This window comes from Candidatus Anaeroferrophillus wilburensis (assembly GCA_016934315.1).
Lineage (GTDB): Bacteria > Desulfobacterota > Anaeroferrophillalia > Anaeroferrophillales > Anaeroferrophillaceae > Anaeroferrophillus > Anaeroferrophillus wilburensis.
This window is the reverse complement of sequence record JAFGSY010000007.1, coordinates 57,672-109,865: the sequence shown is the minus strand read 5'-3', so window position 1 is coordinate 109,865 and position 52,194 is coordinate 57,672. Positions and strand designations below refer to the sequence as shown.

46 protein-coding genes (1 of these 46 cut by a window edge) are annotated in these 52,194 nt (G+C 53.4%); 29 read left to right on the top strand and 17 right to left on the bottom strand.

Going from position 1 to position 52,194, the window contains the following annotated elements:
* The coding region (locus JXO50_01355; protein ID MBN2331735.1) for a hypothetical protein at positions 1–220 on the top strand (220 nt) is incomplete at its 5' end.
* A 137-nt stretch (positions 221–357) separates the two neighbouring features.
* On the opposite strand, the gene JXO50_01350 is transcribed toward JXO50_01355, so the two are convergent.
* The 5 genes from JXO50_01350 to JXO50_01330 form a co-directional block, all read right to left on the bottom strand.
* Positions 358–1,080 (bottom strand): ABC transporter ATP-binding protein, encoded by a 723-nt coding sequence (locus JXO50_01350; protein ID MBN2331734.1) that lies wholly within the window; start codon positions 1,078–1,080, stop codon positions 358–360.
* A 30-nt stretch (positions 1,081–1,110) separates the two neighbouring features.
* Positions 1,111–1,878 (bottom strand): ABC transporter ATP-binding protein, encoded by a 768-nt coding sequence (locus tag JXO50_01345; GenBank protein MBN2331733.1) that lies wholly within the window; start codon positions 1,876–1,878, stop codon positions 1,111–1,113.
* A 15-nt stretch (positions 1,879–1,893) separates the two neighbouring features.
* The gene (locus JXO50_01340; GenBank protein MBN2331732.1) at positions 1,894–2,913 is read right to left on the bottom strand and encodes a branched-chain amino acid ABC transporter permease; all 1,020 of its coding nucleotides are present in this window, start codon (positions 2,911–2,913) and stop codon (positions 1,894–1,896) included.
* Positions 2,914–2,919: 6 nt separating this feature from the next.
* Complete coding sequence (locus JXO50_01335; GenBank protein ID MBN2331731.1) at positions 2,920–3,846, bottom strand: branched-chain amino acid ABC transporter permease; 927 nt, start codon at positions 3,844–3,846, stop codon at positions 2,920–2,922.
* 63 nt (positions 3,847–3,909) lie between these two features.
* On the bottom strand, positions 3,910–5,079 hold the full coding sequence (locus JXO50_01330; protein ID MBN2331730.1) for an ABC transporter substrate-binding protein: 1,170 nt from the start codon (positions 5,077–5,079) through the stop codon (positions 3,910–3,912).
* Between the two features lie 244 nt (positions 5,080–5,323).
* Between JXO50_01330 and JXO50_01325 the strand changes: the two genes are divergently transcribed.
* Positions 5,324–6,946: a phosphoglycerate dehydrogenase gene (locus tag JXO50_01325; protein ID MBN2331729.1), complete on the top strand. Its 1,623-nt coding sequence runs from the start codon at positions 5,324–5,326 to the stop codon at positions 6,944–6,946.
* Positions 6,947–7,057: 111 nt separating this feature from the next.
* Positions 7,058–7,930, top strand: coding sequence for an HDOD domain-containing protein (locus JXO50_01320; GenBank protein ID MBN2331728.1), 873 nt, complete (start codon positions 7,058–7,060; stop codon positions 7,928–7,930).
* Between the two features lie 31 nt (positions 7,931–7,961).
* On the opposite strand, the gene JXO50_01315 is transcribed toward JXO50_01320, so the two are convergent.
* On the bottom strand, positions 7,962–9,863 hold the full coding sequence (locus tag JXO50_01315; GenBank protein ID MBN2331727.1) for a sugar phosphorylase: 1,902 nt from the start codon (positions 9,861–9,863) through the stop codon (positions 7,962–7,964).
* A gap of 6 nt (positions 9,864–9,869) precedes the next feature.
* Positions 9,870–10,013: a hypothetical protein gene (locus tag JXO50_01310; GenBank protein ID MBN2331726.1), complete on the bottom strand. Its 144-nt coding sequence runs from the start codon at positions 10,011–10,013 to the stop codon at positions 9,870–9,872.
* A 159-nt stretch (positions 10,014–10,172) separates the two neighbouring features.
* On the opposite strand from JXO50_01310, the gene JXO50_01305 reads away from it, so the two are divergent.
* The 4 genes from JXO50_01305 (at position 10,173) to JXO50_01290 (ending at position 15,796) form a co-directional block, all read left to right on the top strand.
* Complete coding sequence (locus JXO50_01305) at positions 10,173–11,291, top strand: Glu/Leu/Phe/Val dehydrogenase (protein ID MBN2331725.1); 1,119 nt, start codon at positions 10,173–10,175, stop codon at positions 11,289–11,291.
* The gene (locus tag JXO50_01300; protein ID MBN2331724.1) at positions 11,291–12,994 is read left to right on the top strand and encodes an AMP-binding protein; all 1,704 of its coding nucleotides are present in this window, start codon (positions 11,291–11,293) and stop codon (positions 12,992–12,994) included. Before JXO50_01305 ends, JXO50_01300 begins: the two co-directional genes overlap by 1 nt.
* Before the next feature lie 212 nt (positions 12,995–13,206).
* Positions 13,207–15,024: a translational GTPase TypA gene (gene typA, locus JXO50_01295; GenBank protein ID MBN2331723.1), complete on the top strand. Its 1,818-nt coding sequence runs from the start codon at positions 13,207–13,209 to the stop codon at positions 15,022–15,024.
* A 442-nt stretch (positions 15,025–15,466) separates the two neighbouring features.
* On the top strand, positions 15,467–15,796 hold the full coding sequence (locus JXO50_01290) for a nitrous oxide-stimulated promoter family protein (GenBank protein MBN2331722.1): 330 nt from the start codon (positions 15,467–15,469) through the stop codon (positions 15,794–15,796).
* A gap of 152 nt (positions 15,797–15,948) precedes the next feature.
* Here JXO50_01290 and JXO50_01285 read toward each other — a convergent pair whose 3' ends face one another.
* Both JXO50_01285 and JXO50_01280 read right to left on the bottom strand, forming a co-directional pair.
* A complete protein-coding gene (locus tag JXO50_01285) occupies positions 15,949–16,134 on the bottom strand; it encodes a hypothetical protein (protein MBN2331721.1) in 186 nt (61 codons plus the stop codon).
* A gap of 53 nt (positions 16,135–16,187) precedes the next feature.
* Positions 16,188–18,332, bottom strand: a complete 2,145-nt coding sequence (locus JXO50_01280; GenBank protein ID MBN2331720.1) for an RNA-binding transcriptional accessory protein — start codon at positions 18,330–18,332, stop codon at positions 16,188–16,190.
* A gap of 262 nt (positions 18,333–18,594) precedes the next feature.
* Between JXO50_01280 and JXO50_01275 the strand changes: the two genes are divergently transcribed.
* The 15 genes from JXO50_01275 (at position 18,595) to JXO50_01205 (ending at position 36,617) form a co-directional block, all read left to right on the top strand.
* The gene (locus JXO50_01275; GenBank protein MBN2331719.1) at positions 18,595–20,241 is read left to right on the top strand and encodes an EAL domain-containing protein; all 1,647 of its coding nucleotides are present in this window, start codon (positions 18,595–18,597) and stop codon (positions 20,239–20,241) included.
* Positions 20,242–20,431: 190 nt separating this feature from the next.
* On the top strand, positions 20,432–21,829 hold the full coding sequence (locus JXO50_01270; protein ID MBN2331718.1) for a peptidoglycan DD-metalloendopeptidase family protein: 1,398 nt from the start codon (positions 20,432–20,434) through the stop codon (positions 21,827–21,829).
* A gap of 186 nt (positions 21,830–22,015) precedes the next feature.
* The gene (locus JXO50_01265; GenBank protein ID MBN2331717.1) at positions 22,016–23,134 is read left to right on the top strand and encodes a hypothetical protein; all 1,119 of its coding nucleotides are present in this window, start codon (positions 22,016–22,018) and stop codon (positions 23,132–23,134) included.
* Between the two features lie 4 nt (positions 23,135–23,138).
* Entirely contained in the window at positions 23,139–24,449 is a 1,311-nt protein-coding gene (locus tag JXO50_01260; GenBank protein MBN2331716.1) for a class I SAM-dependent RNA methyltransferase, read from the top strand.
* Between the two features lie 298 nt (positions 24,450–24,747).
* A complete protein-coding gene (locus JXO50_01255) occupies positions 24,748–27,717 on the top strand; it encodes an NAD-glutamate dehydrogenase (GenBank protein ID MBN2331715.1) in 2,970 nt (989 codons plus the stop codon).
* An 81-nt stretch (positions 27,718–27,798) separates the two neighbouring features.
* Positions 27,799–28,725, top strand: coding sequence for an NAD(+) diphosphatase (gene nudC / locus JXO50_01250; protein ID MBN2331714.1), 927 nt, complete (start codon positions 27,799–27,801; stop codon positions 28,723–28,725).
* A gap of 7 nt (positions 28,726–28,732) precedes the next feature.
* Positions 28,733–29,653, top strand: a complete 921-nt coding sequence (locus JXO50_01245; GenBank protein ID MBN2331713.1) for an AEC family transporter — start codon at positions 28,733–28,735, stop codon at positions 29,651–29,653.
* A 275-nt stretch (positions 29,654–29,928) separates the two neighbouring features.
* Complete coding sequence (locus JXO50_01240) at positions 29,929–30,855, top strand: DUF2156 domain-containing protein (protein MBN2331712.1); 927 nt, start codon at positions 29,929–29,931, stop codon at positions 30,853–30,855.
* Positions 30,856–30,989: 134 nt separating this feature from the next.
* Positions 30,990–31,193: a 4-oxalocrotonate tautomerase family protein gene (locus JXO50_01235; GenBank protein ID MBN2331711.1), complete on the top strand. Its 204-nt coding sequence runs from the start codon at positions 30,990–30,992 to the stop codon at positions 31,191–31,193.
* Positions 31,194–31,239: 46 nt separating this feature from the next.
* Positions 31,240–31,941, top strand: a complete 702-nt coding sequence (locus tag JXO50_01230) for a flavodoxin family protein (GenBank protein ID MBN2331710.1) — start codon at positions 31,240–31,242, stop codon at positions 31,939–31,941.
* 146 nt (positions 31,942–32,087) lie between these two features.
* Entirely contained in the window at positions 32,088–32,531 is a 444-nt protein-coding gene (locus JXO50_01225) for an amino acid-binding protein (GenBank protein MBN2331709.1), read from the top strand.
* Between the two features lie 32 nt (positions 32,532–32,563).
* The gene (locus JXO50_01220) at positions 32,564–33,508 is read left to right on the top strand and encodes a 2-dehydropantoate 2-reductase (protein ID MBN2331708.1); all 945 of its coding nucleotides are present in this window, start codon (positions 32,564–32,566) and stop codon (positions 33,506–33,508) included.
* 248 nt (positions 33,509–33,756) lie between these two features.
* A complete protein-coding gene (locus tag JXO50_01215; protein MBN2331707.1) occupies positions 33,757–34,878 on the top strand; it encodes a SpoIIE family protein phosphatase in 1,122 nt (373 codons plus the stop codon).
* A gap of 455 nt (positions 34,879–35,333) precedes the next feature.
* Positions 35,334–36,134 (top strand): DNA-binding protein, encoded by an 801-nt coding sequence (locus JXO50_01210; protein ID MBN2331706.1) that lies wholly within the window; start codon positions 35,334–35,336, stop codon positions 36,132–36,134.
* Positions 36,135–36,341: 207 nt separating this feature from the next.
* Positions 36,342–36,617, top strand: coding sequence for a hypothetical protein (locus tag JXO50_01205; protein MBN2331705.1), 276 nt, complete (start codon positions 36,342–36,344; stop codon positions 36,615–36,617).
* Positions 36,618–36,733: 116 nt separating this feature from the next.
* Here JXO50_01205 and JXO50_01200 read toward each other — a convergent pair whose 3' ends face one another.
* From JXO50_01200 to JXO50_01165, 8 genes are all read right to left on the bottom strand, one after another.
* Positions 36,734–38,566, bottom strand: a complete 1,833-nt coding sequence (locus JXO50_01200; GenBank protein ID MBN2331704.1) for a M48 family metalloprotease — start codon at positions 38,564–38,566, stop codon at positions 36,734–36,736.
* A gap of 25 nt (positions 38,567–38,591) precedes the next feature.
* Entirely contained in the window at positions 38,592–39,335 is a 744-nt protein-coding gene (locus tag JXO50_01195; GenBank protein MBN2331703.1) for a zinc-ribbon domain-containing protein, read from the bottom strand.
* A 163-nt stretch (positions 39,336–39,498) separates the two neighbouring features.
* Complete coding sequence (locus tag JXO50_01190; GenBank protein ID MBN2331702.1) at positions 39,499–39,981, bottom strand: TerB family tellurite resistance protein; 483 nt, start codon at positions 39,979–39,981, stop codon at positions 39,499–39,501.
* Between the two features lie 47 nt (positions 39,982–40,028).
* Complete coding sequence (locus JXO50_01185; GenBank protein ID MBN2331701.1) at positions 40,029–41,432, bottom strand: MATE family efflux transporter; 1,404 nt, start codon at positions 41,430–41,432, stop codon at positions 40,029–40,031.
* On the bottom strand, positions 41,419–42,216 hold the full coding sequence (locus JXO50_01180) for an ABC transporter ATP-binding protein (GenBank protein ID MBN2331700.1): 798 nt from the start codon (positions 42,214–42,216) through the stop codon (positions 41,419–41,421). The genes JXO50_01185 and JXO50_01180 overlap by 14 nt, the downstream gene beginning before the upstream one ends.
* Positions 42,213–43,286 (bottom strand): iron ABC transporter permease, encoded by a 1,074-nt coding sequence (locus JXO50_01175; GenBank protein MBN2331699.1) that lies wholly within the window; start codon positions 43,284–43,286, stop codon positions 42,213–42,215. Before JXO50_01175 ends, JXO50_01180 begins: the two co-directional genes overlap by 4 nt.
* A 21-nt stretch (positions 43,287–43,307) precedes the next feature.
* A complete protein-coding gene (locus tag JXO50_01170; GenBank protein MBN2331698.1) occupies positions 43,308–44,420 on the bottom strand; it encodes an iron ABC transporter substrate-binding protein in 1,113 nt (370 codons plus the stop codon).
* A gap of 103 nt (positions 44,421–44,523) precedes the next feature.
* Positions 44,524–46,782, bottom strand: a complete 2,259-nt coding sequence (locus JXO50_01165; protein MBN2331697.1) for a TonB-dependent receptor — start codon at positions 46,780–46,782, stop codon at positions 44,524–44,526.
* Between the two features lie 480 nt (positions 46,783–47,262).
* On the opposite strand from JXO50_01165, the gene JXO50_01160 reads away from it, so the two are divergent.
* The 7 genes from JXO50_01160 to tkt form a co-directional block, all read left to right on the top strand.
* Positions 47,263–47,403 carry a hypothetical protein gene (locus JXO50_01160; protein MBN2331696.1) on the top strand — a complete coding sequence of 47 codons (141 nt, stop codon included), beginning with the start codon at positions 47,263–47,265 and terminating at the stop codon, positions 47,401–47,403.
* A 44-nt stretch (positions 47,404–47,447) separates the two neighbouring features.
* Positions 47,448–48,563 (top strand): sodium ion-translocating decarboxylase subunit beta, encoded by a 1,116-nt coding sequence (locus JXO50_01155; protein MBN2331695.1) that lies wholly within the window; start codon positions 47,448–47,450, stop codon positions 48,561–48,563.
* A 170-nt stretch (positions 48,564–48,733) separates the two neighbouring features.
* A complete protein-coding gene (locus tag JXO50_01150; GenBank protein ID MBN2331694.1) occupies positions 48,734–49,075 on the top strand; it encodes a winged helix-turn-helix transcriptional regulator in 342 nt (113 codons plus the stop codon).
* A complete protein-coding gene (locus tag JXO50_01145; GenBank protein ID MBN2331693.1) occupies positions 49,072–49,398 on the top strand; it encodes a hypothetical protein in 327 nt (108 codons plus the stop codon). The genes JXO50_01150 and JXO50_01145 overlap by 4 nt, the downstream gene beginning before the upstream one ends.
* Positions 49,399–50,691: a tetrathionate reductase family octaheme c-type cytochrome gene (locus JXO50_01140; protein ID MBN2331692.1), complete on the top strand. Its 1,293-nt coding sequence runs from the start codon at positions 49,399–49,401 to the stop codon at positions 50,689–50,691. It begins immediately after the preceding gene.
* The gene (locus JXO50_01135) at positions 50,688–51,293 is read left to right on the top strand and encodes a cytochrome b/b6 domain-containing protein (GenBank protein MBN2331691.1); all 606 of its coding nucleotides are present in this window, start codon (positions 50,688–50,690) and stop codon (positions 51,291–51,293) included. Before JXO50_01140 ends, JXO50_01135 begins: the two co-directional genes overlap by 4 nt.
* A gap of 277 nt (positions 51,294–51,570) precedes the next feature.
* On the top strand, positions 51,571–52,194 hold the 5' portion of the coding sequence (gene tkt, locus JXO50_01130) for a transketolase (protein ID MBN2331690.1). It continues 1,389 nt past the right edge of the window; 624 of the gene's 2,013 nt are visible here — the first part of the coding sequence; the start codon lies at positions 51,571–51,573; the stop codon falls past the right edge of the window.

Below are 52,194 nucleotides of genomic sequence, written 5' to 3'. Positions count from 1 at the left end.
TCAATTGATTTCTTTGCGGTCTTCAATTGATCCCAATTGTAAGGGCACTGCCATTTTTATAAAAGCGAAATTTATTATACGTTATCCCATTATTGTTGATCTGAACCACTCTAATTCAGGTAAAAAATATAAGGAACAGCCGCGAATCGCCGCTGAAGTGATGCACAGTCGCCGTCAGGCAAAGCATCTGGCAGGAATGATCCCGTGGATTGATGATTGAGAGCTACCTGTTGCCAGGGGCACAGGGAGCATCGGGCACGGAGTTTGGCCGCTCGATTACCGATCCCTGTCTTGGTTGGGAGGAGAGTGAAACGTTGGTCCTGAAACTGGCTGAAAGTATCGGGTAAAGAGGTTTTTTTAGCCGCCCAAATAGGCTTTTTGCACTTCAGGGGTATCCATCAGTTCCTGTGATGTGCCGGAAATGATAATGTTGCCGGTATCCAGCAGATAGCCACGGTGGGCGCACTGCAGGGCGATATGGGCATTCTGTTCAATGAGCAGGATGGTCATGCCCTCTTCGTTGAGTTTCTTCAAAGCCCGGAACATATCGTACATCAGCAGCGGGGCCAGTCCCATGGAGGGTTCATCAAGCATGATGAAGGTGCAGCCGGTCATCAGCGCCCGGCCAACGGCCAGCATCTGCTGCTCGCCGCCGCTTAATGATTCACTGCGCTGTTTGCGCCGCTCAGCCAGACGGGGGAACAGGTCGAAGACCTGCTGGTAAGCACCATCATGAACGACATGTTTCCGGGAATAGGTGGCCAGCTTGAGGTTTTCCATTACGGTCAGGTTGCCGAAGATATGGCGTCCTTCGGGTACCAAAGCAAGATGGAGTTTCCTGACCATATCATGGGGCTCGACGTTGACAATGCTTTTCCCCCGGTAGCGGATATCTCCCTCGGTCAGTTTTGGCGCCTCGGGTGGCGGGAGCCGGCAGATGGTATGGAGGGTGGTTGTTTTGCCGGCCCCGTTGGCCCCGATCAGGGTAACAATTTCACCCTCGTGGACATGGAAACTGATGCCATGGAGGGCGGCAATATTGCCATATTTGACCTGCAGATTTTCTACTTCAAGCAGCATTGATCATCCTTTTAAAAAGCTGAATGGTTCCTATATGAGGTCATCTCCCAGGTACGCCTTGATAACTTCCGGGTTGTTCTGAATTTCCTCCGGGGTTCCTTCCGCGATGGTTTCGCCGAAATCGATGACGGTGATTCTGGAGCAGAGACTCATGACAACCTTCATCTGGTGTTCAATCATCCAGATGCTCAGGTCAAATTCCTCGAAAATCCACTGGATGAGATCAATAAGTTCAAAAATGTCCTTGGAGTTGAGGCCGGCTGCCGGTTCATCGAGCAGCAGCAACTGCGGTCGGGATGAAAGCGCCCGGGCGATTTCCACCTTGCGCTGCAGGCCATAGGGAAGATTTTTTGGTTTTTCCCCGGCAAAGGGGGACAGCTTGAAGATCTCCAGCAGTTCAAGGGCCAGATCGCGAATCTCCCGTTCACGTTGTTGATAGCGACGGGTGCGGAAAAAGAGATCCATCATGCCGTAGTTAAGGGTCCCGTGCTGAGCCAGGGAAATATTTTCCAGTACGGTCAGTTCATTCCAGAGTCTGATATTCTGAAAGGTTCTGGCGATACCGTAGGTGGTAACCTGATGAGGCTTCAGGCCGGCAATGGGCTGGTCAAAAAAGGTGATGGTGCCGCGGGTCGGCTGATAGAAGCCGCTGACCACATTGAACACGGTGGTTTTACCGGCACCATTAGGGCCGATCAGGCCCACCAGTTCCTGTTTTCCCACTTGGACATTGAAGTCCGAGAGAGCGCACAGGCCACTGAAATGCTGGGTCAACCCTTCTATTTTCAGGACAGTCATCGTGATGTCAATCGCTTACTTGAAACGGTAAAATTTTTTCAGCCTGGGGAAAATATCTCCCAGCTCCCGGTGCCCCATGATTCCTTCGGGGCGAAATTGCATTAGAATAATGAGCAGCAGCGGGATAACAATCCACTTGATGATCTGCAGAGGTCGCAGGGCCTCCAGTAGGAGGGTGAAGAAAACGGCGGAAAGTACTGAGCCGGTAATTGATCCCATGCCTCCCAGATAGACCATGACCAGCGCTTCAGTGGATTTGAGGATATCAAATGACTTGGGGTTGACATAGCCCACCACATGGGCGTACAAACCGCCGGCCACGCCGGCCAGGCCGGAAGAGAGCATAAAAGCAATCAGTTTCATTTTATTGGTGTTGACGCTCATAATTTCAGCCGCCACCTCATCCTGCTGGATGGCGATGATGCCTTTGCCGTAGGTGGAGGAAACAAAGCGGCGAATGGCCATGACCACCAGCACCGTGAAAAGAAAAACCCACAAGATCATCCAGGGAATTTCGGCCACCTCCTCCATCGCCATGACCACCCGCTTCATGCCCATAAAACCCCTGGCACCGCCGATTTTGTCAATATTGATAATCAGAGTGATAATAATATAGTTGGCGGCAATGGTGATAATGGCCAGATAGTCTCCTCTGGTTTTAAAGGATGGCAGGGCGACCAGCAGGCCGGCAAAAGCCGCCGCCAGTCCGCCGGCAAAGATGATCAGTGGGAAAGCGAGGGCGGCATATGCCGGCGGCAGCAGGGGGGCGCCGAAAACCCGATCCTGGGTGAACAGAGCGACGGAGAGAATGGAGGAGACATAGGCGCCGACCGCGATAAAACCAGCATGGCCGCAGGAAAATTCACCCATGTGACCGTTAACCAGGTTCAGGCTCGATGAGATGATGATGTTGATGCCGATAAACAGGATGATGGTTTGGGTATAGAGATCAATGATTTCGAAATGGGCTAGCCCCATGATCATCATCAACAGGGTGAGCAGGGCAGCCGGGACGGTCATTTTTTCTTGTATCATATGGCTTTAAATCTTGGTTGTTTTGGCAACCCCGAAAAGCCCAGTGGGCCTCAGGGTCAGGATAAACAACAGAATACTGAAGGCGAAAAGATCCCGGTAGGTGGAGGGGAAAAAAGCGACTACCATGATTTCCAGAAAACCGAGAATAAAGCCGCCGGCAAAGGCGCCGCGGATATCGCCGATGCCTCCCACCACCGCCGCAATAAATGCTTTCCAGCCAATGGAAAGGCCCATATACGGATCGAGGATGGGGTAGGAGAGGGCAGAGAGCAGACCTGCCAGGCCTGCCAGTGAAGAGCCAAGGATAAACGTGAACACAATAACGTTATCAATGGGGATGCCCATCAAAGGAACGGCAAACTTGTCATAGGAAATGGCCCGCATGGCCATGCCGATTTTTGTTTTGGTGACGATGAACTGGAGCAGGAAAAAAACCAGAAACGCAGTAAAGATAACCGCTATCTTCAGGTTGGTGACGCTTACGGCACCGAAGGTATAGACAACCTTGTCAACCATCTCTGGAAATTTTTTCCGGCTGGCTCCCAGCAGGGCCAGATTGCCGTTTTCCAGGATAAGGCCGCACATGAGGGCGGTGATGACAACGTAGAGGCGGTGGGCGCCTTTTCGCCGCAGGGGCCGGTAGGCGATGCGTTCCAGGGTGACCCCCACGGCTGCCGTGAGTATCATGGTCAAAGGGATGGCCAGCGCCAGGGCTACCCCACCTGGCAGGTTGAAGGGCAGCATCTGGTAGTGCCCCAGGAGCAGGGAAGAGACGAAAAATGCGATATAAGCCCCGACCATGACAATATCGCCATGGGCAAAGTTGATCAGCAGCAAGACGCCATACACCAGAGTGTAGCCCAAAGCAATGAGAGAGTAGAAACTCCCCCATTGCAGGGCGTTCAAGAGGTTCTGGGCGATAGATTGCAGCATGGTGCCATCCAGTTCCAACTCTTTTCCAGGGCGGTGCTGGAACGCTGAAAGAGGGGCTGCCGATCAGGGACAGACAGATTTGGTGAAGACAAATTCCCCTTTATCGTTGATGCGGACCACCACGGCGCACTTGATGGGATCACCCTGGTCATCAAACTTCATCTGGCCGGTGACCCCGGCAAAACTCTTGATGTCGCTCAGCGCCTGACGAATTGCCTTGCGGTCTTTGCGAACCTTGCCGGTCAGTGTGCCGTGATTTTGAATTGCCTGAAGCACCAGGCGGGTGGCATCCCAGGTCAGGGCGGCAACATCATCGGGAACGTATCCATAGGTGGCGTTAAACGTATCGATAAAAGCCTTGGTGTCGCCTTGGGCACCGGCAGCGGCATAGTGGGTGGAAAAATAATGGCCGATGCAGTCATTGCCGCAGAGGGTCATCAGTTCGGCGGAACCCCAGGCATCCGACCCCATGAAAGGCCCTTGCCAACCGAGATCATGGGCCTGCTTGACGGTCAGGGCGACTTCATTATAGTTGTTGGGCAGGAAAATGAAGTCAGGTTTGGCGGCGATGATAGTTGTCAACTGGGCACTGAAGTCCTGGTCGCGATCACCATAGCTTTCGAAGGCGACCACGGAGCCGGCACCATTCTTTTTTTCAAAATCATCCCTGAAAATTTCCGCCAGGCCCTTGCTGTAATCATTGGCCAGCGCATAGAGTACCGCAGCGGTTTTTGCCTTGAACTGGGCCATGGCAAAGTCGACTGCCACCGGTCCCTGGAAGGGATCCAGGAACGCAGCCCGGAAAACCCACGGCCGGTCCTTGGTGGTGTCAGGATTGGTCGACCAGGGGGAGATCATTGGGGTTTCGTTCATATCGGCAATCTCACCGGCGGGTACCGCCTGTTTGCTCGAGTTGGGGCCGATGATAGCCAGTACCTTGTTGCGATCGATGAGTTTCTGGGCTACGGCAACTGCTGATTCGGCTTTAGACTCGTTGTCTTCATAGATGAATTCCAGCAGGTATTTCTCTTTCCCCACCTGTAGGCCGCCGGCACTGTTAATGTCCTCCTTCAGCATCTCAGCTGCAAACTTAGAGGATTCTCCCACCTTGGGGATCTCACCGGTTAGCGGGATATTAAAACCGATGGTGATGGTTTTTGTTGAGGCAAATCCGGGAATGGCCAGAGCCAGAAACAGCGCCAGCATCAGGATGATAGAAAAAATCTTCTTCATGGCTGATCCTCATTATATGGCAGGTTGAAAGACAATCGGTTTTGCCTATCAGATTTTTTCAGTACACGTCAAGGGGTTTCGGGCGGCAACTGGCCGGGATATGGCAAAAGAGCGGCGGGAAAAGTTTTCCCGGGAGCTCCTTCTCTCTTGTGCTGGTGGACGGTTTTTGCTAGTACAGTTGAGGCATGAGCCGGTGGCAATCGCCTGACGGCGGGAAAAAAGCAGAAAAAACTGGGAGGTAAGCATGGCCGCATTCAAGGTTCTGATCACTGACAATTTGGCCCCTGAGGGGATCGCTGTCTTGGAACGGGAAAAAGACGTCGAGCTGGATATCCAGGTTGGCATTCCTCATGAAGCGTTGAAAACGATTATTGGTCAGTATGATGCCATTATTACCCGCAGTGGTACGACGGTAACGGCTGACCTGCTGGAAAACCCCGGTCGGCTGAAAATTATCGGTCGGGCCGGTGTCGGGCTGGATAATATCGATCTGGAAGCGGCCAGTATTAAAGGGGTGATTGTCATGAACGCACCCACTGGCAATACCATTGCCGCCACCGAGTTGACCATGGGGATGATGCTGGCCGCAGCCCGTAAAATCCCGGCGGCCAACACCTCGCTGAAAAAAGAGGAATGGACGCGGAAGAAGTTCATGGGTCGCCAGCTCTACGGCAAAACCCTCGGGGTTGTTGGTCTGGGGCGGATAGGCGGCAGCGTGGCGGCGCGGGCCAAGGCGTTCGGGATGAAAGTTATTGCGTTTGATCCCTATATCAAAAAGGTGAAGTCGGAAGGCCTGGGAGTAACCCTCTATGATCGTCTGGAAGATTTACTGGCCTTAAGTGATGTCATAACCATCCACACCCCGAAAACCGAAGAAACCCAGAATATGATCACCGCCCAGGAATTTTCCCTGATGAAAGACGGGGTGGTGGTGGTCAACTGTGCCCGCGGTGGCATCATTAATGAGGATGATCTGTATGAGGCGGTGAAGTCGGGCAAAGTTTTTGCCGCCGGCGTCGATGTCTTTGGGCAGGAACCACTGGGACATCATAAACTGCTGGAGTTGGAAAATGTTTTCGTTACCCCCCACATTGGGGCCAATACCGTTGAAGGCCAGGAAGGGGTGGCAGTGATCATTGCCGAGCAGGTTATCAACGCCCTCCGGGGCCGGGCCTACGAAAATGCGGTCAATATCCCTTACATGCGATCCCAGCTGCCGGCTCCTATGCAGCTGTACTTTGATCTGGCTGAAGCCATGGGCCGTCTGGCGGCCCAGGTTGCCAAAGGGCGGCCGGAAGCGTTTCAGATCACCATGGTCGGCAATAAGTTCAAAGAGGATTTTGGCGAACGGGTGTTTGATATCCCCTTCAGCTTTCAACCCTTTACGGTTGCCGGCTTGAAGGGGTTTCTGGAAAAACATGTCAAAGAAGCGGTTTCCTTCATCAACGCTCCCTACCTGGCCAAGGAGCGGGATATGGATATCCAGGAATCGAAAACTTCCTCCTATGAAAATTACAATGATCTGCTCCTTCTTAGGATTAAGACGGATGAGGGCGAACATCTCATGGGCGGGACGGTCTTTGCCGATAATGTCTGCCGAATCCTCTTCCTTGACCAGTTTCACCTGGAAATGGTTGCCCAGGGTAACTACCTCTATTTCAAAAATATTGATAAACCGGGGATTGTCGGCAAAGTGGGCACGGTGCTCGGCAAGCACCAGATCAACATTGCCGGCTTCAACCTGTCGCGGGTCAAGGGCGGCAAGGCGGTATCCTTTGTCTCCCTGGATAATGAGGTGCCCAAAGAGGTTATTGATGAGCTGCTGGAGCAGGACGGCCTGCTGGAAGCAAAGGTGGTGACATTGTAGCCGGTTGGCTGCCGGTCGCAAGGGGCTTGGCGTTTGACGTTGGTTGGCACTCTACCGCGCTTTAGGCTGATAATGCTGAATGGTGACAGCGTTGCTGTCGGAGGCAACCCTATGGAAGCTGGAGAACTGTACCAGAAAATCTATGCCAGGATTGAAGAGTTGCCGACGCTGCCGGCGGTGGTGCCGAAACTGCTGGAGCTGATGCAGAATCCCAATACTAATGCGGCTGATCTGACGGCGGTCATCTCTCGAGATCCGGCCCTGGCCGCTAAAGTTCTCAAGGTTGCCAATTCCGCTTATTATGGTTTTCCCCAGAAAATTGCCGATGTCAAGCATGCCGTTGCCCTGCTGGGGTTTAATATGGTTAAATCTCTGGCGATTTCCATTGGTATTATCAAGAGTCTTCCCAGGGGCCGGCGGCCTTCCCCTTATTTTTCTGCCGCCGGTCTGTGGCTGCACAGCCTGGCGGTGGCAACCGCGATGCAGGAGCTTGGCCGTCGTTTTGCCGGTGCCGATGACCGTGAATATCTATTCATTGTCGGTCTTCTCCATGATCTTGGCAAAGTCGTTCTCGACCAGTTTTTTCCCGAGCTGTTTCAGGAGGTATTGGAACGGGCCAATGTGGGCCAACAAAGCAAACTGCATCTGGTGGAACGGGAGATTATCGGCATTGATCACTGTGAGGTCAGCGCCATGTTGTTGACCAGGTGGAAATTCCCCGCCAAGATTGTTCAGCCGGTTGCCGGGCACCATCAACCGCAGCTGGCATCGGGAGCCAGTGTTGTTGATGTGACCCTGTTGAGAATTGCCAATGTTCTGGCGCAGGAACTGGGGATTGGCAAAGAGGGGAATTCGATTGCCGGTCAGATTCGTCCCGGTGATCTTGAGGCGGTTTCTGCCGACGAAGGTGCCGTTGGGCAGGTGAGATCGTTCCTTTTCAATAAACAGGAGGAGCTTGAAGCGTTTTTTGCCGCCTTGGCTTAGAGCAAGGTTCTCTCATTAATGTCGAAACCGGTCAATCAGACGGCCGGTCGGGCAGTTTCTGCCGGTATGATTCAAGCCACATGATGTCATAGGGCATCATGGTTAACGACAGCTTCCGCTTTTCAGCCAGCCACTCCATGCCGCTGACGATGTCATACCAGTGGTTTTCCAGCACACAAATATCTTCCAGACATAGTTGGGCAAAATCCACTTCCAGATGAATGACCCGATTGGCGACATTGATCAGGGCCAGGATATGCTGGTCCCGTTCCGGCGATAATCGCAGTACCGCAAAAACCTCGGCTTTGAGATTGATAATATGCTGCGGCCCGTTGGGATGAAAAGCCCGTTTGTGCGAGCGGATGGCAATGAGCCGTCCCAGTTCCCGGCTGATCCTCGAAATTTTTGACATCGGATCCTCAAGGGCTCTGGTAATGGCCTGGCCGTCAATAACCGTCCGGTTGATGTCCCGTTTGGAATCGGTCTTGAGCACCGCTTCCACGTCATTACGACTGCCGATCAGGCTGTGCAGATAGATCCCCGGCACGCCGGCCAGGACTAGGGCGATGCAGCGGGAAGCGACAAAACGCTTTACCTGAAAAGCAAGATCTTCGCTGCGTTCATCTTCCCGGTTCAGGGCGCTGAACCAGGTAATATTTGCTTCATACGGTTCATCCTGGCCGTCACTTCCGGTTTTGTAGGAAATAAACCCGCCGTGTTCCAGCGTCTTTTTGGCGAGGTAGCTGATCTGTTCCTGGCTGAGGATATTTTTTACCGCCATCAGGCCAATGCCATCATGGGAATCAAGAAAATTAAAAAAAGTGGTGGTTGGTGACGGGGTGGTCAAGTGGGCCGCCCATCGGGAGAGAACCCGGGCATCTTCCGCATAAAAGGTATGCAGCACCAGTGGCGGCAGAGCAAAATTATAGACCATCTGGGCTTCATTATGGCCGTTGCCGAAATAGGCGATGTTTTCTTCATGGGGGACGTTGGTTTCGGTGATCAGGGCGACATGGGGAGCGACCGCATCGAGAACGTCCCGGAACAGCTTGACGATTTCATGGGTCTGGTCCAGGTGGACGCAGCGGGTTCCCGGTTCGGCCCACAAGAAGGTTACCGCATCAAGACGAATGATGGCAGCTCCACGACGGATATAAAGGAGCAGTACCTCAAGAACCCGCATCAGGACATCAGGATTTTTGTAGTTCAGGTCAACCTGATCGGCGGAGAACGTTGCCCAGACATGGGCCGGTCCATTGATCGTCTGAAAGGGAACCAGAATGTCTGAAGTCCGGGGGCGAAAGATTTTGCGCCGCTGCTCTTTGGTCAACTCAGCCGGTGAATTGAAGGTGATGAAAAAGTTCTTATAGTAGGGATTGCCGTTCAAAAATTCCTGAAACCAGTGGCTCTTGGCAGACACATGGTTGATGACCCCGTCAAACATCAGTTTATAGTGCTGTCCAAGATCGGCAATATCATCCCAGGTGCCAAGCTTGGGATCGACAGTGGCAAAATCGATAATTGAAAACCCGCGGTCGGATGAATAGGGGAAAAACGGCAGAATGTGAATGGTGTTTATCGTCCCTTCCAGGTAGGTGCCACAGAATTTTTCCAGGGTGGTCAGCGGGGATCTTTCCGTGCCCCGGATAAGATCACCGTACGTAATCAGGATGACGTCGTGTTCGGTAAACCGGTTGGCAGGGTTATAGCCTTTTTGCTGCGGGGAATGCTCAGGAGGGATGTGTGCGTGGTATATCTGCATGATTCTTTCCACTTCGGGCAGGTAGCGGTCGGCAGTTTCATGGTTGTAGATGAAGCAAAGCCGCCTGTGCAGATGCTTCCTTGCGCCGGCGGAAAGCTGGTATGGGGGCCGGGAATAGTCCGGCTCCTGAAGATGGGTCAGGTGTGCATGGGGGCGGTGACTATCCTGCATGACAGTTTATTCCTTGTTTGCCTGGCGAAACTGCAGCGTTGCGAAAGCCTGTTTGATTTGGGTCATCTGTCTGCCGAAAGCAGGAACGACTTCTTGTATGTTCGGCAGCACCGGTGAAAAATGAAGAATATTTGCCGGCAGGTCGTGCATGGCGCATGATCTTTGTGCGAAAAACCGTATGTGGAACGTGGTTGTTGACAAGGGGAGATAAACGGTTAAATTTTAAGGTAGGGAGGCAACCCGCAAAGCCTGCGGGGTAGGAGGCAGGGCCATGGTCATGGCTGTTGAATGGGGGCCAGGAGGAGAGCGATGAGCGAAATGTTCAGATTTGCCGATGAACTGGGGCCGGAGAAAATTATTCATGTTTACCAGCCTGCCCTTGGCCTGAAAGCGGTGCTGGTGGTGGATAACACGGCGGCCGGCCCGGCGCTTGGAGGAATCCGGATGGCTCCTGACGTTTCAACCGTTGAGTGTTTCCGGTTGGCCAGGGCGATGACCTTTAAAAATGCAGCCGCCGGGCTGCCCCACGGCGGTGGCAAGATGGTAGTTTTCGCCGATCCAAAAATGGAACCGGCTGCCAAGGAGCAGCTGATGCGGGCCCTGGCCTGCTCGCTCAAGGAGGAGAAGGATTATATTTTTGCTCCGGATATGGGTACCGAGGAGCAGTGTATGGCCTGGGTGAAGGGTGAGATGGACCGGGTGGTGGCTTTGCCCAAGGAGCTGGGCGGCATCCCTCTGGATGAGATCGGGGCAACCGGATGGGGCCTCAGCCACGCAGCGGAAATAGCGGCCGGTTTTTGCCAGCTGCCCCTGGCTGGTGCCCGGCTGGTGGTCCAGGGATTCGGGGCGGTGGGGAAACATGTCGCCCGCTTCCTGGCGGAGAAGGGGGCGGTGCTGGTTGGGGTTGCCGATTCCCGGGGCGCCCTTTATTCCTCTAAGGGTCTCGATGTGGCTGCCTTGTTGTGCTTGAAGGAGAGTGGTGCCAGCGTCATCGACTACCCTGCCGGGGAAAAACGCGAGCGGGATGCCGTCGTTGGTTTTGCCAGTGATATCTGGATCCCGGCTGCCCGGCCGGATGTGGTGCATGAGCTGAATGTTGCCCAATTGCAAGCCAGGCTGGTAGTTCAAGGGGCAAATATTCCTTTCTCTTCCGGTGCCGAAGCCATTCTCCACCAGCGGGGAATCATGTGCGTCCCTGATTTTATCGCTAATGCCGGCGGGGTTATCTGCGCGGCAATGGAATATCGGGGCGCTGGAGAACATGCTGCCTTGGAGGCGATTCGTGAGAAGGTCAGCGCCAACACCCACCAGGTGCTGGAGGAGGCATGCCGGAAAGGCTGCCAACCCAGGGAGGCGGCAGCGGCAATGGCACTCAGGCGGGTAAAAAAAGCGATGAGCTACCGGCGCTGGCACCGGCAGGAATCCTGATGACTGCCCAACGGTCAAGTTATCTCCACCGGGGTGGCGATGAACCGCTGCTAGGGGCAACCATTTATGCCCATGCCGCCCGGATTATGGCAGCCTATCCTGATCACGAGGCAGTGGTTTCCCTGCCCCAGAATAGACGGTTGACCTACCGGGAGCTGCGGCAGGAAGCCGACTCCCTGGCTCGGGGCCTGCTGGCCCTCGGATATGGTTCCGGTGACCGGATCGGCATCTGGTCGACCAACAACCTGCAGTGGATTGTCCTGCAGCTGGCCACCGCCCGGATTGGAGCTGTCTTGGTGACCATTAACCCGGCGTATCGACCGAAAGAACTATCGTATGCCCTGCGGCGGTCCCATGTCCAAGGTTTGTTTGTCATTCCGGCATTCAGGACCAGTGACTATGCCGCCATGCTTGCTGGTTTATTGCCTTCGTTGGCATGGGCAACGGCAGGTGCACTGGATGATGATCAAGTTCCTGCACTGCGCCATGTCATCCTTTATGATCCTGCCAACCCAGCCGCCACCAGCCGGCCGTCTTCCGGCTTTACCCTCTGGCAGGATGTAATGGCGGCAGCTGAGCAGATAAAGGAAGAACAACTGGAGGCGGTTACCGCTGGCCTTGATTTTGACGACCCCATCAATATCCAGTATACTTCCGGGACTACCGGGACGCCGAAGGCGGTTGAGCTGAGTCATCATAATATCCTCAATAATGCCTATTTTGCCGCCCGATCCTTGGGTTTTACGGCTGTCGACCGACTCTGCGTGCCGGTGCCCTTTTACCACTGTTTCGGTCTGGTGCTGGGCAACCTACTCTGCCTGTCGGTGGGTGCCTGTATTGTCATCCCCTGTGACTATTTTGAGCCGTCGGCGGTGCTGCGGGGGATTGCCGAAGAGCGCTGTACCGCGGTTCACGGGGTGCCGACCATGTTTATAGCTGAGCTTGAACATCCTGGATTTGCCGACTTCGATTTATCGAGTCTGCGTACCGGGATTATGGCTGGTGCTCCCTGTGCTCCTGACTTGGTGGAGCGGGTCATAACCCGGATGCATTGTTCCCGGATTCTGATCGGCTACGGTCAGACCGAAGCCTCGCCCCTTACCCACCTGACGGCAGCCAATGATAATCTGGTTCGCCGGACAACAACGGTGGGCACCAACCTTCCCCATCAGGAGGTGAAAGTGGTGTCACCCCGGCACGGCACCATCCTGCCCCGGGGGGAAATCGGTGAAGTGTGTTTTCGCGGTTACCAGGTTATGAAGGGCTATTATGATGACCCTGACGCCACCGGCAAAGCCATTGACCATCATGGCTGGCTCCATTCCGGTGATTTGGGCTGGCTTGACGAGGATGGTTACCTCCATATCAGTGGCCGCCTCAAGGAGATGATCATCCGGGGAGGGGAAAATATTTATCCGCGCGAAATTGAAGATTTTCTTGTCAGCCATCCTGACATTCTTCAGGTGGCGGTTTTCGGTGTTCCCGATCCACGGATGGGCGAGGAGATCGTTGCCTGGGTACAACTGCGCCCGGGTCTGAAAATAACTGCTACAGAGTTGAAGGAGTACTGCCGGGGCGCCATCGCCCATTTCAAGATTCCCCGCCATATTTGTTTTGTTGATGCCTTTCCCCTGACGGTTACCGGCAAGCCGGCCAAGTTCCGCATGCGGGAGAAATTCATGCAGGAACATGACCTGATGTAATTTTCCTTGACAGTTTCACCGGCAGGATGCTAGGAAGCGCAACATTTTCTTGATACACTGCCTTTGATGCTCCTCCATCCTTTTCCTTCTCCACTGCCAGTTGGTGCAATACAAAAAAGGTATCCTGCGAGTTGGTTCATGCAACCGCTGTCCGGGCCGTGTGCTCCGGGAGGGGAAATGTCCATCATAACGTCTGCAACAGGTTGATACATATGGATTCAGTAGAAAAATTGCGAAATATTGCCATTATTGCCCACGTGGACCATGGAAAAACCACTCTGGTTGACCGATTGCTGCAGCAGTCGGGAACGCTGGACCGGCGTGATGCCGGCAAAGAGCGGATCATGGATTCCAATGATCAGGAGCGGGAGCGCGGCATTACCATTCTGGCCAAAAATACAGCCATCCAATGGCGTGACTACCAGATCAACATTGTCGACACCCCGGGTCATGCGGATTTTGGTGGTGAAGTCGAACGAATCCTGTCAATGGTTGATTCTGTCCTGCTGCTGGTGGATGCGGTTGATGGTCCCATGCCCCAGACCCGTTTTGTGACCCAGAAAGCGTTCAAGGCGGGATTGAATCCCATTGTCGTGGTCAATAAGATTGATCGGGTTGGGTCGCGGCCGGATTGGGTGGTGGACCAGATATTTGATCTTTTTGTCCGCCTTGGCGCCAATGATGAACAGCTTGATTTTCCGGTGGTCTATGCCTCGGCGGTACAAGGTATTGCCGGTCTTGAACCGGAAAAAATCAGTGGTGATATGTCCCCCTTGCTTGATCTGATTGTGGCCCAGGTACCGCCGCCGTCAGTTGATCTCGATGGACCTTTCCAGATGCAGGTATGTGCCCTGGATTACAGCTCCTACGTCGGGGTTATCGGCCTTGGCCGCATCCGTCGGGGCCGGGCCCGCAGAAATACCCCGGTTGTTGTGGTTGATCGTAATGGCCGGCAGCGTCCCGCAAGACTTTTAGGCATTATGGCCCATCTTGGCCTTGAACGTCGGGACGTGGATGAAGCCCATGCCGGCAATATTGTCAGTATTACGGGCATTGATGAGCTGAAAATTTCCGATACCATCTGTGCCCCTGATTTTCCTGAGGCTTTGCCGCCCCTGTCAGTTGATGAACCGACGGTTAATATGACCTTTCAGGTCAATGATTCTCCTTTTGCCGGTCTTGACGGCAAATTTGTTACCAGTCGCAACCTCAAAGAGCGGCTCGATCGTGAGTTGATTCATGATGTCGCCCTGCGGGTTGCCCCCGGCAGCAGCCCGGACAGGTTTGTGGTTTCCGGCCGGGGGGAACTGCATCTTTCAGTTTTGATTGAAAAGATGCGCCGGGAGGGCTATGAAATGGGGGTGTCCCGCCCGGAGGTGATTGTCCGGGAAATTGATGGCCAGTTGCAGGAGCCGTATGAAATATTGGTGATTGATTGCGAGGACCAGCACCAGGGCGGTGTTATGGAGGAGCTCGGCCGGCGGAAGGCGGAGCTGACCAACGTGAGGCCCGATGGCCAGGGGCGGGTCAGGCTTGATTTTACCATCTTGTCCCGGGGGCTTATCGGCTTTCGCTCCCAGTTTATGACCATGACGTCCGGCAGCGGCATCATGACCCATATCTTTGATCATTACGGTCCGGTGCAGACCGGGGAGCTGGGGGCCCGCCAGAATGGAGTGCTGGTTTCCATGGTGTCCGGCAAGGTGCTGGCCTATGCCCTCTTCAATTTGCAGGAGCGGGGCCGCCTTTGCGTCGAGGCCAATGTGGAGGTGTATGAAGGGCAGATTGTCGGCATCCATAACCGGGGCAATGATCTGGCGGTCAATCCCACTCGGGCCAAGCAGCTTACCAATATCAGGGCCGCCGGCAGTGATGAAAATATTATCCTTACTCCGCCGGTGCGGTTTTCTCTGGAACAGGCGTTGGAGTTCATCAACGACGATGAGCTGGTGGAGGTTACCCCCTCATATATTCGTTTGCGCAAAAGGCTGCTGAAGGAAGTTGATCGCAAACGGGCCGGACGCCGATAGGGAAGATGCAGGTTAGATGCGATAAGAGCTGCTTACAGCTATTGTCCGGGTAAATTCTTCCATTGGGTCGATTCGTCGCCGAAAGTACATAATAGCTGCCTGAAAGTGGCGGTAGAAAGCAGAATCGTGAAGCGTCTTCCATTAGGAAGACGCTTTTTTTATTTTGGCGGGGCATCGGGTTTCCTGGGCTACCATAGTCGTTTCCCCATGGGTATTGCCGGATTGCCATGCAGCAAGGCAATCGCTGTTCCCTGATGAGGGGTTTCCTTTTCAATGGATGGCGGGAAGGCTTGGCGGCTTGACTCAAGTCAACGAAAAACGGCGATCATCCGTGCTAAGACTATTGTTCAGTCCGAAAGGCAACCCAGGAACAAAACGTCCGCACCGTCTTGGTATTATGCCGGTGACTGGCAAACTGATCCTCGACGATGGTCAATAACTCATGGCAAATGATAACCTCGCCTCATTACGAATACAACAAGAGCGGGAAACTATTGCCCGCATGATTGCCTTGTATTGCCGTAAGCAGCACAAGTGCCGCCCGCTTTGTCCTGACTGCAGAGAGCTGCTGGAGTACGCGTGGTCAAGGATTGATCACTGTCCCTTGCAGGAGAAAAAAACCACCTGCGGCAGATGTCCAATCCATTGTTATAAGCCGGCCATGCGGGAAAGGATCCGGGCGGTCATGCGCTATGCCGGACCAAAAATGCTTTGGCATCATCCCCTGGCAGCCATCCGGCATATGCTCAGGGCGTGGTTCAGGAAAACGTAGGTATTCGGTTGATTATCCCGGACTTTATCTGCTTGTAGAGGGATCATCATAATGAAAAAATTATTCTGCTTCCGTTGTCGGTGTTGCAACGGTCATCCAAAAGATCCGAATCCTGAACAGACAAGGATGCTTCTCGCGCAGCTGAGCGCCCGTTAAAGAGCCGGATAACTGCCGGGTTCAGCGGCCGTATTGCCGAGATTGCTGTTGCCGAAAGTCAAAAGGTGAAGGAGGGCGAGCTTCTCATCAAGGTCGATGATCGTGAGATTATGACCGCCATCGATGAACTCAGGGCAAAGCTGGCGGTGCTTGATTACGACGCCATGTACAGCCTCAAACATGAGCGTAAGGTGGCACTTTTTGCCGCCGGCGGCACCGTCAATGTTTGGTCTTTTCAGGGTTTTTCAGGCCGTTCACGCAGTGAAAGGGCAATGCGCCGGCGCTCGCGATCGACCTCCATGACGGTGACCATCACCTGTTGCTGGACTTTGACCACCTCTCCAGGGTCCCTGACATAGCGATCGGCCAGCTGACTGATATGGACCAGGCCGTCCTGGTGCACACCAATATCCACAAAGGCACCAAATCTGGTGACATTGGTGACCAGCCCGGGGAGTTTCATCCCCGGCTTAAGGTCTTCAAGCTGGCAAATCCCCTCTTGAAAAGAGAAGCGCTCAAATTTCCGGCGAGGATCTCGGCCGGGTCGGGCCAGTTCTGCCATGATATCGCTCAAGGTAGGAAGGCCGACCGTGCTGGAAATATACCTTTGCAGGTTAATCTGCTGCCGCAGACTTTCTGAAGCCATCAATTCTTTGACCGGACAGCCGCACTCTTGCGCCATCTGGTTCACCAGGGAATAGCGTTCTGGATGGACGGCACTGGCATCCAGGGGATTGCTGCCGTTGCGGATGCGGAGAAATCCGGCAGCCTGTTCAAAGGCTTTGGCTCCCAGACGGGGAACCTTGAGCAACTGCTGTCGTGAGCTGAAGGGACCCTGTTCATTGCGGAATCTGACGATGTTGTGAGCCAGGACCGGGCTTAAACCGGAGACAGAGGATAAGAGCTCAGGGCTGGCCGTATTGACCTCCACTCCCACTATGTTGACACAGCTGCTGACCACCTCATCGAGCCGCCGTTTCAACGCCTGTTGATCCACATCATGCTGGTACTGTCCCACGCCGATCGCTTTAGGGTCTATTTTTACCAGTTCCGCCAGGGGGTCCTGCAGGCGCCGGCCGATGGAAACCGCACCCCGGACCGTCAGATCATGGTCGGGGAACTCCGTTCGGGCCACCTCAGAAGCGGAATAGACGGAGGCTCCCGCCTCGTTGACCATTACAATGTCAATGGTGCCGTCAAGGTCAAGGGACCTGATAAAGGCTTCCGTCTCCCGGCTGGCGGTGCCATTGCCGATGGCGATCGCCTCAATGGCGTACCGATGGCAAAGGGTTTTTATCACGGCCGCCGCTTCGGTAACTTTTTTTTGTGAATGGGTCGGATAGATGATGTCGTGGTGGAGCAGCTGTCCCTGGCCGTCCAGGCATACCAGTTTGGCCCCGGTGCGAAAGCCCGGATCAAGGGCGAGCAGCCGTTTTTGCCCGAGGGGTGAGGCGAGGAGCAGTTCACGAAGGTTGTCGGCAAAAACCTTTATCGCCTCCCCTTCGGCCCGCTCCCGCAGCGACCGGCGGAATTCATTTTCCAGCGCCGGAACCAGCAGCCTTTTATAGCTGTCTTCCACCGCAGTATTGATCTGATGGCCGGCTGGGTTGTCACGCCTGACAAATCGTTGCCGGAGCAGTACGAGAGCGTTTTCTTCCGGCGGGCGAATAGTGATACTGAGAATTTTTTCCTTTTCGCCGCGTAGCATGGCCAGCAGCCGGTGGCCGGCGATGGCTGCTGCTTTTTCCTGCCAGGCAAAGTAATCACGGAATTTGCTGCCAGCTGCTTCCTTGCCTTTGACGACTTTTGCAACGATAATTCCTTCGGCCACAAATAGTTTGCGGAGTAAGGTGCGGCTGGCAGGATCCTCGCTGACCCACTCAGCGACAATGTCACGGGCGCCGGCCAGGGCATCATCAATGGAATGGACCTCCTTTTCCGGATCGAGATAGGGTGCAGCTGCAGCAGGGAGATCGACGGTTTGCTGGGCCAGCAGTTTGGTCGCCAGGGGTTCCAACCCCTTTTCCCGGGCGACCGAAGCCCTAGTTCGTCGTTTTGGCCGGTAGGGAAGGTAGAAATCTTCCATTTCCGTCATCGATGTTATTGCCAGCAGCCGATTTTCCAGCTCCCTGGTGAGTAGCTGCCGGTCGGCAAGGGAGTTTCGGATGACTTCCCGCCGATGTTCCAAGGCGGTCAGCTGCTCCAGACTGTTTCTGATGGTAGTCAGCATAACCTCGTCAAGGGATCCAGTGTCCTCCTTGCGGTAGCGGGCAATAAACGGGATGGTGCTGCCGTTCTGCAGCAGTTCATCAACGGCTTGCACCTGCCGGCTGGTGATGTGCAGCTGATCGGCGATAAGCTGGAAAAACAATGCTCTCATGGCGAGTATTCCGTAAGCGAATGGTGACAAAACAGGTCAACAGGTTGCTCCTGCACCTATAAGCGAAAAGACAAGATTATGCCAGCAGCGAATGGCTTCAAAAGAGTAAAGTTCCCTTTATTTAAGTTTTATGGAATGTTTTCGATAAGTTATTGACAGATGGCGGCGAAGAACAAAAGGCTGGCGAATAGTAGCCAAAAGAACCTTCCCCGGACATGGTTATTGTTTGCCTCAAGGGACACACTTTGATTGAGAGGGCATAATGATTAGTTCCACGGTCCAGAGGCTGGCGGCCACCACCGGTCTGCTGAAATCCCGAGCCAGCAAATACGCGGTTTATGGTGTTCTTATCGCGGTCACCTGTATTTTCATGGCTACCGTGATGGTTGCCTATCTCGAAAAAAATACCATTACCCTTGACAGTCTAGTGTATGCCCAGAAGACGAATTTCGCCCTCTGGGTGTTGGATATGATGCCTTTTATGTTTGCCTTCTGGGGGCAGTATGTAAGTTCCATGATTGCCTATCAGGCTGGTGCGGTAATCATCGACGAGACGTCCGATCTGCGGGCTCAGACGGCGGTTTTGGAGGAAAAGGCGACCCATGAGGCGACCCATGATTCGTTGACCGAACTTCCTAATCGGGTTCTGCTCCACGACCGCCTGCAGCAGGCTTTAAGTGCCGCCCAGCGACAGCAAAGCCAGCTGGCAGTGCTGATCATGGACCTGGATAATTTTAAGGAGATCAATGACACCCTGGGCCACTTCAATGGTGATATCATTTTGAAGCAGGTGGCTACCCGATTGCAGGGAACCATTCGCAACCTGGACAGCGTCGCCCGTTTGGGTGGGGATGAATTTGCCATTCTGTTGCCCAAGCTGGCATCCGAGCGCGATCTGCCACTGGTGGTTAAAAAGCTGCAGCAGGCTCTGAAGCCTTCATTCCAGGTCAGTGGTCTCAACCTTGATGTCCATGCCAGTATCGGTATTGCTTTGTTTCCTGAACATGGAAATGATGTTGATACCTTGATGCAGCGTGCGGAAGTGGCCATGTATGCGGCCAAGCGGGAAAAATCAGGCATTCTCCAATATTCACGCAAACTCGATCACTACAGTCCCCGACGGTTGACGTTGTTGGCTGAGCTGCGCCAGGCTATTGAGCAGCAGGAACTGCTGCTCTTTTACCAGCCAAAAGTTGACCTCAAGACCAACAAAATTTTAGAAGTGGAAGCATTGGCGCGCTGGCAGCATCCGGAGCATGGCTTGATGCCTCCTGATGATTTTATTCCGCTGGCGGAACGCACCGGATTGATCAGACCACTGACCAATATGGTGATTGATCAGTCGCTAAAGCAGGTCGCGGCATGGCAGGCTGCCGGCTATGATCTCGGCGTGACGATCAATATCTCCGCCAGGGTGCTGCTGGATCCCCAGTTTCCCGATATGCTGATCGGGATGATGGCCGCTCATCGGATTAACCCTGACCATATTGTCCTGGAAATTACTGAAACCACCATTATGGTGGATCATGAACGGGCTATGGAGGTTTTGACCAGGCTGCAGAACATTGTTGTCCGGCTGTCCATTGATGATTTTGGCACCGGTTACTCATCGTTGGCTTATCTGAAACAGCTGCCGGTTCACGAGCTTAAAATTGACAAATCATTCGTCATGAATATGGCCGATAATCATGACGATGCGGTTATTGTTAAAATAATTATCGAGCTTGGCCACCACCTGGGGCTGAAAGTAACCGCAGAGGGAGTTGAAACTGACACCGTTCTTGAGCAGTTGAAAGAGCTGACCTGCGATGTTGCCCAGGGGTTTTTGATCAGCAGGCCATTGCCAGCCGATGAGCTTATGGCCAGTCTGCCATCATCGTCATGGAAACTGAAGGGCGCATGGTTATAGGCATGGGAATTGCTTGTGTGACCATGTTTGGCGGTGGGGTGCCTTCGAGCTGCTTGGAAATGGTTGGCAAACATGGGCGACAACATGAATCATGCCAGTGTAAGCCGGAGGAACTGCGTGACCCTGGTAGAGAATAAAGCCGTCAACGTTGACAAAAGAGATAAAGGTCATTATAGGGTGTTCAACATCAATGGGGAAATTCACTCGGGAAGCTTTGGGGTTTTTTGTTGCCATGCATGACCGTTTAAACGAGCAAAAGACAAAAGGTCGGCGTCGCAAACGTCGGGTCGTTTGTTTTTTGCTGGCCGCTCTGGTACTGGCTGGCGGCGTCCTCTCGGGAACTTTTTCAGATCGACAGTCTTTTGGCCGATGGTCTCTGGCATCGTCTGGTGCCAATGAGCCGGTTTTGCCGGTTGCCCAGGGATCAATGCCGGACGGGTCGGTGCCGGCTGCCGGGCAGGATTCACTGCCGGTTGTGGAGTCCTGTTCCCGGATTATCCGCCCCGGAGAAACGGTTTCGGCGCTGCTGAGTGACTACCTTGCCCCCCGGCAGATTGTCGCCTTAAGCCAAGCGTGTGACAGCAGCTTTCCCCTCTCCCGGATTCGTGCCGGCCGGATTTTTTCACTGCAGGTGGCCGATGGTGAGCTGGTTGGTTTTGACTACGAGATCAATGCTGAGGAAAAACTGGCAGTTTCCTGTCAGGCTGCTGGCTTTACTGTTTCCCGGGTTCCCATAGCCTATGATGTCAATACTGTGGTGGTTCAGGGCACTATCGATTCTACTCTATTTGCCGCCGTGACAGCCATAGGCGAAAAGGCTGAGCTGGCGTACAAGCTGGCAGATATTTTCGCCTGGGAAGTTGATTTCATCAGGGATATCAGGGCTGGTGATCGGTTTAGAGCGCTGGTGCAAAAGCGGTATCGTGATGGCAAATTTATCGACTATGGTCTGGTGCAGGCGGCGGAATTCACCAATCAGGGAAAGAACTTTCTGGGAATACTCTATCGCGACGAAGACGGACTTCCCGGTTATTATAATGCTGACGGGAGCAACCTGCGTAAGGCGTTCCTGAAAGCGCCGCTTTCCTTTCATCGAATTTCCTCCACCTACAGCCATCGCCGTCTCCATCCCATTAGAAAAATCTGGCTGCCCCATCCCGGGATAGATTATGCCGCTCCCGTCGGAACGCCGGTAAAAGCGGCGGGCAACGGGACGGTTGTCTGCGTTGCCAGTGACAACCAGGCGGGGAACTACGTCAAAATTCGTCATCCCAACGGCTATGAAAGCAGCTACCTGCATCTTTCCCGTTTTGCCGGCAAGGCCAAAAGGGGCATCAAGGTGGCCCAGGGGGAGGTTATCGGCTATGTGGGTAGCACCGGAATGGCAACCGGCCCCCACCTGGATTTTCGGATGAAGAAAAACGGCCGTTTTATCAATCCGTTAAAGATGGAAAACCCCCGGGCGCGCCGGCTGTCGGACCATGTAATGCCTTCCTTTCTGCAAAAGATGTTTGCCTGTCAAGCCTCCCTGGAAACTATCCGGCTGGTTCGCCACGACTTTCCTGAAGGTGGTGAAACGCAGCTGTAAAAACTTTCTGCGACTTCTGCTCCCATTTCCTCCCAGTGGTTCTTTTTTACAGAAATGGCTAAAATAATGGCCGGCGGTTGCCGAAAGGATAAGGACCGTGGTTGGTTATTAGTTTTGTTGTTGAATAGTGAAGAGAGTCATAACCTTGCTCAACGTGAAGGGATGTTTATGCGCTGGTTCAGAAAAATGAAAATAATCAACAAACTGCTGGTGGGATATGTGGTAATGGCGGTTTTTCTGCTTGCCATGGGAACCTATAGCTGGATAGGTTTGAACAGTGTGCAGCATCAGGTTGCCGGTCCGGCTTTTTCGGTATCCCGAGGGTATGCCATGGGGTTGTTACTGATTACTGCTGGTGGGCTTGCTTGTGGTTTACTGCTTATGCTGTTCATCAATCACACCATCAGCGCACCGTTGAAAATCGGCATTAAGAGATTGATGCAAAACTCCAATCAGATATCAGCGGCGGCCGCCCAGATTTCAACCTCTAGCCAACAGGTGGCGGATGGTGCCGGCAATCAGGCATCGGCGCTGGAGGAGACGGCTGCCTCTCTGGAGGAGATGAATGCCACAACGAAACAGAACGCCGCCAATGCTGATCAGGGCAACCTGATGATGGGGCAGGTCAGCGGCGGCTTTGGCCAGGTCAATGAAACAATGACCGAACTTAAAGATGCCATGGGCGAGATTTCTGCTGCCAGTGATCAAATATCAAAAATCATTAAAACCATCGATGAGATTGCCTTCCAGACTAATCTGCTGGCCCTGAATGCTGCCGTTGAAGCGGCAAGGGCCGGAGAAGCGGGTGCCGGTTTTGCGGTGGTTGCCGAGGAGGTAAGAAATCTGGCGTTGCGTTCGGCGGTTGCCGCCAGAGATACCTCGGTATTGATTGAGGATACCGTTCAGAAAACCAAGCGGGGTATTGACCTGGTTTCCCGTTCGGTTGATGGTTTTGCCACGGTGTCAGAGCAGGTTGATAACGTGAACCGGTTGACCGGCGATATATCACAGGCATCCAGGGAGCAGGCCCATGGTATTGAACAGATTAATTATGCCATCAGTGAGATGGATAAGGTAACCCAGCATAATGCGGCGACCGCGGAAGAGTTTGCCGCTGCTGCGGGGGAGATGACCTCCTATGCCGATGAGCTCAAAGATGTTGTCAGCTACCTTATCACCGGTGGTGAGCAGCAAACCCCAGTTGCCCGGGGTGGCCGCGAGACAATGACGTATAACCGGTCATCGGGATCCAGGAGATCCATGCTGCCTCCCGTGCCCGGCCTGAAGGCCATCACCCAAAAATAATGTGTTGTCTTTTCCTGCCCCACCACTGATGAGCGCCGACGTCAACGATATTGTTACCCTGACAATAGAGAAGCTGGTCTATGGCGGCGATGGCCTGGGACGCGTGGATCAGCTGGCGGTGTTTGTGCCGTGGACCGCGCCGCACGATATCATCCGGGCAAAAATCGTTACCCGAAAAAAGCGCTATGCCCGGGCTGAATTGCTGGAAATCATTACCCCGTCGCCGGTTCGCATTACCCCTCCCTGTCCTTATATTCAGCACGGCTGTGGCGGCTGTCCCTGGCAGCACCTGGCTTATGATTCACAACTCGCCATAAAAAGAGAACTGGTTGTTGAAGGGCTCCGGCATGCCCTGCCGGCGGAAACAGTTGAAGTCCATGCCGTTGTTGGCATGACTGATCCTTTTCATTTTCGTAACAAGGTGACGGCCAAGTGTGTTCTGGTTGACCATGAAAATGTGCACTTGGGATTTTTTGCCGCTAACTCCCACCGAGTGGTTAGTATTTTTAGTTTACCAACTGGTTCATGTTTGGTGCAGCACCGCCAAAACAATCAGTTCCTTGCTGATTGTGGCCGTTCTTTGCCGGCATTTGCCAGCTGGCTGAACAAACGGCCGATTACCTCCATTGCCGTGCGCAGTGGTATGGATGTGCTTGGTACGCATGTTCCCCGGCTGACGACCGACCTGCCGGCAGCGATTGTTGCCCGCTTGAAAACGACAGCGGCTATGGTCGCCGACAGGGTAGCAATTCCCTGTCGAGGCCTGACGTTTCAAGTCTCAGGGCAATCATTTTTCCAGACCAACACCTCCCAGGCTGAAATTCTGGTGGATACGGTTGCCGGTTTGCTGCTTTCGGGGAAGCATAACGGGACGTTGGTTGACCTGTTCTGCGGCGTTGGCCTGTTCGCCCTCTCCTTTGCCGGATTTTTCGACCGGGTATATGGTATTGAGTCATCCCGTAGTGCATTGCGCGATGCCGAGATAAACAGCAAGACATTGGCTGCCGAACAGGTAACCTGGATTGGCGGTCGGGCTGAAAAGATGTTCTCCCCCTTAGCTGCCAGATTATCAACCATTGATGCTGTCATTCTTGATCCTCCCCGAGAGGGGTGCGACCAGCGCCTGCTGCAGCAGCTGGCCGCCAGCAAAGTTGCCCGGATTGTCTATGTTGCCTGCGATCTTGCCACCCTGTGCCGGGACGTGCAGCGGCTGGCTGCCCTGGGTTACCAGCTGCTTTCCGCCCAGCCGGTTGATATGTTTCCCCATACCTACCACCTTGAGATTGTTGCCTTCCTGGTAAGAAAAGTTTCCTGACGGTTTTTTGGGCATGGAAAAAATCGACTTAAAGTGCTTCTGATGGCGGCCTGTGGGTTGGGTTTGTTCATCATGACCATAAGAGAATGCTGGCGCTGTCCGGTGTTAGATGGTATGAAAAGAACAAACGCTAAAATGCCTCTAACTCCAGATGGTATCGCAGCCGTTCCATCTTCGAGGCAAGCAAAACCTGTGGAGTGAGGTGAGCAGCCAGTCTGCCGCAGTGACGAAGGTTGCAGCCTGATAAAATTACAGTGAGGTGGTGATGGACAAACAGTTTCAGCAGCTGAAAAAAGCCATGTATGTAAGTATTGAGGGGATTTTACAGGAGCGTTGTGCCCAGGCCGAGAAAAATTTTGACTGGCTCCAGGCAAATCTTAACCCCTACTTTTTCATTACCATGGCCGACGAACATGATGCTCTTGCCAATCTGGTTGGCAGCCTCCATACGTTGGTCCATAACCGCCATCTGGTGCTTGCCGACCAGCCAGGGCAGCTGATTCAGGCCAGTCTCAGCCTTCCGGGTTCCCTCTATCAGTCATTCAGTCAGCTCCAGGAACAAAACATCTCTTACGCAGAGGTCAGTCATTCCTATCGACCGGTTCCCGGCACAAAAGATCCGCTCGAAATTCAGCGGTTCGAATTTGACCGCAAACCCCACCGTGAGATTGCCGCCGCTGGCATCATTCGTATCCCGCGGACCATCAAGCAAGCGATCAAGAACGTCATGCCGGCCGCCTACCCTGATTTTGCTTTTGCTGACTTTGATCAGATTCTGCGGATGCTCTGGCTTAACAACGAACGCTATATCCGTATCTCGCCGCCTGAGCGGGTTGCCCGGATCATCTCCCTCTATCAGCAGGTCTGCAAGCATAATGGCCTCTATCTGGACGTTGAAAATACCGAAGATGTCACCCACCATCAGGAATCACGACTCCTGTTTGCCGTGGGCAACCCGCCGGAAGGCGGCTTCCTGGCCCAGGTGCTGGAAATTCTCAATCGTTTTGATATCAGTATCCGCCGGGCTTATTGCCTCAATGTCAGCAATGGGGTAACCCCCTATTTTCTGGCAACCCTCTATGTTTCCACGCGGCAGGGTGATCTGGTGCTGAAAGAGTCAGCGTTCTATCAGGAGTTGAAAGCTGAACTCTATAATACCCAGATTCTCGCCAATACCGGCCGGGTCTATACCTCCTTTCTGGTTCATCGGGTCATGACCGGCCCGGAAGCTTCTTTGACCAATGCCCTGATTGCCTTTTGCCATGGCAATCTGGCCCATAACCGGCCGGAACAGTTTGACCTGCAGGAGATCAAAAGGGCTTTTTACCATAATCCGGATCTGGCACTGCAGCTGACGAAGCTGTTTTTTCTTCGTTTTCATCCGTCGGAAGAGGACCGTGAGGTCCGCTATGGGCGTGCCTATGCCCACGTGAAAGAGGAGATTGAGGGCTATAATACCGGCCATCGGGTTCTGGATGAGACCAGAAAAACAATTTTTTTCACCGCTCTGCTGCTGATTCACTATACGTTGAAGACCAATTTTTTTGTGCCGGAAAAACATGCGCTGGCCTTTCGCCTTGATCCTGCCTACCTGGTAGCCATGGGCGACGAATTCACCAGTGATCTGCCGGCCGGTGAGCCTTTTCGGGTGACCTTTTTTTACGGTCGCTACGGGGCCGGCTACCATGTGGGTTTTGCTGATATTGCTCGTGGCGGCTGGCGGACGGTTATCTGCCGGACAGCGGATGACTTTCTCACTACCGCGGATACCCTGTTTCGCGAGGTCTATGTCCTGGCCCATACCCAGAACCTGAAAAACAAGGATATCTATGAGGGCGGTTCAAAGATGGGGGTGGTGCTGGATGTTTCGGACATTGAGGATCAGGATCTTATCACCCAGCGCCTCTACAAGCTCCAGTACGGCTTTGTCAATGCTTTTTTGGATATCTTTGTTACCCGTAACGGCCGGGTTCAGCATCCGCAGGTTGTTGATTATTATGGTGAAGATGAACCGATCGAGCTGGGCCCCGATGAGAATATGCATGATTCGATGATTGAACTGATTGCCAGGCAATCGGTCAAGAGAGGGTATCTCCTTGGGCCGGCGCTGATATCCAGCAAAGAGGTGGGTATCAACCATAAGCAGTACGGGGTGACGTCGTTGGGGGTTATAACCTTTGCCGAAATAACCATGGCTGAGCTGGGGGTGGATATGCGGCATGACCCGTTTACGGTCAAAATTACCGGCGGTCCCAACGGTGACGTGGCCGGGAACGCCATCCGCTTGCTGCTGGCCCGCTGCCCGTGGGTGGCGATCACCTTGGTGGTGGCCGGTTCGGGGGCGGCCTATGATCCCCGGGGGCTTGATGGGCAGGAAATGGGCCGACTGGCACTGGCGGCCAATATCGATGATTTCAATCCCGATCTTCTTTCGCCGGGTGGATTTATACTCTTTCGCAAAATAAGGCGCCAGGAAGGTCTGGTTGAGTTGTTCCGTAAGCTAGTTCGCACGGAGGAGGGAGTTGAAGAACACTGGATAACCCCGGACGAGTTTCATCGGGAGTTTGACGGCCTGATTTTTTCCGTTGCTGCCGACCTTTTTATTCCTGCCGGCGGTCGGCCGGAAACCATTGATAGCCATAATTGGCAACGGTTGTTCACTGCCCGGGGGGAAGCCACCTGCCGAGCGATTGTCGAGGGTGCCAACTCTTTCATTACCCCGGCTGCCCGCCAGGAGATTCAACAGCGGGGGGTGATTGTTATCCGTGATGCGGCTGCCAATAAATGCGGGGTTATCTCTTCTTCGTATGAGATTATTGCCAATCTGCTGCTCAGTGAGAAGGAGTTTCTCAGACATAAGGAGACGTATGTGGCTGATGTCCTTGGTATTCTGGAAAAGCGGGCTCGTGATGAAGCGCAACTGTTGTTCAGCCGCTACCGGGAAGCGGGAGGGAGCATTCTTTATACGGAGATTGCCAACAGTATCAGTGCAGAAATCAATGAGCATTATAATCGGCTGTTCAGCTTTTTCCAGTCGCGGCCTGATTTGGCCGCCGATGCCATGTTTCGCCCGGTTATCCTGGCCCATTTACCCCGCTTTATCAGTGATAACCGGAAATACCGGCTGCGGATCAGGAAGCTGCCGCCGAAATATCATTATGCCATTTTGGCCAGTGAGCTAGCCTCCAGGATTGTCTACCAGGGAGAATGGGAGACCGATTTTGAAAACACTCTGAAACGGTATGTTAAGAAGCATTTTTCCGGTTGATGCCGGGCGATGTGTGCCATGGCGGGCAGATGATGATCGTATGGAGAAATGGCTGCAGGACGGGAATGGTGACCTGGTGAGATGAAGCAGGATTTCTTGTTTGATCGGTCGGCTGTCAAGCGTCGTGATGCAGACTGGCTTGCTGAGCAGCTGACGCAGCCTGAATCGCGGTTTCTGCCCTGCTGGCGGTTACAGAACTTCTTTGCCGGTGAGGAGTCCCCTCTCCCAGTCAGCCTGGCGGCCGTCGACCTTGAAGACCTTCTCGATTCTTCTAAGGTTATATTCCTTGGCACTCGGGAGAAAAACCCCTGGTTTGCCCTCGTTCTGCCCGATGATCAGTCGGTGGCTGACCGATTGAGACCCTTTGGGGTTTTTTGCCGCTTGCGACGGCTGGTTTCTGTGGTGCCGGACAGTGTTTTTCTCATGCTTTCCTATGTCCGGGCCATGGCCTACTGGCACCGGCGGAATCGTTATTGCGGTGATTGCGGAGCTCTTAATGCCGGCGCGGAGGGGGGACATCTGCTGGTGTGCACCAACCCTGCCTGTCAGCGGCAGCATTTCCCCCGTACCGATCCAGCGGTGATTGTTCAAGTCAGCTGGCAGGACAGGTGCCTTCTGGCTCGCCAGGCCGGCTGGCCGGCGGGGCTCTATTCCGTGCTGGCGGGATTTGTGGAGCCAGGAGAAAGCCTGGAGGAGGCAGTTGCCCGGGAAGTGCGGGAAGAGTCAGGGGTAGAGGTGCAGCAGATCGACTATGTTGGTTCGCAGCCTTGGGCTTTCCCCCGTTCTTTGATGGTGGGCTTTACCGCCGTTGCCACGTCAGGGGAGATCGCCTGTGCTGATGGAGAACTGGAAGATGTTCGCTGGGTGGCCCGGTCGGAACTGAAAAAGGAGCTTGAGCAGGGAACGATCCGTGTTCCGACACCGGGTGCCCTGGCTCATCGACTGATTGCCGGCTGGTTTGCTGCCGGCGGGGAAGAAAAATCCCTGGCGGCATTACGCTCACCATGAGGGCTGGATGACTATCGTTAGCACAATCATTCCCATTTTTGCCATTATTCTGCTGGGTTGCTTTGCCCGACAGCGGGGTTTTCTCCAGCCAGACTTTCTCCAGCCAGCCAATCGCCTGGTCTATTATCTGGCCATTCCGGCAATGATCTTCCGGGCCATTTCCCGTGGCTCCCTTAAAGGTCAGTTCAATGGCAGCGTGCTGGTCCTGACGCTGCTGGCCATGGTGCTGATTTTCTTTGCTGCCTGGGGGGTCTGTCGTGGCTGGAATTTGCCGCGGCGCCAGCGGGGGACCTTTATTCAAAGTTCCTTCCATGGAAATCTTGGCTATATCGGTTTGGCGGTTTCTTTTTACTTTCTGGGGGAGGAAGGGTTTGTCCGGGCCAGCATCATCGCTGGTTTCGTTATCATCCTGCAAAACTTTCTTGCGGTCGTGGCGCTACAGATGCATGCTGGTACGGCTGCCGTCAAAGGATCGCGGCTGGTGATGGTCTGGCGGATTATGGGAAACCCGGTCATCCTGGCAGCAGTTGCCGGAATTTCCTATTCCGCGTTATCGTTGCCATTGCCGCTGGTGGTTGAACGCAGTCTTGATATTCTCAGCGGTCTGGCCTTGCCCATGGCTTTGTTGATCATTGGTGCGTCGCTCTCCTTTTCTCTCATGCAGGCGCGTATCAAACCGGTGCTTGTAAGTACGACCTTCAAACTGCTTCTGCAGCCCCTCTGTGGTTTAGGGCTCTACCGACTCTTTGGTTTAACCGCAGGAGAATATATTCCGGCGCTGATTCTGCTGGCGTCGCCCACCGCGACCCTGGCCTATGTTATGGCCAATGAAATGGAGGGAGATGCTGATCTGGCGGTGGCTGCCATTTCTGCCAGTACGATGGTTTCGGCCCTGACTTTTTCGCTTTGGCTTTCCTTGACCGGCTGAACAGTCAAGTATCCTGGCGAGAGGCAGTTTTCGCTGTAAAAAGCTGGCAGGGAAGCCCGGCGGTTCGCCAGACAGCGGCAGAGGGAATTTGAAACCCATTGCCCGGCAGCCATGGGGAAAGTGGGGATCCCAGGTGACGTAGTATTGGCTGCACTGGTGGCAGTCGATGGGTTTTTTCGGGTGCATGGTCACTGAAGGTGGAATAGACAATGTTGAAGATTTCCTTACCATAGCAGAAACAGGTTGGCAACCAGGATGGAGGGAGGTTAGGGCGCATGGCAAACATTCCGGCATACCCCCAATTCGGGGATATAACCCTGGAACATGCTGAAGAAGTGCGGACTTTGTTGGGAACAATCAATGCCGAGGTTGCTGAATTTTCGTTCAGCAACCTCTTCCTTTTTCGTCATGCCCATGAGTATCGTTTGAGCCGGTGGCAGGATTTCCTGTTGATTACCGGCAAAGGCTATGATCAGCAGTCCTACGCTTTTCCGCCGCTGGGTAAAGGTGATGTTCACCAGGCGGTCAGCTTGCTGGTTGACCATCTTCAAAGCAAAGGGTTGCCGCCGGTTTTTTTTCCGGTGCCGGATGCCTGGCTTGAATCACTTTTTCCCGGGCCACTATGGACGCCGGTTGCGGATCGCAATCAGGCAGATTACCTCTACCTGCGGGAAGACCTGGCCACCCTGCCGGGCAAGAAGTTTCAAAAGCGGCGAAACCGGCTGAAAAAGTTTCTCCGGGAGGAAGCCGCGGGGTATCAGTATGCCGAACTTGCCGATGAATACCTGCCCCAGTGTCTTGAACTTGCTGATGGGTGGTGTGACATCCGTTGTTCCTTGGAGCGGCCATCCACCTATCAGGAAACGCAGGCCGTAAAGGAAGCGCTGCAGTACTACCGTCTGCTGGGGCTTAGGGGAGGGGTCATTCTTATCGCTGGGCGGGTACGGGCATTTTGTCTTGGAGAACCCCTGAACAGAAAAACCTTCGTCGTCCACTTTGAGAAAACCGAGCCCGGCCGTACCGGTCTGGCGCAGATTATCAACCGTGATTTCTGCCAGCACAGTCTTGGTGCTTTTATCTATGTAAACCGCGAACAGGATTTGGGTGATGCCGGTCTACGCCAAGCAAAAATGAGCTATAATCCCGTCTGTCTGCTTGAAAAAAATTGCCTTACGCTTGAGAAAAGCGAAACTTCCTGCTAATGTCCGGCAGTGGGAGTGATTTGACTTTCGCGGCCCGGGAGCTATTGTTATGGTAAAGGCAACAATGGGTTGCCACCATCATCCAGGAATGGCAACCCAGGAAGGTCGCTGACCGTTTATCAAAGGAGGTTCTTATGCCCTATGTCAACATCAAACTTACTCCTGACGGCCTAACGCCGGCAAAGAAAGCGGCATTGATCAAAGGCGTTACAGATCTTCTGCAGAATACGTTAGGCAAGAACCCCAGCACGACGGTTGTTGTTGTCGATGAAGTTGCCACCGATAACTGGGGTATCGGTGGCGAGACGGTTACCGCCCGCCGGAGGCATGCCGGGTAACAGCATGCCCGTGGTGATGTGGTGTTATTCATGAAAGGAGCTGCCAATGAAAATTTTAGGAATTTCAGGAAGCCCCAGAAAAGCTGAAACATCCGGAGTCCATACGCTGGTGCAGACGGTGTTGGAAGGTACCGGCATGGACTATGAACTACTCTCCCTGCGTGGTAAAAAGATATCCGGCTGCATTGCCTGCCTGGGATGTGCAAAAGATAATGTCTGCAAGGTGCAGGACGACATGGTGGAGATGCGCGAGAAAATTGTTGCGGCCGATGCCTATGTTATCGGGGCGCCGAACTACTATTCAACCTTGAATGCCATTACCCATGCCTTTCTTGAACGATGGTTTCAGTTTCGCCATCAGGAGGGGAATGCCTTGTGGGGGAAGCTGGGGGTTGTGGTGGGAGTCGGAGGGATGCACAGTCAGCCCCCGGCAGCCGAGATTGAAAAATTTTTTATGTATAATTTCATCGAAACAGTAGCCCGGGTGACCGGTAGGGGTGCTGCCTCCTGTTATACCTGCGGCTATGGTGAAACCTGCAAAGTTGGCATCCCCCAGATTCTTTACGGGGAGGGATTTAAAATTGTTCCTGAGGAAATTCCCGATGTTATCAAGCAGCCTGAAGCCATGAACATGGCGGTTGATGCTGGAAAGCTTCTCGCAGAACGGCTGAAAGAGGGACATGACCGGCAGCAGGTTGCCATGAAGATGCAGGAAAAAATGATGAGTTTGATGGACGGTGCTGTTTAAGTAATGATTGTCAATGGTTTCTCTATTGTGGTTAGGTAGATGGTTGGCATGAGTGATGCATGAAATCCGGGTCGGTTGGCAGTGCCGGTAAGAACGCAGACCGAAGAAGACCTGAAACGGTAACTATTTAACTGGAGGTGGGGAAAATGAAGCTGAAACAGATCTCAATTTTTCTGGAAAACTCCCCCGGAAGGCTTTATGAGGCTACCAAAGCTTTGGGGGATGCCGGCATCAACCTGCGGGCGTTAACTCTGGCGGAAGCTGCCGATTATGGTGTTCTCAGGCTGCTGGTTTCCGATGTTTCCAAAGCGCGGCGGATTATGATGGAAAAGCATTTCCCCGCCCGGGTGGATGAGGTTGTGGCAGTGGAAATCGAGGATAAAGCGGGAAGCTTGGCCAAAGCCCTGAAACCCTTGATGGATGCCAATATCAGTGTGCAGTATATGTATGCTTTTGCCGGCTTTACCAGTGCCTCCGCCGTGATGATCTTCCGTTTCAGTAATACCGATAAGGCGATTGTGATTCTCCAGCAAGCGGGAGTAATACTGTTGGATGCCAAGGCGTTCGGCATTCTGGAAGGGGCCGAGTAGGCATCGGGACAACGAGGAAGGGAGGACCAGTGATGTCTCAAAAAACAGGGGTTGATTGTAAGAAGTTTGCCGTGATTGGCGCCGGGCCGGTGGGTTGTATTGTGGCCGCTTATCTGGCAAAAGGGGGTTTTGATGTCACGTTGTGTGATATTGTTCCTGAACTGGTGGCGCCGGTGGTTAATCCTGGTATTGTTATCGATGGAACGGAGGAAATCCGGCAGCCGGTGACGCGTGGCATCAGCAATATTGACGATTTGGCCCATGACCCGCCTGATGTCATTATCATCACTGTTAAAGCGACGGTTTTGCACCTTATTGCTTCGACAATCCAGGGGTTTTACCGCGAGGGGATGTATGTTGTCAGTTGGCAGAACGGCATAGATACTGAATTGGTGCTGGCGGAATCCCTGGGACGTCCGGCGGTGCTGCGGGCTGTGGTGAACTACGGCTGCGGTCTCGTTAAGCCGGGCCATGTTCACATGGCCTTTCACCATCCCCCCCACTTTATTCAGGAGCTCGATCCGGCAGGCAAGCCGGCAGCCCTCGCCATTGCGGCGGCGTTGACCAAGGGTGGTCTGGTTACTGAGCGGACTGATGAGATTGTTAACATGGTGTGGCGCAAATCGATTATGAATGCCTGCATGAATCCCGTATGTGCGGCCACCGGCTTGACCATGGCCCAGGTGATGCGGGATCCCATCGTTTTTCAGATAGTTGACAACCTGGTCAAAGAGGGTGTGCAGGTTGCCCGGGCCAACGAAATATCTCTGGGTTGGAACTACTATCCCTACGCCATTGGCTACATGAAAAATGCGGGCGATCATAAGCCGTCCATGCTGATGGATATTGAAAATAAACGGCGTACCGAGGTGGACTTTATCAATGGGAAAATTGTCGAATACGGCAGGCAGGTGGGGATGGAAACTCCTTATAATCTGATGATTCGTGCTTTGGTGAAAGCGTTGGAACCGAAATAGTATTCCTGGGAGGCTCAGCAGCGATTCATCAAGAGAAAAGGCCCCCTGTCCGGGGCCTTTTCTCTGTTGGGGAAAATCTAGCTTGGCTGTTTAACTGGCTGCTGTTTTTTTGGGGGGGGCTTTGCTGCAGCAGGTTGGCAGGGCAGTGGAAAAGGAATAAAATCCTCAAAGTTTTCATGTAATCCGGCGAAAGTCCACTAAGCGGCACAGAATGTCGGGAAAACTGCAGGTTATGGGGAGAGTTCATCGTGTCCAGCACGCAATTAGCGCATCTTTCTTCACAGGATATCCTTGATTCTTTAAATGACGGTGTCTATGTCACCGATTGCGACCGGCGCATTGTTTTCTGGAACAAAGCAGCGGAGCGCATTGTTGGTTGGCGGGCGGCGGAGATTGTCGGACGCTCCTGCGGCGATAACCTCTTGTGTCATATAGATAAAGATGGCCATGAGCTTTGTGGCGAGGTGTATTGTCCCCTGCACCGGGCCATGGTTACTGACCGTGGATCCGCTGTGCCAATCATTGTTTTTGCCCAACACAAAGATGGTCGCCGGATTCCCCTGCAGGTCAGTGTCGCGCCCATCCGGGATAAATCCGGGGAGGTCATTGGCGGGGTCGAAACCTTTCGGGATTTGTCTTCCTTGATAAAAGATCTGAAGAGGGCGAAAAGTATTCAGGAACAGTCATTGCGGATGCCGCAGGAATCCGATCCTCGGATTACCTTTATCAGCCATTATATTCCCTATGATGTTGTCGGCGGTGACTATTTCAGTATTGAAAGACTGGATGAGGATTGCTATGTATTTCTGCTGGCGGATGTCATGGGGCATGGCATTGCCGCCGCTCTGTACACCATGTATCTCCACAGCCTCTGGGAAGAATCCCGCTCACTGCTGGCTTCCCCAGCGACGTTTTTTACTGAAGTGAACCGTAAGCTGTGTGCGCTTGGCAGTGAGGGGGATACCTTTGCCACCGGTGTTTTCGGGGTGGTTGATATCGGCCGTCAGCTGGTACACCTTTGTAATGCTGCCGGCCCGCCCCTGGTTGTGGTCCGCGGGAATTCCACCTTAGAATCTCTGAGTGTTCCAGGATTTCCTCTCGGATTAATGGCGGGAATGGATTATGTTGAGGAAACCCTCAGCCTGGCCCCGGGTGATTCGCTGCTTTGTTTTTCAGATGGGGCTATCGAAGTGCGTGATGCCCAGCGCCGCGAGCTTGGTGTTGACGGATTGCTGGCACTGCTGAAAGAGACAGGATATCCTGACACTGCCATCAAAATGGCAGAACTTGAGAGAAGGTTGCTGCTCTATTCCAATGCTATCAGGCTGGATGATGATCTGACCTTCCTGGGAATTCACTTGGTTGCCTGAACCCCCCCATGTCTTGCAGGTGTTTCAGCGCAATTTTTTGCCCATGCCGAACGGTAGTGCATGGGGGTTGCGGGGAGTGGTTTTCCATTTGTTCCTGGTCGGTCCTTAAGCGACGTGTGTTTGTTGCCATGGATGGTTTTCGTAACAGCTTCACCTTCCTTGCAGCGCTGCAACCTGCGGCATTTCAGTGGGCCTCGCTGTACACCGAATTCCTTAGCTTTTGTACGCCTTCAATCTGGAGTCCTTCCATCCAGGTTTCAAGGCGTTTTTCGGTTGTTGCAAGGTTATCAACATTAAAGTAAAATAATTTGCTAAATTAGTCGGAAAAGGGTATTTTTTACAAAAAGGATATTCTCTTTACGGGTGATGGGGTCCCATAGATGCCTGAGGTGGGATGATCTGCCAGAGAGAACATGGAAAAATGAGCTTTTTCAGGCTGGAATGGTGAGCGTTCTATGAAATTAAAAAACATGATTAAGCTGTTCCTGGTGGTTGGACTGTTACTGGCAGTGCCGATTCATGCATGGTCGTTCCCGGGCAAAAAGCAGGGCGCTGGGCAAAGCGTCCAGCAGGTAGGCCAGGCAATCTGCGGCAAAGTTCTGGAAACGATGGACAGCGGCGGTTATACGTATGTGTTGCTGGATACCGGCGCAGAAGAGCTTTGGGTTGCGACGCCGCCGATGGCTGTTGAAGTAGGCCAGCAAGTGGCTCTGGTGCAGGGTATCGAGATGGCAGACTTTACCAGCAATACCCTTAAACGGACGTTTGCGAAAATTATTTTTTCCGGCGGTCTTTTGACCGAGGCTCCCCAAGGGACAATGGCATCGTGTGAGCAGAAAAAGTGCTCGAAAGATGGGAGCTGTCCGCTTCCTTCCGGGAAACCGATGATGAATGGCCCCCACGGCGACCAGCAAGAGTCCTCTATGGCTGCTGATGTTAACGTGGAGAAAGCGGCCGGTGAGAATGGTTACACCATTGGGGAACTGTTTGCCCAAAAAGGCACCCTTGAGGGCCAGAAGGTAGTGGTGCGGGGGAAGGTTGTGAAAATCAACGAAAATATTATGCAGCGGAACTGGATTCATCTCCAGGATGGCAGCGGTGATCCGGCTAAAGGGAGCCATGATCTGGCGGTCACATCTTCTGCGTTGCCGGAGGTGGGCCAAGTGGTTACCGTCAGTGGGGTTTTCCACGGGGATAAAGATTTTCCGGCCGGCTACCATTTTGAGGCGATTGTTGAAGAGGCAACCGTGCAATAGGGCCGTTGGAGAAATCAGTTCACTTTGTCAGGGCATAAAAAGACCGCCAACCTCGGCGGTCTTTTTATGCCCTGAGGATGGTAAGGGTTGTTGAGATAAGCATGGTGAGCGATTGTATTTTTAATGGTCAGAAAAACCAGTTCTCTGCCGATGACGATAGTTTGGAGGGGTGTTAAGCCTGCCAACAATTGCACCATGGGGTCGTTCATGGAAGTATCGCAGAAGCAAAAGGTACATGTCAAGAGTGTCACTGTTAAGATGAGATTGTCAGATGGTTCGACACTTGTCGGCGAGGTTAATCTGTTGGCTGAAGGGGGAGTTGGTCGGCTTAGTGAGCTTTTTACTAAAGGAAACAATCCCTTTATGGTGGTTTTTAACGCCATGCAGCAGGGAAAAGCAGGCCAGACGTTTGTGGTGAATAAAAAGCAGATCCTGTGGGCTGGACTTGATGAAACACAAGGTTGCGGTCAGCACAATAAGTGATAACAAAAATATGGCTAGTATGCTTCAAATCCCAGAGGGTTTCCCCCTGAATTCCCAGTAACCCCGCCAAAAACGCCTGACTACTATCATTGTTTTCCCTGCTGGGACCCGGCTGTTTACCGCTGGCAGTCCCGGGCAAATTTATCGGCTTGACGCTGGTAAACCTCCGGTTGTTTTGGCTTGCCAGCCAGAATCTGGCGTTCGAGGTCGAGGGCCATGCACGGCATTCCCCGACGCCAATAGCCTTCCGCCAGAGTGTCAAGGATATGTGGGGCTCTCTTGATGGCGGATGCCTGCCTGGCCAAGGTGAATCCGTAGTCGATATTCTGGATTTGTGGAGCCTCGACCGTAAGCAGCATCCAGGCGTAATTGTTCAGCAGCTCGGGATGATTGCCCGCCAGCGTCCTGGCTCGCTCAAAATGCTCTTTAGCCAGAAGATACTCCCCTTCCTCATAATACAGGGTGCCCAGATGGATGGCGGCATTGGCCTCATCTGGGTGCTCCTGCGTATAGCGCTCCATGACCTTGATGAGAAAGCGATTATCCAGTGATTGCCGTAAGCCGGCGCTGTTAAGGTGGTAGCCAAAAAAACCCAGGGATGCGACGCAGAGCAGAAAAGCTGCTAATCCTGTCTTAACCTTTCGTTGATGTTTGGCAATCAATGCGGGATTTTTGCCGCACTCAAGCAGATAGGCGATCCGCTGGGGAATGTTGTAGTGATGCCAGTTTGCTCGCTGACCATGGTCGCCGGTAACCCAACTGAGTTTTTGAAACGCGGTGATCAAACTTTCAGCGGTGCCCAGCGAATGGAAGACATAGAGATCTGCTTCACGCTCGAAATTGCGCAGAAAATAGCCGAAAACAAAGCGAAAATAGAGCAGGTAGATAAGCAGCAGGGGGAGAGTGGTTGCCAGGGAGATGATGGTAGCCTGCTGGTGTGGTGCCCGGAAGAGAAAATCCTGCAAAAAGTCGGTGGTCAGCAGCCAGCCGATGAGCAGCTCAAAAAAAGCCAGGTTGAGCAGAAACAGACTGAGAAAAAAAACAAGGTAAACAAAGAGGTGGTGACGTTTGACATGGCCGATCTCATGGGCCATGACTGCTTTGATCTCCTCCAGGCTGAGCAGCTCAATCAATCCCTCAGTAAGCAGCAGGTAGCGGGTGAAGGGGTATGGGCCCATGACGGCGGCGGTAACCATTTTCCCTTCCACCGAGGGCCATAGCATAATCTGACGATAGCCAACCCCTTCCCGGGAACACAGGCCTTCAAGACAGCGGCGGAGAGGGGAGTCGGGCAGCGGCCGGCAACCCCACAGTTTGACCGTCAAAGGGGGAGCAATTACGGTCAGGGCCAGCAGGAAGAGGGCAAACAGGGCGAGATACATGCCCGGATGATGGGTCAGGGTGACAAATATTTCAGGTGCCAGAAACTGAAACAGATCACTCATGCCCATGATGCATACCCAGGGGAGAATGATGCCCAGGGCGAAAAGCAGTTTTCTGGCACAGTAGGTTGTCTGCCGCGGTTCAAAGTCCAGCCGCCGGCTGAATACCGTATGGGCTTGACACCAGAGTATGAGCTGATAGCCGAGAAAGAGGCAGAATGCGGCTAAATTTCCGAGCGCGGTGCTGGCGGAAAGGAGTGGCAGAGAGGAGATAACCGCTTTAATATTCAGCAGATAAACAACGCTGATGTAAATGATTACGGCCAGTATGGTTAGCTGGGAAAGACAACGGTCATAGGCTTCGGCTACCTGTTCCTCAGACAGCCGGTGCTTGCGGATGCCCTGTATAACCATGGTCATTCGGGTTCGGCAGAGTAGGAGAAACAACAGATAGAGCGCCGCCTGCAGGACCAACACCTGCTGGTGGGTGAAAACCTGTTCTCCGGGGGGGATATGGGTGGAATAAATGAGAATGATGATGATGTAGAGAATGAATGATTGATACATGGGGGCAGGACCGTGATGTGACCAGTTATCTGTTGGTAACCGTTGTGTTAAGTGCCGGCTGTCTGGTTATTTCCATACCATTGGGGCAGTAGATATAAACCTTGAACTGGTGATCTAACGGCAGGCCGGATTGCTTTTTCATAAGGTTGAGACACTGGTTTTTCAGCCCCAGGGCGGTGGCGGCCGGGGTATTATGGTCTACTAGGACAGCGAGTACGGTACGGTGGCCTTCCTGGGTCAGGGAGGCGTCCCCCACCGTTTCATGGGTTTTTATTGAAGCCAGGATGGATTGCTCCATCTGCTTGCTGAGACAGGCTGGAGCCAGGGCTGTGGGTTCGGTTTTGATTTCAGGAAGGCGGCCGGCGGCCCAGATACCCACCAGCATGAACTCCATGGCCACGGCAATCAACATGACCAGCATCAGGGACCGCCGCCTGATAAAATCGGAAAATGCAGCTTCTTTACGCTGGCGGGGCCGTTTTACGGCCATGTTCAGCGCGGAGATTTGCCGTTTTTCCCGGATGTCAGGAACGGTAGGTTGCTTTGGCCGACCGGAAGAGGTGTCGGGTTCGCTGGCTAGAGGTGCCGGCGGCTGGTCTGCCGTGACTTGGCGTGCGGTCGGATCATAAAAAAAAACGGTGCGGCACCGGGGGCATCGCAGGTGTCCTCCGGTTGGCGGCAGAAGCTTTCCGTCAATCAGGCAACGGGCTTGACACGTTTGACAAACAACCTTCATTGCGTCCCTTCGAGGTTGCTGGCTTCGCAACAACTCCATCTCCTTTATTACGCTGCAACCAGCGCCATGGTGACATCCTTTTATGCTTGCCTCAAACCTGGAGCCGTTACGGTGCCATCCGGCTTTCGAGTTGTTTCACAGGTTGTTGCGAGTTCATCAGGGTTTATCCTCGTTAACGGCAATCTCAGAATAAACCTTAGCATTTAATGCCACCGGCGCGCCCTTGTTCCTGCAACTTCCTGGCCTTCAGTTTGGCCTCGATCAGCTGGCGATGTGATAAGCGGAGAAGTTTTGCCAGTTTATGCATGAGATAATCTTCGTGTTGGTCAAGAATGCCATCGGCAAAGACCAGCTGCCAAACGGTTTCCAGCAGCCGGGATTTTTCCGCCGGACTGAAGTGATCGTTGATGGTTCTGGTTGCCGGATAGAGATCGATGCTTTCGGCATGCTTCTGCCGGGAACGACTGAGCAGGTCCCCGGCGTCTTGTGGTGAAAGTGAAAAAAGTTTCTGCAGGACTCTGAGAATGAGCTGTTCCTCCCGGGCGTGCAGCACATCGTCGGCCAGAGCGATTTCCACCAGCAGCATGGCAATGGCCAGCTGCAGTTCATCGCCCTTTTTTTCGTTTCCACCCTGAGCTTCAGCCTGAAATAACAGCAGTTTTTTAAAGGTGGTTATCATGAGATCAGCTCCTGTTAGTTTTGCTGTCATTGAACTATTTCAGTATGCTAGCGTTGCTGTTCTCCATCTCCTGAATGCCGCCGGCCGTTTTTCTTCCGATGAGTCCCCAAGCCATTAAATGTTGAACGTAGCCAAGTCAACGCGGTCAGGTTGGCCGCCAGGCCGCCGCTGACCATGGCAACCGCAACCCAGAGATAACTGAGATTGAACAGATAAACGAATATATAGGCAAGGGGAATGGCAACGACAAAAATTCTGACCAAATTGATGGTAATGCCAGGCAGCCCCAACCCCATTCCCTGCATGGCTCTATTGGCGGTCATATTGACCGCCATCAGGGGGAAAGTGAATACTTCAATTCTCATATAGGCGGCACCAATGTCAAGCAGGTGCTGATCCTTGGTGAAGACCCGGAGAAAGCTGGTGGGGAAGAGAAAAAAGAGGGAGCCGACTGCCAGCGCATAGAGAATATTCATCCCCATGGCAAAATGGATGGTTTCTTTGAGGATGGTATAGCGGCTGGCACCGTAGAACATGCCGGTCAGGGTGAGCAGGGCGATGGATGAGGCCACCAGGGGCATGACAACCGCGCTCTCCAGTCGAGATGCCATGCCGAAAGCGGCGACATACTCGGTGCCGAAATGAGCCATGAATCGGTTAAGAAACATGATATAGAATGCCATCAGGAGCATGGTCAAGCTGGCAGGAATTCCCACGGTTGCCAGCTCAGATATAATCCTGAAGCGATAGAAAAACCGGGACCAGGATATTTTCAGTACGGACCGCCGCCGCAAGGCGATCATAAACAGGAGCAGGGCGCATGCCTGGGCAATAAGGGTGGCAATGGCCGCGCCCGGAACCCCCAGCTTAAGGACAAAAATAAAGAATGGATCGAGAGTGATATTCACCAGCAGGGAGAAAATCTGTACCTTCATCGGCGTTATGGTGTCCCCCTGGGCGGTAAAGAGACTGTGCAGCGCATAGGCAGGAAACATGAAGAAATTTCCAATGACAATGATCTTCATGTAGGTTACCCCGAGATGCAGTGGGGTGTCCTGGGCGCCGAGCAGCTTGAACAAGGGGCTGGCGCCGTAAAACATGGCGATAAACAGCAGCCCGGCGGTCAGCAGGGCGATGAGTAGACCATGGCAGGCACTGTTTTCTGCTTCCTGATCCTTTTTTGCCCCCAGTTGGCGGGAGATGAGGGAGTTCAATCCTACCCCCATGCCTGAGTTGATGGACACCAGGATGAAGTAGAGCGGGAATGAAAAGGTCAGGGCGGCCAGCGATTCGGTGCCCAGCCGGCCGACAAAAGCGGTATCAACCATATTATAGGTGGTTTGGACCGCCATGGCTGTGATGGTCGGCAGGGCCAGTTTGAAAAGGGCCCTTCGCGGGTGTTGGCTGAATTCTTCTACGCGGTTGTTGGGCATGGCCTTATGTATGGTCATGACCCGGGGAAGGGGTTTCCAGGTCTTGGCTGATGGGGACAATCACGGGAATGCCGGCAACGGTTTCGATTACTACGTCCAGGTTGAAGACTGCTTTTATGGTTGCCGGGGTTACGATAGTGCGATCACCATAAGCAAACAGATGCCCTCCCCTGAGGAAAAGAAATCGGCCGGCAAAGCGTAGGGCGCTGTTGAGGTCATGGGTGACCACCAGGGAGATCAGCTGCAGCTCTCTGGTGAGGGTTTGCAGCAGCCGCATGACATCGAGCTGGTTGATGAGGTCCAGATGGTTGATCGGTTCATCCAAGAGGAGAACCCGTGGTTCCTGGGCCAGGGCCCGGGCTATAATCACTTTTTGCAGCTCGCCGCCGCTGAGTTCGGTTGTCTGGCGCATAGCCAGGCCGTCCAGTTTAATCAACTTGAGAATCCTCTCCACTGCAAGAATATCATCCCGACTGACTTCCCAGCGGAACCGGGCCTTGCGTCCCAACAGGACTGCCTCAAAAACCGTACATTGAACTCCGGCTGATTTCTGCGGCATGTAGCCCATCTGCCGAGCAACCTCCTTGCGGCTCATGGAGGCCACCTCAATCCCATTAACGGCAACTGTCCCGCCTTGGGGTTTGAGAATCCGGTTGATGTTTTTCAGCAGGGTTGACTTGCCTGAACCATTGGTGCCGAGAATGGCAACCAGGGTGCCGGGGGGGGTGGTGAAGGCAATGTCTTCAAGCACCATCTGAGAAGGGCCGTAGGCAAAACAGAGATGTTTGATCTTCAAGGTCATCTGCCTGCCTCTTTGTGGCGGATCAGCAGATAAAGAAACAGGGGAACGCCGGCAAATGAGGTGAGAATTCCCACCGGTAAAGTGATTGGAGCCAAAAGCTGTCGGGCTAGGATATCAGAAATAAGCAGCAGCGAGGCTCCGGCAAAAGCCGCATAGGGAAGGAGAAAACGATTATCCTGGCCAATGACCATGCGCATGAGGTGGGGGGCAATAAGGCCAATAAAGCCGATAATGCCCAGGAAGGCAATGGTGACCGAAGAGATAAGTGAGGCAACCACCAGGCTGATCAGGCGCAAAGCGGTGACGTTGACCCCCAGGCTGTGGGCCGCATCATCGCCCCAGACCATAGCGTTGTAGTGCCAGCGGTTGTGGTAAAAGTAGCCGAAAGCGCCAATCATCAGCACGGCCATCAGGCTGACCTGTTGCCACTGGGCTTTCCCCAGGTCACCAAAGGTCCAGAAGACCGAGGCTGCCACCTGAATGTCGGTGGCGAAATACTGCAGCAGCATGGTTGCCGCGCCGAAAAATGAACTAAGGGCGACACCGGCCAAAATCAGTGATTCGGGACTCAGACCGCGCAATGAAGACAAGAGTACCAGCGTGATAACGGTGATCAGGGAACCAAAAAAGGCGGCGCTGATCATCAGGTAAGGAGAGGTAATGATTGCCGGTCCCGAGCCACTGAACTGAAGATTGCCGGCTCCCAGGATGATAATGGCGAAGGCCGCCCCGAAAGCGGCACCTTGAGACACCCCAAGGGTGAAAGGAGATGCCAAAGGGTTTTTAATGACATTCTGCATGATGCTACCCGCCATCCCCAGGCAGGCGCCGGCGACCAAGCCGGCACAGGTGCGCGGCAGCCGGATATGCAGAAGAACATGGCCCACAATGCCGTCCGTGCCGCCGTGCAGTAGGGAGAGTATCTCCTGGAAGGTAATGGGGTAGGTGCCGGTTCCAAGGGAGAGCAGCGTGCTGACAATCAGGATCAGGATAAGAGCCAGGCCAAACCAGATTTTTTTCCTGATATAGGTGCCATACCGGGCTGGAAGATGGTCGTGCAAGGAGAGCATTCCTCCAACGTTTATGGCCAATTAGTTGTTGGCAAACCCAAAACGGGTGAGTTGAAAAGATGGGTCGACAGGTAGGTTGACAGGTCCGGGATTGCCGAGAAAAAACTGGAAAATCTGGCTCCTTTTTTCATCCATGGTAATGTCGGCAAACTGGAATGGATAGAGCGTTTTGCCAATGAAAAATGCATTAATAAGGGCAATTTCAATATTGGTGTTGTATTGGTTGTAGGGCAGCAGGGTAAATACCCTGCCGTTTTTCACGGCTTTCAGCAGGTGGTAGAAGCTGCTGTTCCGGTTGAAATCCGGCATGATGACCGGGGCGCTGGTAATGTCAAAAAAAATTACTTCCGGGTTCCAGCAGATAAGCTGTTCCGGATCGATAAACAGATGGCTGTCATGCTTCGCGGCATCGACAACATTACGTGCCTTAACCATGCTGCCGGGGAGATAGTTGGCTTCAGTACTGGTAAGCCCCCGGGCCCCTTTATAGGCAATGCCGCCAAAATAAACCGTCGGCTTTTCCTGTTGTGTAACGGATTTTACCCGATCGTGCAACTCCTTTTGCACCATTTCAATGAAGGTGATGAGCTCATCAGCCCGGTCTTCCTTGCCTAAAATGGTACCGAGCAGGCGCAGGGATTGTATGACTTCCTGGCGCAGGACGCCAAGTTCACCATAGGTGACCATGATGGTGGGAATCCTGGTCTTTTGCTGCAGGTTTTCCACCTGCATGGGATCAAGGCCTATGCAGATGATGACCTGTGGTCGACAGGCTATGAGCTGTTCCATGTCTGGCAGTTTTCCCGGGCCGCCGGGGGCAACAATGTGCCGGTGGGCAAGCTGCTTTGCCGCCACCACTGAATAAGGACGAAAATAGAAAGGGAGCTCCTGCCGCTCAATCTGCTCGATGCCAACCACTTTGTCCAGGGCCTGGAGATAGGTAATCAGCCGCAGGGCCCCGGGACCAAGGGCCACCAGTCGATCAATCTGTTCCGGGATGACAACGGTGCGGCCGCCCAGGTCGGTAACCAGCCGTCCTTCCAGGTTTGCTGACGCTGCGGTTGGTCCGCAGAAAAGCGTCAGCAGCACCAGGACGGCTATAACATGGCAGCAGGTTTTTCTAGTGATTCGCATCAGGTGCATCCGCTGGTAAGAAATGGTTGTTTGTCCTGGTGATGGCATCGGAAACCTGCGGTTATCCTTGCGTTAACTATCAGCAGGCGGGCGTTGCCGGCAATCAGAAAGTTCCTCCAAGGCTGAAGACGGCAGTAAAAGGGGCGCCAGCGTAGTAGGCAGTGCCGCTGCCATCATCCCAGGCGGTGATGGTGCCGACATATTTTTCATCAAAGAGATTGCTGATCGCCAGGCTTGCCCGGGCTTCCCGCAGGGAAAAAACATCTTTCCTTGTGTAGCTGATGGCAAGATCGACGATTCCATGGGGAGAGATGGGCTGCTCGTTCTGCGGGTCGCCGTAGCGCCGGCCCACATATTTGAAGGTTGGGGCGATTTCCAGGTTGTTGTAGGTGTAGAGCAGGCCGGTTTTGAACAGCAGCTCGGGTGTGTCGGGCAGCTGTTTGCCTCCGATGGCCAGGATGCCTCCCCCTTGGCTCAGATCGTCATCAAAACGCATCCTGGTGTAGCTGGGGTTGATATAGACGATCAGGTTGTCAGTAGGGTAGAGGTTGAGTTCCACCTCGGCGCCGATCGTCGTTACATCGCCGACGTTCTGGTGGTAATTGAGGCCAACCAGCGGGTCATAGGCAACGGTCAGCAAATCGTGGTGCTTGGCAAAAAAGAGCGCCGGATGGATTTCAAAGCTATTGCTGAAATAGCGCAAGCCAACGTCAATGTTGTCGGAGGTTTCCATCTTCCAGTCATCAAAAATATCCTGCAGGGTCAGGCCGGCGGCCCGGAATTTTTCCCGGTTGTTTACGGTAATCGCTCCGGTACTGTCTTTTTCCATATAGGTATAAAGAGTAATGACCGGCATGTAGGCATAGGGCCGCATGTAGTTGCGGCCGTAGTTTGCATAAACCTCCAGCTCAGGGGTCAGCTGGCAGCCTATCGCAAAACTGGGCAGCCATTCTTCGAAAGTGAATTCATCAAGGCTCAGTTCAGGATCTTCACCCAGATTATTATTTAATGCCTGTTCGTAGGACGAGGGTGTGCCGCCGACAGCACTGCCCCGGTAGGCGGTACTGGCCGGTTCGGTATAGGAAAAATACTTAAGGCCTGCCTGACAGGTGAGCTTGCCGAAACGTCGAGCTACCTGCAGATAGGGGCTGTGAATTTCACCGTTGCCGTGGTTTTCCCCCAGGTATTTCCAGCTGCTGTAAATGCGGTCCGTGGCGGTGATGGTATTGGCACGGACATATTTTTCCAGATCATGGGATTCATACCAGTAGCCGGCGGTGAGCTTGAACTGGCCGAACTGTCCGAGGTATTCGGTGGTTATCCCGTAGCGCTCCAGATCCCGGACCTTGTCAGCCTTGCCATCAAGGATGAAGCCCTCTTCACTGCTGTAGTAGGGTTTGCAGGTCAGGCTGTGGCCGGGGTGCAGGGAAAAGGCCAGATTTGCCTGCATCTCGGTATTCTGGTAGTCGCCGCGATGGTAGTCATAGTAGTTGACATCGGCGGCCGGATATCCAGTTAGATTCTCAAGGTAATCAGAACGGTAGAAATCCTTGATCTGATCGGCTTCCCCATAGGTCAGGGGTTTGAAATCATGACGCTCCACGTCGTTATAATTGAAAAACAACTCCATGGTTACCCTGCTGCCCAGCTCCTGGCTGAGTCCGATGTTAACATGCTCCCGGGGGCCAAGGTCACCGGCCCCTTTCCATTTGTTGACTTCCGCATAGGAATAGGAGCCGAAGAGGCTGGTGCCAGTTGGCAGTATCCCGGAGTCCAGGCGGAAAAAGGTCCGGTGGGCGTCAAAGCTGCCGAACTGTTGCCGGAGATCCGCTTGAAATTCATCTGCCGGCCGCCGGTAAGTTAAGGCGATGGTGCCCCCACGGTTGCCGGAACCGGTCCCCAGGTTGAGGGGCGTCGATCCTTTATAGAGGCCGATCGATTCCATGTTTTCCATGTCATAGATGTCATCCCGGGGGCCGATGGGCATAATCCCGTAATTGGGCAATCCTTCAACGGTCATGCCGGCAAAGAGGCTCTGAACACCCCGGATGCGGACGCTTTTACTGGCAATGCCAAAGGGGTCCTGGAGCTCGGTATTGATTCCCGGCAGCAAATCCAGGGCTTTAAAAACGCTGTTCAAGCCCGCGGCTCCGGAAAGTTCCATGCCGGCAGTGGTGACCATGCTGCCGGTGTGCAGCAGGTCGCCTTCCTGTTTGGTGGGGGAGATGATTTTTTCCTCGACGGTAATGGTGTCCATGGTCAACAGCCGGGGTTGGTCGGCATCAGCAGCCCTGGTTGTGCCAGGGGTGGTGGAGCACAGCAGGAATAAAACGCTAGCCGTAAGGAGCCATGTTCTGTTCATCGGGACCTCCTTGGAAAGGGGATGGGAGAAATATCCGGGGTCATCAGGAGGCGGGCATAAAAAAACCACGCCAGGACCTAACCAACAGTGACGCTTGTTAGAACCTTCGTGGTTTATTATTTTCGTGAGAAGCAGCCGGTACGAGTGTTCTCACCCGGCAGGTGACCATGTTTCTGCACGCCTTCATGGCGTGTCTGAAGCTGGGGCCAATAAAGCATGCTTTTTCCTTGTTTGTCAAGGGGGAATTATCCGCTCCATGGAGGAATCCGGTAATTTTTTATCGGGAACGTCTGAAAAATGGGCGGGAGAGTTTTAGCTTTTTGCCGGCAAAGATTATTTTTATATGCAAAGAGGCGGATATTTTTGTCAATCAGGTAAAATCCGAAAGTTTTTATCAATGGCATGTTTGTTGCTCTCTCATTAGGTGGTGATGTTTGGTAATGTATCTGCTGTATAAGGACGGCGAAAGGAGTTTTCAGTATGACTAACTGGCATGAGGCGGTGCGCATTTTTACGGTTGGATTCACCTGTGTCTTTGTTATTCTCGGTTTGCTGGTGGTGTCGCTTAGCATGGTGAACGGTATGATTCGCCGGCTGCCTTCAGCCAAAGCAAAACAGTAAGGGCGTATGAACCGGCTCGTCCGCCGAACCACTTGAGGTGAAGAATGGATTCTTTATTTTATAAGCTTGCTTCGTCCACCGGCATCTATCATTTGACCTTTGGCCATGTGATCATGTGGGTAGTTGCTTTTCTCCTGATGTACCTGGCAGTGCAGAAAAAATATGAGCCGCTGCTTTTGTTGCCAATTGGGTTCGGCATCTTTGTGGTCAATTTGCCCCTGACCGAGCTGATGAAGGCGCAGCATATTCTTGGGGTATTGTATCATTACGGCCTTGAGTGGGAAATTATTCCCCCGCTGATTTTTCTCGGTTTGGGGGCGATGACCGACTTTGGTCCATTGATCGCCAACCCCAAAACCCTGCTTTTGGGAGCTGCTGCCCAGTTTGGCGTCTACATTGCTTTTTTCAGCGCCTTGGCCATGGGGTTTACCGTTCCTGAGGCGTGTTCCATCGGCATCATCGGTGGTGCCGATGGGCCGACCACTATTTTCACCACCGTTTCCCTGGCCCCTCACCTGTTGGGGGCAACTGCGGTTGCCGCATATTCCTATATGGCCATGGTGCCCATCATTCAACCGCCTATCATGCGCCTGTTCACCACCAAAAAAGAGCGCCTGATTCGCATGCGTCAGCTAAAACCGGTGAATAAGAAGGAAAAAATTATTTTTCCGGTGCTTACCTGCCTGCTGATCTGCCTGTTTGTTCCCGCTTCTGCTTCCCTGATTGCCATGTTTATGCTGGGCAACCTTTTCCGGGAATCGGGTGTGGTGGAGCGGCTGTCTTCTACGGCGCAAAATGAATTGATGAATATCATCACCATCTTCATGGGGCTGGCTGTCGGCGGGACCATGAGTGCCGAGAATTTTCTTAATCCGAAGGCGTTGATGGTTTTTGTCATGGGGCTGGTGGCCTTTTCTTTCAGTACGATTGGCGGGATTATGCTTGCCAAACTGATGAATCTGGTGTCAAAAGAAAAGATCAATCCGCTGATCGGCGCAGCCGGGGTTTCGGCAGTGCCCATGTCGGCCAGGGTGGTTCAGACGGTTGGTGCCCAGGAAGATCCGCGCAATTTTCTCCTCATGCATGCCATGGGCCCCAATGTGGCCGGGGTCATCGGCACCGTGGTTGCGGCCGGCCTTTTCCTGACCATGGCCCGTTAAAAAGTCGAAAACCCGCTGGAAAAAGCTTGACCAGCGGGTTTTTGTTGGTTATATAGTTGCGTATAAATGAAACTATATAAGTTCGTAAGTATTTGAATGTTTATTGTGTGGCTGCCTAGTTATGGTTTATACTTCGGCTGCTGCCGTATTGTCAGGGAGAAAGGAAATCAATGAATCAGGCAGGCATCAAAGCAGAGACAGTGATCGGCATCGATGTTTTTCAACTGCACGCATCATTCTGCACCATCTTTTCCTCGCCAATTCGCCTGCAGATTATGGATTTGCTGGGTGACGGGGAAAAGACGGTAACGCAGCTGGCCGCGGGATTGGATATTTCGCTCGCTAATGTTTCCCAGCATCTCCGTCTGATGCGCGACCAGGGGGCGGTCGCTACCCGGCGGGATGGGAGAACCATCTATTATCGGATTGCCAACCAGAAGTTTCTGCTGGGGATTCAGGCGGTGCGGGAAGGCTTGCTTGAAGAACTCAAAAAACGGGGGTCATTGAGATGAAAAAAAGAACGTTTCTTCTTTTTATTGTTATGGCTTTACCGCTGTTCAGTTTGCCAATGATGGTGGTGGCGCAGGAGCTTTCCGATCCCCCGCCTGGCGGTAATGAGCTGTTGAAAAAAGTTCCTCTGCCAACGGCAGATCACCGGAAATTCAAGCAGTTGAAAGAAGAATTCAAGCGGGGCCCGGAGGTCACCAGAGCCTGTCTAGGCTGCCATACGGAAGCAGCCAAGCAGGTGCAGCACACCATCCACTGGACCTGGGGCAAGAAAAAAGGTCAGGAACAGCAGGCTTTTGGCAAGGCGTACACCCTCAACAGCTTCTGAATTACCCCGATATCCAACTGGTGCAGGTGCACCAGCTGCCATGCAGGATATGGGTGGAAAGACAGGCATTTTGATTTTACCATTGAAGAAAATGTTGATTGTCTGGTCTGCCACGATACCACCGGCACCTATGAAAAATATCCCACCGATTGCGGTCACCCGGCCTATGAAGAGAAGAAGTTCGGCGCCAGGGTCTTCAAGCCGGTGAATCTTTCTGAGGTTGCCCAGCTGGTGGGGCGGCCAAGGGGAGAGAACTGCGGCGCTTGTCATTTTTACGGTGGTGGCGGTGACGGTGTCAAACACGGAGATCTTGATTCATCGTTGCTGAAAGCCGATAAACGGCTCGATGTTCATATGGCGGCCAAAGGGGGAAAGTTTAACTGCACCGCCTGCCATACCACGATTAACCATGATATTGCCGGCCGCTACTATGCGACGCCGGCGCCGGTAAGACGTCAGTTGGCACTGCCCGATGATTATGGCAATCGCATGGCCTGTGAATCCTGTCACAGTGCCACTCCCCATAAAAAAAATAAAAAACTCAACGATCATACGGACAAAGTGGCCTGCCAGACCTGCCATATTCCCCGCTATGCCCGTGGCGGTGTATATACCAAAATGTGGTGGGACTGGTCGACGGCCGGCCGCTTTGATGCCGAAGGCAACGTGGTGGTGGAGAAAGATGGGGCCGGGAATGTCACCTATCACAGCAAAAAGGGAGATATGCGCTGGGCGAAAGATGTGGTGCCAACCTATGTCTGGTATAACGGCAACATGAAGTATGTTGATTTGCTTGATGTCATAGATGATCAACAACCAGTGCGGTTGAATCAGCCCCAGGGAAGCTATGATGATCCTGGGGCGCGAATTTTCCCGTTTAAATTTTACCGGGGGAAACAGGTGTATGATCCGGTGAACAAGACCCTGGCAATTCCCAAGCTCTTCGGTAAGAAAGGCAGCGGCGCCTACTGGGCTGACTATGACTGGGAACAATCGGTCAAAGCAGGGATGGCGGAAGCCCAGGCCGCTTTCAGCGGTCAGATCGGTTTCGTTGAAACGGAAATGTTCTGGCCCATTACCCATATGGTTGCCCCCAAGGAGGAATCCCTCCCGTGTGCCGACTGCCACCGTCGCGAAGGCCGCCTGGCCAGCTTGGGCGGCTTCTATCTTCCCGGTCGGGATAAATCTACCGTCCTGGATCTCCTGGGCGTGGTGCTGGTACTCCTCAGCCTCGCTGGCGTGATCGCCCACGGGACCATGAGAATTCTGCGCCGCCGGCGAGAGGAGCAATGAGCATGAAGAAAAAAATACATCTCTATGCCCGTTTTGAGCGTTTCTGGCACTGGTTGCAATCGATCCTGATTTTTCTTCTGCTGGCAACCGGTTTTGAAATTCATGGCCTGTTTACCTTGATGGGGTTTGCCAGAGCCCACATGGTCCACCTGTATGCTGCCTGGCTTGTCCTTGGGCTGACCGTGTTTGCCATCTTCTGGCATCTGACCACTGGTGAATGGCGCCAGTACATGCCCACCATGGACAACCTTGTCCAGGTGATCCGCTACTACCTCGTGGGAATTTTCAAAGGGGAAACACATCCCCACCGGAAGACCCGGAAGCAGAAATTGAATCCCCTGCAGCGGCTGGTCTATCTGAAACTGAAAGTTATAATTCTGCCGGTCCAGTTTCTCAGCGGCTTATGGTACTATTTTTACAATGAATTACCGGCTGGTGGCCTCTTCAATGGCAGCCTCCGGCCGGTGGCCCTGATCCATACCCTGACGGCCTTTGTTTTGGTAGCTTTCCTGGTCGTGCATATCTATATGAGCACCACCGGAGGCACCCTCCTATCATACATCAAGGCGATGATTACCGGGTGGGAAGAGGTTGATCATTAACCAGGGGGGAGGTGGGTCATAATGCCGCTGCACCACTGGCCGTTCTGCTGACAGGAGAACGGCCAGTGTTTTTTTGCCGGGTTAAAAATAGTGAGATAGTCGTTGCGCAAACAAACAGCTATGTTATATAAAAACGTCGTAGGTGATGGTAGTAGCTCTATGAAGTTTTCCGGCCTGGTTTTTGAGCGCCTATGGGCACCAACCCAGGTCCTGATGATGTGGCAACCCGGAAGCACGGGATGCGCAGGGTGAATTTCCCATGGAGGATGTGAGTATCATGAGTGAACCAACAACATTGGCACAACGAAGTATCAACACCATCCGCATGCTGGCTGTCGATGCGGTCCAAAAGGCAAATTCAGGCCACCCGGGGATGCCCATGGGTGCCGCAGGGATGGCCTATGTTCTCTGGCAGCGATTTTTGCGTCATAACCCGGCAAATCCCGTCTGGCCGGACCGGGACCGTTTTATTCTTTCAGCCGGCCATGGGTCGATGCTGCTCTACAGTCTGCTGCATCTCACCGGTTACGACCTTTCCCTGGCTGATCTGCAAAATTTTCGCCAGTGGGGCAGTAAAACTCCCGGCCACCCGGAATTTGGCCATACGCCGGGTGTCGAGATGACCACCGGCCCCCTGGGGCAGGGTTTTGCCACCGGGGTTGGGATGGCGATTGCAGAGCGTCATCTGGCGGCCCGTTTCAATCGCCCTGGTTTCTCCCTGATTGACCACTATACCTACGCTTTGGTCAGTGATGGTGATCTGATGGAGGGTGTTTCCCATGAGGCGGGATCCCTGGCTGGAACGTTGAAACTGGGTAAATTGATTTATCTCTATGATGACAACCATATTTCCATTGAAGGCAGCACGGATCTTGCTTTTACCGAGGACCGGGCAGCCAGG

What these genes read in the sequence shown, in the direction of transcription:
- JXO50_01290 (MBN2331722.1), top strand. Translation starts at nt 15,467, where the DNA reads ATGGCAAATGATAACCTCGCCTCATTACGAATACAACAAGAGCGGGAA.
- JXO50_01175 (MBN2331699.1), bottom strand. Translation starts at nt 43,286, where the DNA reads ATGCTCTCCTTGCACGACCATCTTCCAGCCCGGTATGGCACCTATATC.
- JXO50_01315 (MBN2331727.1), bottom strand. Translation starts at nt 9,863, where the DNA reads ATGCAGGATAGTCACCGCCCCCATGCACACCTGACCCATCTTCAGGAG.
- JXO50_01270 (MBN2331718.1), top strand. Translation starts at nt 20,432, where the DNA reads ATGGGGAAATTCACTCGGGAAGCTTTGGGGTTTTTTGTTGCCATGCAT.
- JXO50_01245 (MBN2331713.1), top strand. Translation starts at nt 28,733, where the DNA reads ATGACTATCGTTAGCACAATCATTCCCATTTTTGCCATTATTCTGCTG.
- JXO50_01135 (MBN2331691.1), top strand. Translation starts at nt 50,688, where the DNA reads ATGAGCATGAAGAAAAAAATACATCTCTATGCCCGTTTTGAGCGTTTC.
- JXO50_01180 (MBN2331700.1), bottom strand. Translation starts at nt 42,216, where the DNA reads ATGACCTTGAAGATCAAACATCTCTGTTTTGCCTACGGCCCTTCTCAG.
- JXO50_01310 (MBN2331726.1), bottom strand. Translation starts at nt 10,013, where the DNA reads ATGCACGACCTGCCGGCAAATATTCTTCATTTTTCACCGGTGCTGCCG.
- JXO50_01225 (MBN2331709.1), top strand. Translation starts at nt 32,088, where the DNA reads ATGAAGCTGAAACAGATCTCAATTTTTCTGGAAAACTCCCCCGGAAGG.
- JXO50_01275 (MBN2331719.1), top strand. Translation starts at nt 18,595, where the DNA reads ATGATTAGTTCCACGGTCCAGAGGCTGGCGGCCACCACCGGTCTGCTG.
- JXO50_01300 (MBN2331724.1), top strand. Translation starts at nt 11,291, where the DNA reads ATGACTGCCCAACGGTCAAGTTATCTCCACCGGGGTGGCGATGAACCG.
- JXO50_01280 (MBN2331720.1), bottom strand. Translation starts at nt 18,332, where the DNA reads ATGAGAGCATTGTTTTTCCAGCTTATCGCCGATCAGCTGCACATCACC.
- JXO50_01165 (MBN2331697.1), bottom strand. Translation starts at nt 46,782, where the DNA reads ATGAACAGAACATGGCTCCTTACGGCTAGCGTTTTATTCCTGCTGTGC.
- JXO50_01200 (MBN2331704.1), bottom strand. Translation starts at nt 38,566, where the DNA reads ATGTATCAATCATTCATTCTCTACATCATCATCATTCTCATTTATTCC.
- JXO50_01320 (MBN2331728.1), top strand. Translation starts at nt 7,058, where the DNA reads ATGGAAGCTGGAGAACTGTACCAGAAAATCTATGCCAGGATTGAAGAG.
- JXO50_01155 (MBN2331695.1), top strand. Translation starts at nt 47,448, where the DNA reads ATGGATTCTTTATTTTATAAGCTTGCTTCGTCCACCGGCATCTATCAT.
- JXO50_01330 (MBN2331730.1), bottom strand. Translation starts at nt 5,079, where the DNA reads ATGAAGAAGATTTTTTCTATCATCCTGATGCTGGCGCTGTTTCTGGCT.
- JXO50_01150 (MBN2331694.1), top strand. Translation starts at nt 48,734, where the DNA reads ATGAATCAGGCAGGCATCAAAGCAGAGACAGTGATCGGCATCGATGTT.
- nudC (MBN2331714.1), top strand. Translation starts at nt 27,799, where the DNA reads ATGAAGCAGGATTTCTTGTTTGATCGGTCGGCTGTCAAGCGTCGTGAT.
- JXO50_01265 (MBN2331717.1), top strand. Translation starts at nt 22,016, where the DNA reads ATGAAAATAATCAACAAACTGCTGGTGGGATATGTGGTAATGGCGGTT.
- typA (MBN2331723.1), top strand. Translation starts at nt 13,207, where the DNA reads ATGGATTCAGTAGAAAAATTGCGAAATATTGCCATTATTGCCCACGTG.
- JXO50_01285 (MBN2331721.1), bottom strand. Translation starts at nt 16,134, where the DNA reads ATGTTTGAGGCTGTACATGGCGTCGTAATCAAGCACCGCCAGCTTTGC.
- JXO50_01210 (MBN2331706.1), top strand. Translation starts at nt 35,334, where the DNA reads ATGAAATTAAAAAACATGATTAAGCTGTTCCTGGTGGTTGGACTGTTA.
- JXO50_01255 (MBN2331715.1), top strand. Translation starts at nt 24,748, where the DNA reads ATGTATGTAAGTATTGAGGGGATTTTACAGGAGCGTTGTGCCCAGGCC.
- JXO50_01345 (MBN2331733.1), bottom strand. Translation starts at nt 1,878, where the DNA reads ATGACTGTCCTGAAAATAGAAGGGTTGACCCAGCATTTCAGTGGCCTG.
- JXO50_01185 (MBN2331701.1), bottom strand. Translation starts at nt 41,432, where the DNA reads ATGACCATACATAAGGCCATGCCCAACAACCGCGTAGAAGAATTCAGC.
- JXO50_01305 (MBN2331725.1), top strand. Translation starts at nt 10,173, where the DNA reads ATGAGCGAAATGTTCAGATTTGCCGATGAACTGGGGCCGGAGAAAATT.
- JXO50_01335 (MBN2331731.1), bottom strand. Translation starts at nt 3,846, where the DNA reads ATGCTGCAATCTATCGCCCAGAACCTCTTGAACGCCCTGCAATGGGGG.
- JXO50_01240 (MBN2331712.1), top strand. Translation starts at nt 29,929, where the DNA reads ATGGCAAACATTCCGGCATACCCCCAATTCGGGGATATAACCCTGGAA.
- JXO50_01170 (MBN2331698.1), bottom strand. Translation starts at nt 44,420, where the DNA reads ATGCGAATCACTAGAAAAACCTGCTGCCATGTTATAGCCGTCCTGGTG.
- JXO50_01235 (MBN2331711.1), top strand. Translation starts at nt 30,990, where the DNA reads ATGCCCTATGTCAACATCAAACTTACTCCTGACGGCCTAACGCCGGCA.
- JXO50_01190 (MBN2331702.1), bottom strand. Translation starts at nt 39,981, where the DNA reads ATGATAACCACCTTTAAAAAACTGCTGTTATTTCAGGCTGAAGCTCAG.
- JXO50_01325 (MBN2331729.1), top strand. Translation starts at nt 5,324, where the DNA reads ATGGCCGCATTCAAGGTTCTGATCACTGACAATTTGGCCCCTGAGGGG.
- JXO50_01160 (MBN2331696.1), top strand. Translation starts at nt 47,263, where the DNA reads ATGACTAACTGGCATGAGGCGGTGCGCATTTTTACGGTTGGATTCACC.
- JXO50_01350 (MBN2331734.1), bottom strand. Translation starts at nt 1,080, where the DNA reads ATGCTGCTTGAAGTAGAAAATCTGCAGGTCAAATATGGCAATATTGCC.
- JXO50_01230 (MBN2331710.1), top strand. Translation starts at nt 31,240, where the DNA reads ATGAAAATTTTAGGAATTTCAGGAAGCCCCAGAAAAGCTGAAACATCC.
- JXO50_01220 (MBN2331708.1), top strand. Translation starts at nt 32,564, where the DNA reads ATGTCTCAAAAAACAGGGGTTGATTGTAAGAAGTTTGCCGTGATTGGC.
- JXO50_01340 (MBN2331732.1), bottom strand. Translation starts at nt 2,913, where the DNA reads ATGATACAAGAAAAAATGACCGTCCCGGCTGCCCTGCTCACCCTGTTG.
- JXO50_01145 (MBN2331693.1), top strand. Translation starts at nt 49,072, where the DNA reads ATGAAAAAAAGAACGTTTCTTCTTTTTATTGTTATGGCTTTACCGCTG.
- JXO50_01205 (MBN2331705.1), top strand. Translation starts at nt 36,342, where the DNA reads ATGGAAGTATCGCAGAAGCAAAAGGTACATGTCAAGAGTGTCACTGTT.